Source organism: Pseudomonas sp. B40(2017) (genome assembly GCF_002112855.1).
In the GTDB taxonomy this organism is placed as follows: domain Bacteria; phylum Pseudomonadota; class Gammaproteobacteria; order Pseudomonadales; family Pseudomonadaceae; genus Aquipseudomonas; species Aquipseudomonas pharyngis.
In genome coordinates this window covers 230,193-284,000 of record NZ_NEIT01000007.1, presented here as the reverse complement: position 1 = coordinate 284,000, position 53,808 = coordinate 230,193, and the positions used below count along the sequence as shown (strand labels likewise).

At 60.2% G+C, this 53,808-nt stretch carries 63 protein-coding genes and 1 pseudogene (2 of these 64 running past the window's edge); 34 read left to right on the top strand and 30 right to left on the bottom strand.

Features of this window, described 5'->3' with window-relative positions; genetic code table 11:
• Together CAF76_RS21285 and CAF76_RS21280 are read right to left on the bottom strand one after the other, a co-directional pair.
• Window positions 1-149, bottom strand: the 5' portion of a protein-coding gene (locus CAF76_RS21285; RefSeq protein WP_085648310.1) for an HAD family hydrolase. It extends 520 nt beyond the left edge of the window; only the first 149 of its 669 coding nucleotides appear in the window; the start codon lies at window positions 147-149; its stop codon lies beyond the left edge, outside the window.
• A 63-nt stretch (window positions 150-212) separates the two neighbouring features.
• The gene (locus CAF76_RS21280; protein ID WP_039767308.1) at window positions 213-626 is read right to left on the bottom strand and encodes a response regulator; all 414 of its coding nucleotides are present in this window, start codon (window positions 624-626) and stop codon (window positions 213-215) included.
• A gap of 188 nt (window positions 627-814) precedes the next feature.
• Between CAF76_RS21280 and CAF76_RS21275 the strand changes: the two genes are divergently transcribed.
• Window positions 815-1,756, top strand: a complete 942-nt coding sequence (locus tag CAF76_RS21275) for a class I SAM-dependent methyltransferase (RefSeq protein WP_085648309.1) — start codon at window positions 815-817, stop codon at window positions 1,754-1,756.
• Between the two features lie 14 nt (window positions 1,757-1,770).
• On the opposite strand, the gene CAF76_RS21270 is transcribed toward CAF76_RS21275, so the two are convergent.
• On the bottom strand, window positions 1,771-2,355 hold the full coding sequence (locus CAF76_RS21270; RefSeq protein WP_085648308.1) for an NAD(P)H-dependent oxidoreductase: 585 nt from the start codon (window positions 2,353-2,355) through the stop codon (window positions 1,771-1,773).
• A 99-nt stretch (window positions 2,356-2,454) separates the two neighbouring features.
• Here CAF76_RS21270 and CAF76_RS21265 point away from each other — a divergent pair, with 99 nt between their 5' ends.
• Window positions 2,455-3,078, top strand: coding sequence for a TetR/AcrR family transcriptional regulator (locus CAF76_RS21265; protein WP_085648307.1), 624 nt, complete (start codon window positions 2,455-2,457; stop codon window positions 3,076-3,078).
• A 193-nt stretch (window positions 3,079-3,271) separates the two neighbouring features.
• Here the strand turns inward: CAF76_RS21265 and CAF76_RS21260 are convergent, their stop codons facing one another.
• Window positions 3,272-3,898, bottom strand: coding sequence for a TetR/AcrR family transcriptional regulator (locus CAF76_RS21260; protein WP_085648306.1), 627 nt, complete (start codon window positions 3,896-3,898; stop codon window positions 3,272-3,274).
• A 157-nt stretch (window positions 3,899-4,055) separates the two neighbouring features.
• Between CAF76_RS21260 and CAF76_RS21255 the strand changes: the two genes are divergently transcribed.
• Entirely contained in the window at window positions 4,056-4,496 is a 441-nt protein-coding gene (locus CAF76_RS21255; RefSeq protein ID WP_085648305.1) for a hotdog fold domain-containing protein, read from the top strand.
• A gap of 65 nt (window positions 4,497-4,561) precedes the next feature.
• Here the strand turns inward: CAF76_RS21255 and CAF76_RS21250 are convergent, their stop codons facing one another.
• Window positions 4,562-5,248 (bottom strand): GNAT family N-acetyltransferase, encoded by a 687-nt coding sequence (locus CAF76_RS21250; protein ID WP_085648304.1) that lies wholly within the window; start codon window positions 5,246-5,248, stop codon window positions 4,562-4,564.
• 183 nt (window positions 5,249-5,431) lie between these two features.
• On the opposite strand from CAF76_RS21250, the gene CAF76_RS21245 reads away from it, so the two are divergent.
• Window positions 5,432-5,659 (top strand): YXWGXW repeat-containing protein, encoded by a 228-nt coding sequence (locus CAF76_RS21245; protein ID WP_039767335.1) that lies wholly within the window; start codon window positions 5,432-5,434, stop codon window positions 5,657-5,659.
• A gap of 6 nt (window positions 5,660-5,665) precedes the next feature.
• Here CAF76_RS21245 and CAF76_RS21240 read toward each other — a convergent pair whose 3' ends face one another.
• Together CAF76_RS21240 and CAF76_RS21235 are read right to left on the bottom strand one after the other, a co-directional pair.
• A complete protein-coding gene (locus tag CAF76_RS21240) occupies window positions 5,666-6,223 on the bottom strand; it encodes a YceI family protein (protein ID WP_064597647.1) in 558 nt (185 codons plus the stop codon).
• An 86-nt stretch (window positions 6,224-6,309) separates the two neighbouring features.
• A complete protein-coding gene (locus CAF76_RS21235; RefSeq protein WP_085648303.1) occupies window positions 6,310-7,665 on the bottom strand; it encodes an MATE family efflux transporter in 1,356 nt (451 codons plus the stop codon).
• Between the two features lie 145 nt (window positions 7,666-7,810).
• Between CAF76_RS21235 and CAF76_RS21230 the strand changes: the two genes are divergently transcribed.
• From CAF76_RS21230 to CAF76_RS21210, 5 genes are all read left to right on the top strand, one after another.
• On the top strand, window positions 7,811-8,377 hold the full coding sequence (locus CAF76_RS21230; protein ID WP_085648302.1) for a chorismate mutase: 567 nt from the start codon (window positions 7,811-7,813) through the stop codon (window positions 8,375-8,377).
• 126 nt (window positions 8,378-8,503) lie between these two features.
• Window positions 8,504-8,944: a phage infection protein gene (locus CAF76_RS21225; protein WP_085648301.1), complete on the top strand. Its 441-nt coding sequence runs from the start codon at window positions 8,504-8,506 to the stop codon at window positions 8,942-8,944.
• Window positions 8,945-9,057: 113 nt separating this feature from the next.
• The gene (locus CAF76_RS21220) at window positions 9,058-9,459 is read left to right on the top strand and encodes a hypothetical protein (protein WP_039767347.1); all 402 of its coding nucleotides are present in this window, start codon (window positions 9,058-9,060) and stop codon (window positions 9,457-9,459) included.
• A gap of 89 nt (window positions 9,460-9,548) precedes the next feature.
• Window positions 9,549-9,866 carry a hypothetical protein gene (locus CAF76_RS21215; protein ID WP_085648300.1) on the top strand — a complete coding sequence of 106 codons (318 nt, stop codon included), beginning with the start codon at window positions 9,549-9,551 and terminating at the stop codon, window positions 9,864-9,866.
• Between the two features lie 115 nt (window positions 9,867-9,981).
• Window positions 9,982-10,422, top strand: coding sequence for a phage infection protein (locus CAF76_RS21210; RefSeq protein WP_085648299.1), 441 nt, complete (start codon window positions 9,982-9,984; stop codon window positions 10,420-10,422).
• A gap of 73 nt (window positions 10,423-10,495) precedes the next feature.
• Here the strand turns inward: CAF76_RS21210 and CAF76_RS21205 are convergent, their stop codons facing one another.
• Complete coding sequence (locus tag CAF76_RS21205; RefSeq protein ID WP_039767351.1) at window positions 10,496-10,831, bottom strand: hypothetical protein; 336 nt, start codon at window positions 10,829-10,831, stop codon at window positions 10,496-10,498.
• Window positions 10,832-11,005: 174 nt separating this feature from the next.
• Between CAF76_RS21205 and CAF76_RS21200 the strand changes: the two genes are divergently transcribed.
• Window positions 11,006-12,685, top strand: a complete 1,680-nt coding sequence (locus CAF76_RS21200; protein ID WP_085648298.1) for a diguanylate cyclase — start codon at window positions 11,006-11,008, stop codon at window positions 12,683-12,685.
• A gap of 124 nt (window positions 12,686-12,809) precedes the next feature.
• Here CAF76_RS21200 and CAF76_RS21195 read toward each other — a convergent pair whose 3' ends face one another.
• Window positions 12,810-13,196, bottom strand: a complete 387-nt coding sequence (locus tag CAF76_RS21195) for a c-type cytochrome (RefSeq protein WP_085648462.1) — start codon at window positions 13,194-13,196, stop codon at window positions 12,810-12,812.
• A 55-nt stretch (window positions 13,197-13,251) separates the two neighbouring features.
• Window positions 13,252-14,583: a PLP-dependent aminotransferase family protein gene (locus tag CAF76_RS21190; protein ID WP_085648297.1), complete on the bottom strand. Its 1,332-nt coding sequence runs from the start codon at window positions 14,581-14,583 to the stop codon at window positions 13,252-13,254.
• Window positions 14,584-14,672: 89 nt separating this feature from the next.
• Between CAF76_RS21190 and CAF76_RS21185 the strand changes: the two genes are divergently transcribed.
• The gene (locus tag CAF76_RS21185; protein ID WP_064597670.1) at window positions 14,673-15,566 is read left to right on the top strand and encodes a DMT family transporter; all 894 of its coding nucleotides are present in this window, start codon (window positions 14,673-14,675) and stop codon (window positions 15,564-15,566) included.
• Window positions 15,567-15,569: 3 nt separating this feature from the next.
• Here the strand turns inward: CAF76_RS21185 and CAF76_RS21180 are convergent, their stop codons facing one another.
• Window positions 15,570-16,391, bottom strand: coding sequence for an AraC family transcriptional regulator (locus tag CAF76_RS21180; RefSeq protein WP_064597672.1), 822 nt, complete (start codon window positions 16,389-16,391; stop codon window positions 15,570-15,572).
• Window positions 16,392-16,525: 134 nt separating this feature from the next.
• On the opposite strand from CAF76_RS21180, the gene CAF76_RS21175 reads away from it, so the two are divergent.
• The gene (locus CAF76_RS21175) at window positions 16,526-17,044 is read left to right on the top strand and encodes a carboxymuconolactone decarboxylase family protein (protein ID WP_085648296.1); all 519 of its coding nucleotides are present in this window, start codon (window positions 16,526-16,528) and stop codon (window positions 17,042-17,044) included.
• A gap of 19 nt (window positions 17,045-17,063) precedes the next feature.
• On the opposite strand, the gene CAF76_RS21170 is transcribed toward CAF76_RS21175, so the two are convergent.
• On the bottom strand, window positions 17,064-18,509 hold the full coding sequence (locus CAF76_RS21170) for a SulP family inorganic anion transporter (RefSeq protein ID WP_085648295.1): 1,446 nt from the start codon (window positions 18,507-18,509) through the stop codon (window positions 17,064-17,066).
• 174 nt (window positions 18,510-18,683) lie between these two features.
• On the opposite strand from CAF76_RS21170, the gene CAF76_RS21165 reads away from it, so the two are divergent.
• Both CAF76_RS21165 and CAF76_RS21160 read left to right on the top strand, forming a co-directional pair.
• Window positions 18,684-18,980 carry a hypothetical protein gene (locus tag CAF76_RS21165; protein WP_085648294.1) on the top strand — a complete coding sequence of 99 codons (297 nt, stop codon included), beginning with the start codon at window positions 18,684-18,686 and terminating at the stop codon, window positions 18,978-18,980.
• A gap of 77 nt (window positions 18,981-19,057) precedes the next feature.
• On the top strand, window positions 19,058-19,603 hold the full coding sequence (locus tag CAF76_RS21160; RefSeq protein WP_085648293.1) for a hypothetical protein: 546 nt from the start codon (window positions 19,058-19,060) through the stop codon (window positions 19,601-19,603).
• A gap of 57 nt (window positions 19,604-19,660) precedes the next feature.
• On the opposite strand, the gene CAF76_RS21155 is transcribed toward CAF76_RS21160, so the two are convergent.
• Window positions 19,661-20,275: a hypothetical protein gene (locus CAF76_RS21155; protein ID WP_085648292.1), complete on the bottom strand. Its 615-nt coding sequence runs from the start codon at window positions 20,273-20,275 to the stop codon at window positions 19,661-19,663.
• Between the two features lie 122 nt (window positions 20,276-20,397).
• Entirely contained in the window at window positions 20,398-20,856 is a 459-nt protein-coding gene (locus CAF76_RS21150) for an N-acetyltransferase (protein WP_085648291.1), read from the bottom strand.
• Between the two features lie 124 nt (window positions 20,857-20,980).
• On the opposite strand from CAF76_RS21150, the gene CAF76_RS21145 reads away from it, so the two are divergent.
• Window positions 20,981-21,622, top strand: coding sequence for a TetR/AcrR family transcriptional regulator (locus CAF76_RS21145; protein WP_085648461.1), 642 nt, complete (start codon window positions 20,981-20,983; stop codon window positions 21,620-21,622).
• A gap of 55 nt (window positions 21,623-21,677) precedes the next feature.
• Window positions 21,678-21,950, top strand: a complete 273-nt coding sequence (locus CAF76_RS21140) for a DUF3630 family protein (protein ID WP_085648290.1) — start codon at window positions 21,678-21,680, stop codon at window positions 21,948-21,950.
• Between the two features lie 120 nt (window positions 21,951-22,070).
• Here CAF76_RS21140 and CAF76_RS21135 read toward each other — a convergent pair whose 3' ends face one another.
• Complete coding sequence (locus tag CAF76_RS21135; RefSeq protein ID WP_085648289.1) at window positions 22,071-22,604, bottom strand: cysteine hydrolase family protein; 534 nt, start codon at window positions 22,602-22,604, stop codon at window positions 22,071-22,073.
• Window positions 22,605-22,669: 65 nt separating this feature from the next.
• A complete protein-coding gene (ggt, locus tag CAF76_RS21130) occupies window positions 22,670-24,397 on the bottom strand; it encodes a gamma-glutamyltransferase (RefSeq protein WP_085648288.1) in 1,728 nt (575 codons plus the stop codon).
• A 135-nt stretch (window positions 24,398-24,532) separates the two neighbouring features.
• Here ggt and CAF76_RS21125 point away from each other — a divergent pair, with 135 nt between their 5' ends.
• Window positions 24,533-25,048, top strand: a complete 516-nt coding sequence (locus tag CAF76_RS21125; RefSeq protein WP_085648287.1) for a methylated-DNA--[protein]-cysteine S-methyltransferase — start codon at window positions 24,533-24,535, stop codon at window positions 25,046-25,048.
• Here the strand turns inward: CAF76_RS21125 and CAF76_RS21120 are convergent.
• The 4 genes and pseudogenes from CAF76_RS21120 to CAF76_RS21105 form a co-directional block, all read right to left on the bottom strand.
• On the bottom strand, window positions 25,045-25,635 hold the full coding sequence (locus CAF76_RS21120; protein ID WP_074688922.1) for an NUDIX domain-containing protein: 591 nt from the start codon (window positions 25,633-25,635) through the stop codon (window positions 25,045-25,047). The genes CAF76_RS21125 and CAF76_RS21120 overlap by 4 nt on opposite strands.
• 143 nt (window positions 25,636-25,778) lie before the next feature.
• Window positions 25,779-26,804 (bottom strand): annotated as a pseudogene (locus CAF76_RS21115) (chitinase); the annotation flags it as partial.
• A 40-nt stretch (window positions 26,805-26,844) separates the two neighbouring features.
• The gene (locus CAF76_RS21110; RefSeq protein ID WP_064597701.1) at window positions 26,845-27,480 is read right to left on the bottom strand and encodes a lytic polysaccharide monooxygenase auxiliary activity family 9 protein; all 636 of its coding nucleotides are present in this window, start codon (window positions 27,478-27,480) and stop codon (window positions 26,845-26,847) included.
• Between the two features lie 223 nt (window positions 27,481-27,703).
• Window positions 27,704-28,141 (bottom strand): hemerythrin domain-containing protein, encoded by a 438-nt coding sequence (locus tag CAF76_RS21105; RefSeq protein ID WP_064597703.1) that lies wholly within the window; start codon window positions 28,139-28,141, stop codon window positions 27,704-27,706.
• A 137-nt stretch (window positions 28,142-28,278) separates the two neighbouring features.
• Between CAF76_RS21105 and CAF76_RS21100 the strand changes: the two genes are divergently transcribed.
• On the top strand, window positions 28,279-28,704 hold the full coding sequence (locus CAF76_RS21100; RefSeq protein WP_085648285.1) for a GNAT family N-acetyltransferase: 426 nt from the start codon (window positions 28,279-28,281) through the stop codon (window positions 28,702-28,704).
• 61 nt (window positions 28,705-28,765) lie between these two features.
• On the opposite strand, the gene CAF76_RS21095 is transcribed toward CAF76_RS21100, so the two are convergent.
• On the bottom strand, window positions 28,766-29,116 hold the full coding sequence (locus CAF76_RS21095) for a hypothetical protein (RefSeq protein WP_011334933.1): 351 nt from the start codon (window positions 29,114-29,116) through the stop codon (window positions 28,766-28,768).
• Between the two features lie 135 nt (window positions 29,117-29,251).
• On the opposite strand from CAF76_RS21095, the gene CAF76_RS21090 reads away from it, so the two are divergent.
• From CAF76_RS21090 to CAF76_RS21055, 8 genes are all read left to right on the top strand, one after another.
• The gene (locus CAF76_RS21090) at window positions 29,252-29,581 is read left to right on the top strand and encodes a DUF6388 family protein (RefSeq protein WP_085648284.1); all 330 of its coding nucleotides are present in this window, start codon (window positions 29,252-29,254) and stop codon (window positions 29,579-29,581) included.
• Window positions 29,582-29,605: 24 nt separating this feature from the next.
• Window positions 29,606-30,307: a YoaK family protein gene (locus CAF76_RS21085; protein WP_085613258.1), complete on the top strand. Its 702-nt coding sequence runs from the start codon at window positions 29,606-29,608 to the stop codon at window positions 30,305-30,307.
• A 100-nt stretch (window positions 30,308-30,407) separates the two neighbouring features.
• On the top strand, window positions 30,408-30,800 hold the full coding sequence (tusD, locus tag CAF76_RS21080; protein WP_064600891.1) for a sulfurtransferase complex subunit TusD: 393 nt from the start codon (window positions 30,408-30,410) through the stop codon (window positions 30,798-30,800).
• Window position 30,801: 1 nt separating this feature from the next.
• Window positions 30,802-31,158, top strand: coding sequence for a sulfurtransferase complex subunit TusC (tusC, locus tag CAF76_RS21075; RefSeq protein WP_039767393.1), 357 nt, complete (start codon window positions 30,802-30,804; stop codon window positions 31,156-31,158).
• On the top strand, window positions 31,158-31,451 hold the full coding sequence (gene tusB, locus CAF76_RS21070; protein WP_085648283.1) for a sulfurtransferase complex subunit TusB: 294 nt from the start codon (window positions 31,158-31,160) through the stop codon (window positions 31,449-31,451). The genes tusC and tusB overlap by 1 nt, the downstream gene beginning before the upstream one ends.
• On the top strand, window positions 31,448-31,783 hold the full coding sequence (locus CAF76_RS21065) for a TusE/DsrC/DsvC family sulfur relay protein (RefSeq protein WP_085613260.1): 336 nt from the start codon (window positions 31,448-31,450) through the stop codon (window positions 31,781-31,783). Before tusB ends, CAF76_RS21065 begins: the two co-directional genes overlap by 4 nt.
• Entirely contained in the window at window positions 31,780-32,781 is a 1,002-nt protein-coding gene (locus CAF76_RS21060; RefSeq protein ID WP_085648282.1) for a glycosyl transferase family protein, read from the top strand. Before CAF76_RS21065 ends, CAF76_RS21060 begins: the two co-directional genes overlap by 4 nt.
• Before the next feature lie 92 nt (window positions 32,782-32,873).
• The gene (locus tag CAF76_RS21055) at window positions 32,874-33,875 is read left to right on the top strand and encodes a glutathione S-transferase family protein (RefSeq protein WP_085648281.1); all 1,002 of its coding nucleotides are present in this window, start codon (window positions 32,874-32,876) and stop codon (window positions 33,873-33,875) included.
• 45 nt (window positions 33,876-33,920) lie between these two features.
• On the opposite strand, the gene cysG is transcribed toward CAF76_RS21055, so the two are convergent.
• The 6 genes from cysG to CAF76_RS21025 form a co-directional block, all read right to left on the bottom strand.
• Window positions 33,921-35,315, bottom strand: a complete 1,395-nt coding sequence (gene cysG / locus CAF76_RS21050) for a siroheme synthase CysG (protein ID WP_074688936.1) — start codon at window positions 35,313-35,315, stop codon at window positions 33,921-33,923.
• On the bottom strand, window positions 35,316-36,596 hold the full coding sequence (serS, locus tag CAF76_RS21045) for a serine--tRNA ligase (RefSeq protein WP_085648280.1): 1,281 nt from the start codon (window positions 36,594-36,596) through the stop codon (window positions 35,316-35,318). It lies immediately after the preceding gene.
• Window positions 36,597-36,611: 15 nt separating this feature from the next.
• Window positions 36,612-36,986 carry a fluoride efflux transporter CrcB gene (gene crcB / locus CAF76_RS21040; RefSeq protein WP_085648279.1) on the bottom strand — a complete coding sequence of 125 codons (375 nt, stop codon included), beginning with the start codon at window positions 36,984-36,986 and terminating at the stop codon, window positions 36,612-36,614.
• Window positions 36,986-38,308: a replication-associated recombination protein A gene (locus CAF76_RS21035; RefSeq protein ID WP_085648278.1), complete on the bottom strand. Its 1,323-nt coding sequence runs from the start codon at window positions 38,306-38,308 to the stop codon at window positions 36,986-36,988. The genes crcB and CAF76_RS21035 overlap by 1 nt, the downstream gene beginning before the upstream one ends.
• Before the next feature lie 24 nt (window positions 38,309-38,332).
• Entirely contained in the window at window positions 38,333-38,953 is a 621-nt protein-coding gene (gene lolA, locus CAF76_RS21030) for an outer membrane lipoprotein chaperone LolA (protein WP_011334944.1), read from the bottom strand.
• 78 nt (window positions 38,954-39,031) lie between these two features.
• Window positions 39,032-41,440: a DNA translocase FtsK gene (locus CAF76_RS21025; RefSeq protein ID WP_011334945.1), complete on the bottom strand. Its 2,409-nt coding sequence runs from the start codon at window positions 41,438-41,440 to the stop codon at window positions 39,032-39,034.
• Between the two features lie 521 nt (window positions 41,441-41,961).
• On the opposite strand from CAF76_RS21025, the gene aat reads away from it, so the two are divergent.
• From aat to infA, 3 genes are all read left to right on the top strand, one after another.
• Window positions 41,962-42,642, top strand: a complete 681-nt coding sequence (gene aat, locus CAF76_RS21020) for a leucyl/phenylalanyl-tRNA--protein transferase (protein ID WP_085648277.1) — start codon at window positions 41,962-41,964, stop codon at window positions 42,640-42,642.
• Window positions 42,643-42,700: 58 nt separating this feature from the next.
• Window positions 42,701-43,408 carry an arginyltransferase gene (locus CAF76_RS21015; protein WP_007958178.1) on the top strand — a complete coding sequence of 236 codons (708 nt, stop codon included), beginning with the start codon at window positions 42,701-42,703 and terminating at the stop codon, window positions 43,406-43,408.
• A gap of 112 nt (window positions 43,409-43,520) precedes the next feature.
• Window positions 43,521-43,739, top strand: a complete 219-nt coding sequence (gene infA / locus CAF76_RS21010) for a translation initiation factor IF-1 (RefSeq protein ID WP_002553999.1) — start codon at window positions 43,521-43,523, stop codon at window positions 43,737-43,739.
• Window positions 43,740-44,690: 951 nt separating this feature from the next.
• Here the strand turns inward: infA and clpA are convergent.
• Window positions 44,691-46,961: an ATP-dependent Clp protease ATP-binding subunit ClpA gene (clpA, locus tag CAF76_RS21005; protein ID WP_007951436.1), complete on the bottom strand. Its 2,271-nt coding sequence runs from the start codon at window positions 46,959-46,961 to the stop codon at window positions 44,691-44,693.
• A 30-nt stretch (window positions 46,962-46,991) separates the two neighbouring features.
• The gene (gene clpS / locus CAF76_RS21000; RefSeq protein WP_011334948.1) at window positions 46,992-47,375 is read right to left on the bottom strand and encodes an ATP-dependent Clp protease adapter ClpS; all 384 of its coding nucleotides are present in this window, start codon (window positions 47,373-47,375) and stop codon (window positions 46,992-46,994) included.
• A 224-nt stretch (window positions 47,376-47,599) separates the two neighbouring features.
• On the opposite strand from clpS, the gene CAF76_RS20995 reads away from it, so the two are divergent.
• Window positions 47,600-47,893: a cold shock domain-containing protein gene (locus tag CAF76_RS20995; RefSeq protein WP_064600893.1), complete on the top strand. Its 294-nt coding sequence runs from the start codon at window positions 47,600-47,602 to the stop codon at window positions 47,891-47,893.
• A gap of 79 nt (window positions 47,894-47,972) precedes the next feature.
• Here CAF76_RS20995 and icd read toward each other — a convergent pair whose 3' ends face one another.
• On the bottom strand, window positions 47,973-49,229 hold the full coding sequence (gene icd / locus CAF76_RS20990) for an NADP-dependent isocitrate dehydrogenase (protein WP_007951441.1): 1,257 nt from the start codon (window positions 49,227-49,229) through the stop codon (window positions 47,973-47,975).
• 481 nt (window positions 49,230-49,710) lie between these two features.
• Between icd and CAF76_RS20980 the strand changes: the two genes are divergently transcribed.
• The 4 genes from CAF76_RS20980 to hflD form a co-directional block, all read left to right on the top strand.
• Entirely contained in the window at window positions 49,711-51,936 is a 2,226-nt protein-coding gene (locus CAF76_RS20980; RefSeq protein ID WP_085648276.1) for an NADP-dependent isocitrate dehydrogenase, read from the top strand.
• A 78-nt stretch (window positions 51,937-52,014) separates the two neighbouring features.
• Window positions 52,015-52,461 carry an NUDIX hydrolase gene (locus tag CAF76_RS20975; RefSeq protein ID WP_085612662.1) on the top strand — a complete coding sequence of 149 codons (447 nt, stop codon included), beginning with the start codon at window positions 52,015-52,017 and terminating at the stop codon, window positions 52,459-52,461.
• Window positions 52,462-52,520: 59 nt separating this feature from the next.
• On the top strand, window positions 52,521-53,645 hold the full coding sequence (mnmA, locus tag CAF76_RS20970) for a tRNA 2-thiouridine(34) synthase MnmA (RefSeq protein ID WP_007951446.1): 1,125 nt from the start codon (window positions 52,521-52,523) through the stop codon (window positions 53,643-53,645).
• On the top strand, window positions 53,642-53,808 hold the 5' portion of the coding sequence (hflD, locus tag CAF76_RS20965; protein ID WP_039767411.1) for a high frequency lysogenization protein HflD. The gene runs 457 nt beyond the window's last position; the window shows 167 of its 624 coding nt (coding positions 1-167); its start codon is at window positions 53,642-53,644; its stop codon lies off the right edge, out of view. Before mnmA ends, hflD begins: the two co-directional genes overlap by 4 nt.

Sequence of the window (53,808 nt, the reverse complement as noted above, 5' to 3'; positions counted from 1 at the left end):
GGCAGGAACGTTTCGACGTTCACCCCGTGGCGCACGGCCCAGGCGGACCAGATCCGCTCGGCGGCGGCGATGGAGTTGAGGACGGTGCCGTCCATGTCGAACAGGAACGCGCCGAACGCGCGGTTGAAAATAGTCTCGTGAGCTGACAAAAGATCACTTCCTCGCAAGGGGCCGGGCAACGATGCCCGGCAATGTAGCACTTGCAAGGCACTTCAGTGCAGACGCGGCGCCCTGGATTTGAACGCACTGTCCACGCAATCGAGCAACTGGCCGATTGCCCAAGGCTTCTTGATGAACGCCACCGGATGTTTCACCCCTGAGGTTTCCGGCGTTTCATAACCGGACATGACCATCACCGGTTTGTCCGGCCAGCGATCGCCGACCAGATTGGCCAGGTCCGCGCCATTAAGGGTGCCGGGCATGGTGATGTCGGTCAGCAGCAGCGCCACTTCCGGCGCGTGCTCTTCCAGGTATTGCGAGGCCGCATCGGCACTGGTCTGCGGCTCGACCTTGAAACCTTCCTCCTGAAGAATTTCGCAAAGAAACTCCAGAATCAACGGATCGTCCTCGACTACCAGAATCAATCCGCCAGGAAGGTGCGCGCTCGACGTCGAAATTGGACACATGAACTGGCACTCCCTGAATTGCATGAACGATTTAGCGGCTTGATTCCGCTACTTATCAGGTATGAGCAGCACCTTCTACAGAAATTCATTTTTGATACAGGTCTTTTCGATAACAGCCGTTCGACGGGCAGTCGCCAGCGCATAATTGCGGTTAAAATGCGCGCCCTTTTGCTGGCCGATCCTGATTGATGAACCCTCAAGCCCTCGCCGTTCTCCATGCCCACCTGCTCACTGCGCTGACTTCGACCCCGGCCGAAACCCGGCGTCTGTTCCATGGGCGCGGGCGTTGCTGGACGGGGCTGGAGCAAGTCACTGTGGATTGGCTGCAGGGCGTGGTGCTGGTGTCGTTGTTCAAGGAGCCCGAGGCTTCGCAGCTGGAAGACCTCAAGCGTCTGTTGCTGGAAATCACCGCTTCCGCGCCATGGCACCAGTCCGGCGCCCACACCCTGCTGATCCAGCACCGTTACCTGCCGCAGAGCACCGCCGAATGGCTGCTGGGCGAAGAAATCGACGAGATGACCATCGTCGAGGGCGGGCTGAAATATCGGGTGGATCTGGGCCGCAAACAGAACGCCGGGCTGTTCCTCGACATGCGTTACGGGCGTAACTGGGTGCGTGAACAAGCGGCGGGCAAACGGGTGCTGAACCTGTTCGCCTACACCTGTGGCTTCTCGGTGGCAGCCATCGAGGGCGGCGCCAGCCATGTGGTCAACCTCGACATGTCCCGCGCCGCGCTGAGCCGGGGCCGCGACAATCACCGGTTGAACGGGCATGACCTGAGCAAGGTGAGCTTCCTCGGCCACGACCTGTTCAAGTCCTGGGGCAAAGTGATCAACAGCGGCCCGTACGATCTGGTGATCATCGACCCGCCGTCGTTCCAGAAAGGCAGTTTTCTGCTGACCAAGGATTACCATCGCGTGCTGCGTCGTCTACCGGAATTGCTCACGGCGCAGGGCACGGTGCTGGCCTGCATGAACGATCCATCGTTCGGTTCCGACTTCCTGATCGACAGCGTGACCCAGGAAGCGCCGAGCCTGCGCTTCAAGCAACGGCTGGAAAATCCGCCGGAGTTTCCCGACGTCGATCCTGAAAGTGGTCTGAAGGCGCTAGTCTTCAAGCGCACTGAATAACTTCCTCGCCGGTTTCAGCGGAACAGTCCGAGGCCCATTTCGCGCGCCGCCTGCAGCTGCACCGCAGGATCGCTCGACTCGGACTCCAGCAACAACGCCGAGCCCGACACCGTCGCCCCGCAGTAATCGAAAATCCCGTGATCGATCTGCGTCTTCATCGCCGCGCCGTAGCCGTGGCGTTCGTAGGTACGCGCATCTGCCCCGCCGAGTGCGACCAGATGCACGCGCAGTCGTCCGAGCTTCTTCTGCGTCTTGTCACCGTCGAAATCGTACGCCCAGCCATTGCTGAACACCCGGTCGATCCAGCCTTTGAGCAGCGCCGGCATCGACCACCAGAACACCGGATAGACCAGCACCAGCGTATCGGCGCGGTTGATGCGTGCCTGCTCGGCCAGCACGTCCGCCGGTGGCGCGGATTCGCGGTGATGCACCGCCCAGTCGGCCACGCCAAAGCGCGGATCAAATTCTTCGGCGTGCAGGTCGGCGATTTCGAAGGTGTTGGATGGATCGCTTTCCGACAGGCCTTTGGCAATCTGTTGCGCCAACGCGCGTGTCAGCGAACGTGGATCATCGTGGTCTACAACAATCAATGCGTGCATGGGAAATCTCCGGTTGGTGATTGCTGACCAAGGGCTTATCCTTTCGATAAGTTACGATTAGTAAGTTACCATCAGTAAGTTACGTTTGGTATATAAGCAATGTCAACCACTGAAACCCCAGATCCCGCACAACCCCGTCGCCGCCTGTCCCGGGAAGATCGCCAGCGCCAGTTGCTCGACATGGCCTGGCAGCTGATTCGCGAGGAAGGCACCGATGCCCTGACTCTCGGCTACCTGGCGGAAAAAGCCGGCGTGACCAAACCGGTGGTCTATGACCACTTCACCACCCGCGCCGGTCTGCTCGCGGCGCTGTACCAGGATTTCGACCGGCGCCAGACGGCGCTGATGGACGCGGCGCTGGCCAATGCCGAAGCGACCTTGAACGGCATCGCGACGGTGATTGCCACGGCGTATGTCGATTGCGTGCTGAGCCAGGGCAACGAGATTCCGGGGGTGATTGCCGCCCTGGCGAGCACGCCGGAACTGGAGAAGATCAAGCGCGAATACGAGGCGATCTTTCTGGAGAAATGCCGCAATGTGCTGTCGCCTTTCGCTGACGGCGCAGAGATCGGACAGCCAGGATTACGCGCCATGCTCGGCGCCGCTGAAGCCTTGTCGCAAGCAGCCGCCACCGACGAAATCAGCGCAGCACAGGCCCGTGACGAGCTATTGGCAACCATCATTGCGATGGTCGAAAGAGCCGCCGCCCAAGCAGGTGACTGATGGTACTTGAGCCCGCCCTCCCGGCTTCCTACGATGAAGCTACGCAGCTTCTTGGTCCGCCAAGCCGTTGCGTAGGTGCGGGTGCTCTGAACCCCAATCAAGCCCGCACCTGGCTTCATGCGCATCTTGAGCCTCGCGGGCTCTACTTCCTCCCCATCAAAGAATCTTGAGGCTCTTTTTTTGTCTCTGAAAATCAGCGTTCGGGTTCGCGGCGGATCGAACGCCACGTGGCCTGCGCCAGCAATTCGCGATAGGCCTTCGGACTGCCCTGCACTCGCCCGGACAACCACGCGCGGCAATAGCTGTCGGCCTGACCGACGATCAGCGACGGCAACAGTTCGGCCGGGCATTCATTGAGTTCAGCCGCGCGCCCGGACTCGGCCAGCCAGGTGCGCAGGCCCACGTTGCGGGTCTTGTTGCGCTCGGCCAGTTCATCCTTGTGCGGGCCCCGGGTGACGGCGAAGCGCGCGTGGTACTGGAACCGCGCCCATTCCGGCTGGTTCTCGACCCAATCCACGTAGCTGTAGACCAGCGCCTGCACGCCCTCTTCGGTCGTCGTCGCGTCGGCCAGATAGGCGTCGCGCAGGCGCGCCTGGTCCTCCAGCGCAGTGAAGAACAGCGCGGCCACCAGCCCTTCCTTGTTGCCGAAGTGGTGGTAGATCGCCCCGACGCTGGTGTCGCATTCGGCGCGGATCATTTCGATGGTGGTGGCCTCGATGCCCTGCTCGTTGAACAGGCGCAGGGCCTTGCGAAAGATGTCGCGCTTGAGTTCGGCGCGGCGGCCGGGGTAGCTGCGTTCGAGTAGATCTGCGGTGTCCATGGGCCTTGAAAATCCGGGTAAAGGGCACGTCCGTGCCGGTGATCCAAACGCGCACAGGTTGACAGATTTCCCGCGAACAGAATACCGTTCCGTTACAGAACAATATTCTGTTACGGAACATGATTCTGTAAATCCCCTAACCGCGAGGCTCCCCCCCATGAGTCAGTTTCTCAGCATGTTCAACAGCGTCGGTTCCCAGGCGTTCAGCCAGATGGCCTGCCAGGTCGCGCCGTACTTCAGCACCATCAACCCGCTGGTGACCGAATTGCGGGCAGGTTCGGCGCTGGTGCAGGTGCCGTTTCGCCGCGAGATCACCAACCACCTCGGCACCGTGCACGCCATCGCGCTGTGCAACGCCGCTGAACTGGCGGCCGGGATGATGACCGACGTGTCGATTCCCGCCGGCGCGCGCTGGATTCCAAAAGGCATGACCGTCGAATACCTGGCCAAGGCCAAGACCGACGTGACCGCCGTGGCCAATGGCGAAGCGCTGGACTGGCAGACCGAAGGCGACAAGATCGTGCCGGTGGATGTCCACGACGCCGAAGGCAAGAAAGTGTTCACGGCGCGCATCACCATGAACGTGAAACTGTCCTGAAATCACCGGCACAAAAAAACCCTTGCTGCGCTAAGCGCAACAAGGGCTTTTTGTCGCTGCCCGGATCAGTGAATGGTCAGGCGCTGACGAACAAATTCTTCGGTGCGGCGGGTGACCTGATCCAGATGCCGGTCGCGCTGTTTCTCGGCATCGAGCATCGCGCGCTTGCCGTGCTTTTGCAGAAGGTAGGTGTGGATCTGCTGCACTTCCAGCGAACGGTAGATCGGTGTCGTGTCGATGAAACCGCGCAGCCCGTTGCTGCGGTAATGCCGGGTGCTCATCAGCACCTGCGTCTCCAATTGGCCCAGCACCTCAAAACCCAGCGCCTCGAAATACGGCACCTTGCCGACGCTGCAGGTCAGCTCGGCATGGGGGTAACGCGCCACCATGTTCGCGATTAACGAACGGGCCACACCCTGACGCCGATGCCCCTCGCGCACCGCCAGATAGGCCACGTTGCACGCCTCCCAATCACCCTGCACCGGCAGGTACAACAGGAAGCCGATCACCTGCTCCGGATCATCGTCGTCGGTGGCCACCAGCAGTTCCACTTCGGTGCCCTTCTCGCCGTTCAACGCCTCCAGGTACAGATGAACCTCGTAGCCGATCGCGTACTGATAGACGTTGTACAGCAGATTGCTCGGGCCCAGCCCTACAGCGCTGATGTCGGTCAGATAGTCGACCACCATCTGCAGGATCTGGCTGTTGACGCCTTCGGGGCATGGGGATTTGTAGTGGGTGATGCGGGGCATGGCGGGCGGACTCCAACGGTAAAACACAGGTTGCCGGGAGAGTTGAGCGACCGGCGAACCGCGACATCATACCTTGTGCACGCCTGACAAAAATTTCATCTGCCCGAGAACGGATCTTTCGCCGATTTGGCGTCCAATTTTTCAGCTGCGTTCATTTCCCGACGCAGGCCTTGAGGAGTTGCCATGAACGTTCTGCGTTCCGCGAAAACCATCAAATCCTTGCTCGCTGCCGCGCTGGTAGCGATCACCCTCTCGGGCTGTGTCGTCGAACCGGTTCGCCCGCATCGGCCACCACCGATCGTTGAGGTGGTTCCGGTCATGCCTGCGCCGGGTTATCACTGGGTTGCCGGGCATTACCGCTGGGCCGGCAACCAATGGCGCTGGATGCCAGGGCATTGGCGAGCGTACTGAGGCCGGTCACTGCGCGGGGGCAACGACCTTGAACTTGATGTCGATGTCCTTGGAAACCACGGTGTCCGCCCACTCCCCTGCACCGAGCCCGAACTGGTCGCGCTTGAGCACCAGTTCGCCGTCGAAAATGCCGATGCTGCTGTCGGGTTTGAGTTGCACCGGCACCTGCACCTCACGGGTGATGCCTTTGAGCGTGAGATGGCCGTCGACCAGATAACGGTTGTCGCCGGCCGGGCTGAAGCGGGTCGATTCGAACACAGCCACCGGGAATTTCTCGGTGTCGAACCATGCCGGTTTCACCAGCTCGGTGTTGGCGTCTTCACTGCCGGCGTCGATGCTGGTCAGGTCGATGTGCAGCGTGGTGCGGGCATTGGCGAGATTGTCGCTGTCGAAATCCAGCGTCGCATCGAACTTGCCGAACGTGCCGTACATCCGCGAGCCCATCTGGTTGTAGGTGAAACTGATCTGACTGGCGGTGGTATTGACGCGGGTGTACTCCACCGCTTGCACAGCAGGGACGACAATCAGGCAACACGCGGCAGCCAATAACAATCGAATCGACATGGAATGCTCCGGCGCCCGATGGGGCTCGAATGACTTAAGCAAACATCCGGCACTTGCGCCAGCCCCGCCAAGGCCCACCCGGCCCGTCACACCAATCGCTCGATCTTCTGATGCTGCCAGACCCGTTTGTAATACAGCGTCTGCAGCACCAGCATCCCCAGATACGCGATCGGAAACGCCATCCACACACCCTGCAGACCGAACTGCCCGTCCAGCCAGTAGGCCGCCGGCAACTGCACACCGAGCACACAGATGATCGCCACGCCCACCGGCACCAGCACCGTGCCGCTGGCGCGCATGATGCCGCCGATGATCGCCTGGAAACCGAAGATCAACAGGCTCCACAACATGATGTGCAGCAGGTGCTCGGCCATCGCCCGGGTCGAGTCTTCGGTCAGGAACAACCCCAACAACCAGTGCGACAACAGGTAACCCGACAGGATCAAGCCACCGGTCAGGCACACGTTGATCCACAGCCCGGTGCGCAGGATCGGGCCCATTCGCTCCAATCGTCCGGCACCGATCGCCTGGGCGCCGAGGATCGACGCGGTGATCGCAATCGACAGCGCCGGGAACTGCACGTAGTTGACGATCTGCGTCACCGCACCATAGGCCGCCGTCGCCTGCGAGCCGTGCTGGTTGACCAGCGCCAGAATCACCAGCTCCGACAGCGACAGCACGATCATCTGCACCCCGGTCGGCAGGCCGATACGCAACACCTTGCCGAGAATTGCGCCGTCCAGTCGCAGCGCCGCGAAGAACTCACGATCCGGCGCCAGTGGATGACCCTTGCGGATCAGGCTCCATGACAGCCACGCCATCGACGCCAGCGTACCGGCCAGACCTGCAACCGCCGCGCTCTGGATGCCCAGTTGCGGCAAGCCGATCCAGCCGCGAATGAACGCCGGAGTCAGCGCCAGCCCGACAACGGTCGACAGCAGCAGCGCCAGCATCGGCGACAGTGTGTCGCTCACCCCGCGTAACAACTGGGTGAACAGCACGTACACCAGCACAAACGGCAAGGTCCACATCATCACCCGGGCATAGGCCACCGCATCGTCCAGCACATCCGCCGGCGTGCCCAAACCCTGCAAGGCCTGACGCGCAAACACACTGCCCAGCACCGCCGCCACCAGCCCGATCAATACCCCAAGCAACAGCGTCGCCCCGGCAATCGCCTTGACCATGTGCGACTCACGCGCGCCCCACGCCTGACCGATCAACACCCCTGCCCCGGCACCCAGGCCGATGACCAGCGCGATAAAGAAAAAAATGATCGGAAACATCCCCGACACCGCCGCCAGCGCCTGCGTACCGAGCATCTGGCCGATGTAGATGCTGTTGACCGTGCCCGACATCGATTGCAGGAAGTTCGACAGCACCATCGGGGCCAGGAACAGCAGGTAGGTTTTCCAGAGGGGGGATTGAGCGGGGGTTTGCATTGAGGTCCGTCTCGGGTGGGAGCTGATGACAGAGTCTAAGGTATGCGATGCCGTTCAGGTCGTACCGGTTTGCATTAAAACTTCGTAATCTGCACCTCGACCAATGTGCATAGCCTCCCCATCACGACAGGAAGTGAATCCCCCCATGCGCCGTTCCCCATTTCTGCTGAGTTGCACCTTATTGACTGTTCTGACGACGACTGCCCACGCCGCTCCCGCCCCCTCGCCCGAGGTGGTGCAAGGATTGGTGAACACGTTGAACGAACGCCTGAACATCGGCGACCTCGTCGCGCTGACCAAATGGGACAGTGGCAAGCCGATTCAGGACAGCCCCCGTGAGGCGCAGGTGATCGACAACGCGCGCAAACTGGCCACCGAACGCAAGCTCGACCCGGAAGACGTCGCGCAGTTGATCACCGCACAGATGGAGGCCAACAAACTGGTGCAATACGGTTTGCTCGCACAGTGGCAGGCAGCCGGTGCCGCGCCGGACACGCCGCGCCCGGATCTGGGCAAGCAGATTCGCCCGCGTCTGGATCAGTTGCAAACCCGTCTGTTGCAGCAATACGCCGACTTCGCGCCCTACCGTCAGGACCCGAACTGCCCGGTGTGGCTGGCCAAGGCACGCACCGGTCTGACCCGCGATGCGCTGCATGATCTGGCCCTGACCCGCGCCACCGGAGAGCTGTGCATTCGGCCGCTGAAGCCCTAGAACAAGGGTTCCGGCGTCCATTGCTGGCGTCGATAGTCACCATCAGTTCAATGAAGTTCTCATAAAAAATCCGCGGCGTAACATCGGCTCCATACCCAACAAACAACACCCCTGGAGCACACGATCATGAAACGCCAAATCCTTCTCGGCATCGCTTTCTCGGTTCTTGCAGTCAACGCTTTTGCAGCCAAGCCCGCCCACACCATGATCGCCGAAGGCGGTTCGGATCGGTTGATTGAAAGTCGTTTAGCTGAGGGTGGTTCGGATCGTTTGATCGAACGCCGTGTTGCTGAAGGTGGCGCTGATCGTCTGATCGAACGCCGCGTTGCTGAAGGTGGCGCTGATCGTCTGATCGAACGCCGCGTTGCTGAAGGTGGCGCTGATCGTCTGATCGAACGCCGTGTTGCTGAAGGTGGCGCTGATCGCCTGATCGAACGCCGCGTTGCCGAAGGTGGCGCTGATCGCCTGATCGAACGCCGCGTTGCTGAAGGTGGCGCTGATCGCCTGATCGAACGCCGCGTTGCTGAAGGTGGCGCTGATCGCCTGATCGAACGCCGCGTTGCATAAGTAAGCAGCGCATAAAGATAAGCCCGGCCTGATCAGCCGGGCTTTTCTTTGCGCGCGCTTTTTGCGTTTGCTGGGTAAGCTCTTAGCCCGACGCTGCGAATTTCAGGTTTCCCATGGACATTGAACGACTACTGAAGAAAAAACAGCTCAACGTGCAGGAGCAAAACGCAGTCGTTGCGCATCGTTTGATGCTTTGCGCCAGTGAATGGCGCAAACAGGGTGTACCTGTCGCCCTGGCCCGATACGCAGAGTACCAAGGCATCGACTGGTCGTCGTCCATCGTGCTGGAACTGGAAATCGACTTTCCCGGCATGCCTCGCCTGTTCGGACTTTTGCTGGATCAAAACGAATGTTTCATCGCATTTGAAATCGATACGGACGCCTCCCATGAACACATTGAATCCGTGGATCGCTGGGAGGACGTCTCGTCGATGCAAAATACTTCGACATCTAATCCGGGCACAGGTAAAGGCTTTGCCTCGATCGCGCTGGACGTGAAGCGTCAGCTTGTTTGATCGCTCTTTGCGCAACGCTCACTCTTCGGCGTCTTGAAGTCGTCACTGGTTGAGTATCTACGCCTCATCAAAAGGAGCACTCATTGAACATGGGCCCGAAAACCGAAACGCTGATCAAGGTACTGAATGAGCTAATCAGTGTTCTGGAAAGCGACGGAGAAGCGCACTGGAGCGCGTGGATGCGAAAAGCTCGCGCACGATTGCTGGACTCCGATTATTCCGGAATCACGTGGCTGCTCTCGGCCTATGGCGGGATGGGGTCCTTCAATGATGTCGTGCTCGGACAAACCAGCATCAACGGTGCATTTGCCTGGAAGCACGGCTATGGCGAACTGAATGCAAAATTTGCCGAACTCCGTGAGCAAGCCTACGAGCTGGCCAATGAAATCAGGCACATGCAGCGATAACGGCATTCATTGCTGGCGTCGATAGTCACCATCAGTTCAATGAAGTTCTCATAAAAAATCCGCGGCGTAACATCGGCTCCATACCCAACAAACAACACCCCTGGAGCACACGATCATGAAACGCCAAATCCTTCTCGGCATCGCTTTCTCGGTTCTTGCAGTCAACGCTTTTGCAGCCAAGCCCGCCCACACCATGATCGCCGAAGGCGGTTCGGATCGGTTGATTGAAAGTCGCTTGGCTGAGGGTGGTTCGGATCGTTTGATCGAACGCCGCGTTGCTGAAGGTGGCGCTGATCGTCTGATTGAACGCCGCGTTGCTGAAGGTGGCTCGGATCGTCTGCAAGAACGTCGCGTTGCCGAAGGTGGTGCTGATCGTCTGCAAGAACGCCGCGTTGCCGAAGGTGGCTCGGATCGTCTGCTGGAACGCCGCGTTGCCGAAGGTGGTGCTGATCGTCTGCAAGAACGCCGCGTTGCTGAAGGTGGCTCGGATCGTCTGCTGGAACGCCGCGTTGCCGAAGGTGGCGCTGATCGCCTGCAAGAACGCCGCGTCGCCTGAATCAAGCGCTTTTGCCGCTGCACAAACAAAAAGCCCGGCCTGATCAGCCGGGCTTTTTCACATCCACCGCCGCTTACTGAACGGTTTTCAGCTTGACCACATCACCGGAGACCTTGGTGGTGTAGCCGCTCAGGACCCATGCCCAGAACCAGTTTTCCTGAATCTGAGTGTTGATCATGGCATCGCCGCCCTTGGCCTGGATGGCGGCCTCTTGCGCACGGACGAAACGGCTGTTCTGCCGGATCGGGATCACGCCGAACAGCATCAGGCCGGTGGCAGTGGCTTCGCTGTGGCCAATCACGGTGTATTGGCTGCTGTCGTAATGTCTGGTGTTCATCGGGGTGCCGGTGCAACCTGCCAGAACCACACCGAACAGTGCGGCGGCGACTACTTTGCTGAGGTATTTCACTGCAAGACTCCATGGGTAAACGCCCGGGATCCGTCTCTCGGGCGGCGCACACTCTACCGAACGCAGTGGCTCATTGATATCAGCCTCGGCAGATTTTCATTAAACGCCTTGCTGGCAGCCCGTCCGCGATGTCGCATACCATGGCGCCACTTCAATAAAGACAGACATTTCTCCATGCTCAAAGCCAGTCTGCGCAGCCACCTGACCCTTTGGTTTGCCGGTTTGTCTCTGCTGACGCTATTGAGCGTGGGCTTTTACGTCGGTGATATCGCCACTGAACAAATGAAACGCGCCAGCGGCAATGCGCTGCTGAGTACCGCGCGGTCGGCGGCGACGCTGCTGGGCGAGCAGTTGCGCGAGCGGCAACTGGAGGTCTATCTGCTCAGCCGGGCGCCACATCTGGAACGCGGCGATCTGGACAATCCGACAATTCTCAAATCGATGCAGCTGCGCACCGAAGCCCGCTCCGAGTATGCGTGGATGGGGGTGACCGATGCTCAGGGGCTTGTGCATCAGGCAGTCAACGGTTTGCTGGTCGGTCAGGTCGTGCAACAGCGCCCATGGTTTCAGGCCGGTCTGCGCGGGGAATACACCGGCGATCCGCACGAAGCCGTTTTGTTGGCGAAACTGTTGCCAGGTCTGCCCAACGGCGAGCCACTGCGCTTCATCGACTTCGCCGCGCCCATCCGCAACGCCGATGGCCAGGTGATCGGTGTGCTCGGCGCCCATGCGCACTGGAGCTGGGTCACGCACATCGTCGAATCGGCAGCGATGTCGCACAAGGGGGCGGAGCCGGATATCGAAGCGCTGATAATCGATCACGACGGCAAGGTGCTGTACCCGGAAGCGCTGGTTGGCCAACAAATGCCGGCCAAGGATCCGAAGTCCCCAGGCTGGGTCGTCGGCAACGGGTACCTGACCAGCGAGGTGACTGTGCCGACGCCTACGGGCACTGCGCTGTCGTGGTCGATTGCGGTGCGTCAACCACTGGACACTGCACTGCAACCGGCGCGACTGCTGTTTTATAAATTGCTGTTGCTGGGTGTTTTCGCTGCCGTGGCATTCGGATTCGTGGCGTATTACCTGGCGCTGTACCTGAGTCGGCCCATCGAGCACCTCGCGCGCTCAGCCCAAAAAGTGCAGAACAACCAACCGGGGGCCCACTTCCCTCTCCAGCATCCCGTGCGGGAAATTGCCCAGCTCGGCCAGTCCATCGATGCCATGACCCAGTCGCTGCTTGCCAAGGAGCGTGAGCTGCAAGAGACCAATGCTTCGCTCGAAGCCACCGTCGCCCAACGCACGGCGGCCCTGACCCTGGCCAACGCCGAGCTGCTGAACCTGGCCACCCACGATGGCTTGACCGGTGTCTATAACCGCCGCCGCTTCGACGAAAAACTCACCGAATACAGCCTGCTGTTCCGTCGTACCGGGCGGCCGTTTGCATTGCTTCTGATTGATGCCGATCACTTCAAGCACATCAACGACACTCACGGCCATGCGGCCGGCGACGACGTACTGCAGCAATTGGCGCAGCTGATCCAGATCAGCATCCGGAGCACGGATTTCGTCGCCCGTTACGGAGGCGAAGAATTTGCGGTGCTGCTGCCGGAAATCGCCAAGCCCGATACGCCCGATATCGTCGCCGAAAAGATTCGATCAGCGATTGCCGCAGCGAGCTTTCCAACGGTCGGCCCGGTGACGGTCAGCATCGGTGTCGGCCTTGCCGACCCGGCCGACAATGCTCCGACAGCACTGCTCAAACGTGCTGATCAACAGTTGTATCAGGCGAAAGCCGCGGGTCGTAATCGCGTAGCCTGCCAGACGTCACTCACCGAAGTGGCCGGACTCGGCTGACCTGCAATTGAATCAGGTGTTGGTCTTCAACCGGGTCCAGAACCGTGTCATCAACCGGGCAATCACTGCCGGCAGTTCATCACAGTGAACGGGAACTGCATCGCGCAGCCCCTGCACAGATTCTTCATTGCCGAGAAAAGGTCTGAAGATACGCCAACAAATTATCAATCTTCTCCTCGTCACTCAGCCCCCAAAAGATCATCCGCGTCCCCGGCACCACGCCCTTCGGATCCTTCAGATACTTCGTCAGCGTTTCACGATCCCAGGTCAGGCCGGAGTTTTTCATGGCGTCGGAGTACACGTAATTCGCCGACGTCCCCGCCGGGCGGCCGATGATGCCGTTGAGTTCCGGACCGAATCCCGGCCGGGCAGATTCGCCGACTTGATGACAACCGCCGCACAGGCGCGGGAAGATTTTTGCGCCGGCCTCGGCGTCACCAGCGGCCAGAACGGGTGTGCTGAGCAGGCCAGCGTTGAGGATCAGGGCGAAAGTCAGTGCAGCGTATTTCATCAGGGTTTTCCAGATCTTCGGCGGCGCCAAGGGTAATCGTGCGCGGCAAGTTGCGCTACAGGTAGGCACCCACGACCTGACGGACTTTGAGCAAGGCTTGACGCAGGGCAAGCATGTCCACCGAGCCCAACGCCAGACGAATCGCATGGGGCACATGGGTGGACACGGTGAAGGGCTCGGCGGTGGTGACGGAAACCTGTTCGTCCATCAACTCGACCACGATGTGGTCGGCTCGAATATCTTCCGGCAGCGGCAGCCAAAGAAAATACGAAGAGGGATGGCCGACAGTCGGCAGGCCTTCGAGGATCTGCGCGGCCAGAACTTGCCGGGCCTGGGCGTCGCTGCGCTTTTGCGCTTCGAGCAAGGTGACGGTGCCGTCGTCGAGCCAGCCGCAGGCGATGGCGGTCATCACGCCGGGGGTGTTCCAGGTGGTCGCGCGGATGATCCGCTCCAGCGCCGCCACCCGTTCGACCGGCGCGGCGATGAAGCCGACACGCAGGCCGGTGGCGATGTTTTTCGACAGGCCCGACACGTAGACCGTGCGTTCCGGTGCCAGAACCGCCAACGGAGGTGGCGGGTTCTCGACCAGAAAGGCGTAGGCCGCGTCCTCGATGATCGTCAGATCATGTCGGCGGGCAATCGCGATCAAATCCTCACGTTGTTCCAGAGGCATCACCCAGCCCAGTGGATTGTGCAGGGTCGGCATGCTGTAAACCGCACGCACCGGTCGTTGGCGGCAGAGTTTGTCGAGGGCCGCCAGATCGGGGCCCTGCTCATTGACGGGGATCGCCACCACTTCAAGGTGCAGCGCTTCGGCCAGCACTTTGAATCCCGAATAGGTCAAGGCGTCGGCGGCAACCACATCGCCGGGTTTGAGTAGCGCCATCAGCGTCACCGCCAGCCCTTGCTGCGCGCCGTTGACGATCAGCACCTGCTCGGCCTCGACACTCAAACCGCGTGTTTGCAGGTGCCGCGCCACCGAGGCCCGTTCATGCTGGCGACCGGCGTGGGGCTGATAGCGCAGCAGCGCTTCAAGGTCGCCGGACAACGCCAGCTGCCGCAACGCGGTGCGCAGCAACTCGGCCTGCCCCGGCAATGATGGGTAGTTGAAGTTCAGATCGATCATGCCCACCGCGACGTCTTTCTGGTCGATGCCCTGCCCCGGCAACAACGACGTTTCCCGCACGAACGTGCCGCGCCCGGCTTCGCCGCTGACCAGGCCCATGGCCTCGAGCTCGGCGTACACCCGCGAGGCCGTGACCAGCGCCAGCCCTTCGCTGGCTGCCAATTGCCGGTGAGTCGGCAAACGCGTGCCGGGCAACAGGCGGCCAGCGCGGATGTCGGCGGCATAGGTGTCGACGAGGGTCTTGTAGCGGGAGCGCGGCATGTCGGCTTGTATCCATGACAATTTTTTGATTGTGCTGATTCTCAGCCCTAGGATCGATCCAACGCAACCCACCTCCGAGCGCCACATCCATGGAACGAACCACCCACCTCGGCACCCCGGCCCTGGAAAAAACCAGCGGCTGGATCAATGGCCTCATCGGCGTCGTGATTTTCAGCGGCTCGCTGCCCGCCACGCGGTTGGCGGTGCTGGAGTTCGACCCGGTGTTTCTCACCGTCATCCGCGCGACCATCGCCGGCGCCCTGGCGTTGTGCCTGTTGTGGCTGTTTCGCGAACGACGTCCGGCGCGGGATCAGTGGTTGTCGTTGTTGATCGTGGCGCTGGGCGTAGTCGTGGGGTTCCCGCTGTTGACGGCCTTGGCGCTGCAATACGTGACGTCGGCGCATTCGATTGTGTTTGTAGGATTGCTGCCGCTGGCGACGGCGATTTTTGGTGTGTTGCGCGGTGGCGAACGGCCGCGTCCGGTGTTCTGGATTTTTTCGGTGCTGGGCAGTTCGCTGGTGGTCGGCTTTGCGATTTCGCAAGGCCTGACCGCTTCGCCCACCGGGGATCTGCTGATGCTGGCGGCGATTCTCGCCTGCGGCCTCGGTTATGCCGAAGGCGCCAAACTGTCGCGCACCCTCGGCGGCTGGCAGGTGATCTGTTGGGCACTGGTGTTGTCGTTGCCGGTGATGGCCGTGCTGAGCGTATGGCTTGCGCCCGCCTCGTTCAGCGGTATCAGCGTGTCGGCGTGGGTGTGTCTGGCGTACGTTTCGCTGTTCAGCATGCTGATCGGTTTCGTGTTCTGGTATCGCGGGCTGGCTCAGGGCGGGATTGCGGCGGTCGGACAGCTGCAATTGCTACAACCGTTTTTTGGCCTGGCACTGGCCGCGACCTTGCTCCATGAGCATGTCAGCGTGGGCATGCTGGTGGTTACGCTGGGGGTGATCCTGTGCGTGGCCGGGGCGAAGAAATTCGCCAGATAGTCTTCAACTCGCGCCAGCCTTCCATTCCCGCGGGCTGAGCCCGGTCTTGCGTCGAAACGCCCGGGCCAGCGCCGAAGGACTTTCATAACCGACTTCTTCGGCAATCAGGGCGATCGGTCGTCCCTCGCGTAGGCGTTTCTGCGCGAGGCTGACCCGCCAGTTCACCAGATAATCCACCGGCGTCTGCCCCACCACCCGCCGGAAGTGGTCGGCGAAACCGGCGCGGGACAGGTTGGCGGCGCTCGCCAGTTCGGCGACGCTCCAGGCCTTGGCCGGCTGGTCGTGCATCAGGTTCAAGGCTCGGGAAATCTTCGGATCGGCCAGCCCCGCCATCATGCCGGGCTGCTGGTTGCGACTGCTGATGAGGTGGCGCAGCAACAGGATCACCAGCAACTCGAACAACCGATCCATCACCGCTTCGCGCCCGCAGTGGCCGTCGAAAGCTTCCTTGAACAGCCACTCCAGGGTGTTGGCCATTTCCGGAAGGTCGGCGAGTTTCAGCACCAGATAATCCGGCAGCGCTGCTGCCAAAGCATTGCCAGCGCCGCCGTCGAAGGTCAGCGAAGCACACACCAGTTGCGTGCCCATGGCTTCGTTGGCGAACAAGCGATGGGCCATGGGGCGAGGGAAAAAGATCAGGGTCGGTTCTTTGAGCGAGATTTCAGGATCATTTCCCGGTTTGAGCAACAGCTCTCCCGCCTGGAGCAAATGCACATGCCCGCACACCTGATCGCCGCCGTAGGCGCTCACCCCGCAGAACGTGCCGCTGTGAAAGGTGCCGGCATTGACGCCGAAATGGCTGAGCAACGTAGAAAGGCGATCCATGACTGATTCTCGCAAGGACAGGTTTGGACGATCTGTCGCATATCCTCGACGATTTGCACCCAAAGCACCAGCCGCGCTCAATAACATGACCTCCATCCCCGGCGCACTTCGCACCGGACTTTCGGAGAATCACTATGAGCCGCATCGCCCCTCTCAGCCTCGAAACCGCCACCGACGCCACTCGCCCAGTGCTTGAAGGCGTGCAGAAAAAAATCGGTTTCCTGCCCAACCTATTCAAGACCCTGGCCGTCGCACCTGTCGCGCTGGATGCCTACGTGCAAATCTCGGCAACCCTGGGCAAGACATCCCTGAGTGCCAAGGAAAAAGAGGCGGTGTACCTGGCCACCTCGCAAGTCAACGGTTGCGACTATTGCCTGGCGGCGCACACCCTGTTCGCCAGCAAGGCCGGGCTGGCAGCAGAAGAAATCATCGAAGCGCGTCATGGCCGGCTCAATGCCTTCGCCACCCTCGCCCAACAACTGACCGAGACTCGTGGCCAATTGAACGATGAGCAGATCGCCGCCGCCCGCGCTGCCGGCATCGACGACAAGAAGATCATCGAAGTGATCGCCCTCGTCGCTGTGCAAACCCTCACTAACTACCTGAACAACGCGGCGCTGACCGACATCGATTTCCCTGCTATCGATGCCTGACCAGTGACCGGGGTCGATCTCAGTCGTGATCGACCCCGGCGCGTTTCAGCAATTTCTTGCAGCGCTCGGACAGGTGAAACACCTGCAACTGCTTGCCCGCCTTGGCGTAGCGTTCGCGCAGGGTTTTCAGCGCAGCGATGGCCGAGTAATCGACAAAGCTCAGGTGCCGACAATCCAGCGTCACCCGTTGCGGGTCACTGGCCGGGTCGAACAGATTGAGGAACGGCGTGGTCGAGGCAAAAAACAGCGTGCCGTGCAGGCGATAGAGTTTGCTGCCGTCCGCTTCCAGATGCTCATCGGCGTACAGCTCGCGCGCTTGCTGCCAGGCAAAATTCAGCGCGGCGATAATGATCCCGCACAGCACGGCCGTGGCCAGATCGGTGAACACGGTGATGGTGGTTACCGCGATGATCACCAACACATCGTTGAGCGGCACTTTGTTCAGTACCCGCAACGAAGCCCAGGCAAACGTCTGCTGCGACACCACGAACATCACCCCCACCAGCGCCGCCAGCGGAATCCGCTCGATCAGCGGCGACAGAAACAGAATGAACAGCAGAATCAACACACCCGCCACCACGCCGGACAAACGCCCGCGCCCGCCGGAACTGAGGTTGATCACGGTCTGGCCGATCATCGCGCAACCGCCCATACCGCCGAATGCACCGGAGACCACGTTTGCCGCCCCCAGCGCCACGCATTCGCGATCCGGGTAGCCACGGGTTTCGGTGATTTCGTCGGTGAGGTTGAGGGTCAGCAGGGTTTCCAGCAAACCGACCAGCGCCATCAGAATCGCGTAAGGCGCGATGATGCGCAGGGTGTCCAGCGTCCACGGGATGTCCGGCAGCGCGAACGTCGGCAAGCCGCCGGCGATGTGCGCCATGTCGCCGAGGGTGCGGGTCGGCAGGCCAAGCAGATAAACCAGCAACCCTACGCCGAGGATCGCCACCAGCGCCGGCGGCACCGCGCGGGTCAGGCGCGGCAGGATGTAGACGATGGCCATGGTCAGCAGCACCAGCCCGGTCATCACGTACAACGGCGTGCCGCTGAGCCACTGTTCACCGCTCTTGAAATGCTCCAGTTGCGCCAGCGCGATGATGATCGCCAGGCCGTTGACGAACCCCAGCATCACCGGGTGCGGCACCATGCGCACCAGTTTGCCCAGCCGCAACAGCCCGAACGCCATCATGATCAAGCCGCCGAGCAACACCGTCGCCAACAGGTACTGCACGCCGTGCTGCACCACCAGCGCGACGATCACCACCGCCATCGAACCCGCCGCCCCGGACACCATGCCCGGCCGGCCACCGAACAGCGCGGTCAGCGTGCAAATGATGAAGGCGCCGTACAGGCCCATCAGCGGATTGAGGTGAGCCACCAGCGCAAATGCAATGCATTCGGGCAACAGGGCAAACGAGGTGGTGAGTCCGGCCAGGACATCGGCGCGCAGACGAATCGGTTTCATGGCTTACCTGACAGAGTGGCCGACGGGCGCGGCCGCATGCATTGGCGCAAAAGAGCGCCGAGGAAAAGGAGGGTTGCGGATGTTACGCAAATGCACCGGCGTGGGCCAGTTATCGCTGACAACCGCCGGCGCGCGCTCTATGCTGGCGCGCAGTTTTTGCCAGTGGAGCCTCTGATGCCGAGCGAATTGACCAGCCGCGAAGTGTGCCAGCGCTTGCGCGATGCCGCGCTGGGCGTGTGTGGTTTGCGGGTGATGGACGCGCGAGCGGATCGGGTTTCGGTCGACATTGAAGGCTGGCGCTTGCAGCTGGACTACGACGGCCAGCGCCTGCATCACTGCGTTGATTGTCTGTGCCCGGACGGTCGCGAGTGGACGCTCGACACCCGGCAGCGCTTCGGCACCGATCCGGTCAGTCTGTTGAGTACCTGGGAACTGGCGCAGATCGAGGGCCTGTTGCGACAACGTGAATGAGGGATGGCATTCAGAGTTGCCCAATGATGGCACTCTGCCCATAATTCGCCCCCCTCTTCTACGCGCAAGGAACTGCCGTGAAAAAATCGCTGTTGTTGATCCCGCTGTTTGCTCTGCTCCTGCAAGGCTGTGGCATGACCATGGCCCGTTACGAGCCAAGCTTCGACAACGTTCAGAAGCTCAAGCAGACCCCGCCGCTGCACGCGATCAGCAATCCACAGGTGACCGCTGAATCGGGCGAAGGCTCGTTGATGGTCCGCGCCAACCCGATCAAATCGCCGACCGGCAGCATCCCGGCGCACATCCAGGACGCGATCACCGAAGAACTGCGCAAGGCCGGTCTGCTCGATCCGCAGGCGACGCGTCATCTGCAAGTGCTGGTGGTGAAGAACCAGCTGAACGCCGGCATGGGTACCGGTGACGGCACCATCGCTGCACGCTTCACCCTGCGCAATGGCGACGACGTGGTGTACGACGCCACCAAAGATGTCAGCCATCAGTGGAACAGCAGCTTTTTCGGCTTTATCGCGATCCCCAACGCGACCAACGCATACAACCCGATGCTGCAGGACTTGCTAAAGAATCTGTACAGCGATCCACAGTTCATTCAGGCCCTGAAGTAAGAGCCCAAAAAAAGAGCCGCGATTGCGGCTCTTTTTTTGCCCACTCGCTGGAGTGAGTCAGATACCCGAATACTTCGGACGGTTGCTGTCGGCCCATTCCTTGAGCAACGCATTGACCTGCCGAGTGAATGTATCGGTCACCGCCGCTTTCGGTGTATTGAACGCCAGCGGGAGGAACCAGATGCCCATCCAGGTGCCGACCGCGTCATGGTTGCTGGCGGTGGACAGCGGCTGGCCTTGCTGATCGAGGGTTTCCAGGCTCATGGTGTACTGGTCGGTGGCATAGGCTGGAATGATCGTCATGCTCAGACCACTGATGAACGCCAGCACCAGCTGACCGCCATTCGGCGGATGGTTGTACATTTTCAGGCGCAGGCTGTAGTCACTTGGCTGCTTCTCGAACTGGTCGAAGGTCACACGACCGAACAAACCCGAATCCTTCAGGACGGTTTGCAATTGCGGTTTGAGCATGTCCCGAGCTTGTGGCATTTCCACGGCGGAAGCGCTTTTCGGCTCGCCCTGGTAAAAGTCGAAATCGACATAGACGTTTGGCTTGTTGGCATAGCTGGCCATCGATGGCAGCGTGACCGGAGCCACTTCGTCCTGGGTGAAACTGGCACAGCCGCCCAGCGTGAGCACCAGACCCAGCGCCAGGATTTTCCCGAATTGCATGATGTCGTCCCTAAAGTGATATCAAAGAGCCTCCATTGCGGAGCGCCGGGGCGGATTCTAGTGATCGTCTACGTTCGGGAAAAGACCTGATTCGGGAAAACCCTGAAAAAGATTGCGCCGACTCAGCTTTGGCGCAAATCGAGGGTGTACGTGTAATAGCCCGTATCGCGCACCCAGCCGAGTGATTCGTACAAACCCTGAGCGCTGAAATTATCGGTGGCGGTTTCCAGCACCAGTCCCTTGGCGCCGGTTTCGACGGCGAAGTCGCGGGCGGTGTTCATTAATAGCCGCCCCACTCCACAGCCACGGGCGGCCGGCGTGGTGAACAGGTCACTGAGCAGCCAGGTGCGATGGGCATCAATCGAGGAAAACGTCGGGTACAGCTGCACAAATCCCAGCGCCTCACCGCCTTCATCCTCAACCAGAAAAATCGCCGATTCATTGCCGACCATGCGCTCGGCGATGAAGGTCCGTGATTGCTCGAGATTCGATGGCTGGCCGTAAAAGCCGCGATAGGCGTCGAACAGCTTCGCCACTGCGTCGAGGTGAATCGTCGTGGCGCGCAGTGCCTGAAGGGTCATTGTGATTTTCCCGATGTCACTGAAATTGAAATCAGCATAGCGCTGAGGAGCGAGTTCGCTGGCTTAATCGCTATATAGTTTTGTATATTGCGAACCCGAAATGGCCAGACCCTCCATGCCGTCCATGAGCAGCATCCGCGCACGCAACCAGCAACTGATCCTGGCCGCCGCCAGTGAAGAATTCGCCGCCAACGGCTTCGACGCGACCCAGACCCGCGACATCGCCGCCCGCGCCGGTGTGCCCAAGGCCAATCTCTATTACTACTTCCAGAGCAAAGAAAACCTCTACGGCAAAGTGCTGCTCGGCTTCGTCGAACCGTTGCTGGAAGCTTCGGCGGTGCTGCGCGAAAGCGACGATCCGCTGATCGGCCTGCGCGCCTACGTCGCCGCCCGCATCCGCATCGCCCGCGAGCACCCGGCGATCGCCAAAGTGTTCAGCGGTGAGTTGCTGCTTGGCGGCCGCCAGTTGCCCGACGAATGCCGCGACCTGCTGCACGGCGAAGCCCGGCGCAATGTCGAGTGCCTGCGCAGCTGGATCGACCGCGGTCTGCTGGCGCCGGTCGATCCCGAGCATCTGATGCTGTTTATCTGGTCGGCGACGCGCACCTACACCAACATTGGCTGGCAGATGGGGCGCATAACCGGGCGGGAGGTACCGCAGGATGAGGATTATGCGGTGGCGGCGCAGACGATTACGCGGCTGGTGTTGAGCGGTGCGGTGTCCGAGCCGGTGAGTGATGTTCGCAGGTTGATGTTTGCGACCTGATTTCAGGCAGTGGCAGTATGCCCTCCCACCCTCATCGTCATTTAAGGAGCAGCTCGTGGCCGCTTCGGATATTCACCTGTCGGACAGCTCTGACAGAGAACTCTTCACGCGCATTGCCGAGGAACTCCAACAGACACTGAACGGAACCTGGACGACCCAGGCCAGCGGGCTGGACCAGTATTACTGGGATCTGGCGGTCGATGGTCAGGTGATCACCCTGCACCTGGAGCATTATCTGGGGATCATGTTGTTGGTGGAGGACGCGGATCCGCAGTGGGTGGCGTCGGAACGGTTTCAGACCGTGGTGCGGCGGCTACAAATGGCGTGATCCGCATGCGTCATTGTGGGAGCGAGCTTGCTCGCGATGAGGGCAACACATTCAACATCATCGGTGGCCGAACTAATGCCATCGCGAGCAAGCTCGCTCCCACAAAGACTGCAGCAACCATCAGAACGTGATCTGCGCCGCCGGCTTCACATCGATCCGCGCCACGGAACCGGTCAGGTGCGCCCAGTCCTTGTTGTGTTCGGCGATGACGTCTTCGGCGCTCATGTTGCCGTTGTCGACCGTCGTGTGGGCGTCGGCCGCCAGCTCCACGTCGTAGCCCAGTTGATGGGCCTGACGCACGGTGGCGTTGACGCAGTAATCGGTTTGCATGCCGCAGATCACCAGGCGGTCGAAGTCTTCCCGGGGGATCAGTTTCTGCAGGTTGGTCTGATAGAACGAGTCGTTGGCGGTCTTGTCGACGCGCAGATCGCCAGGTGCAGTGCTCAGGCCTTCAGCCAATTGCCAGCCTTCGGCACCGTGGGCGAACGGGCTGTCCTTTTCGTTGTGCTGGATCAGCACCACCGGCACACCCGACTGGCGCGCGCGGGCGGAGAGGCCGTTGATGGTGTCGATTACCCGTTTGGCGTCGTGGCACTCGTATTCGCCCGCGCACAGGGCGCGCTGGACATCGATGATCAGCAATGCGGTGGTCATGGTGAGCCTTCCTTGATCGGTCCTTGGACAGGGGCGGACCTGTGCCCGCCCCCTTTTTACTCCGCTCAGTAACCCAATGACAACCCGGTGTTGCGCCGTGGATCGTTGGCGCCGTAGAAGCGGTTCTTGCCGACCGGTTTGCCACCCAGCGACGGTGCGCCGACCAGAATCGCAGCGATGTGGTTGGCGTCCTGCGGACCCGCGAACTTGTGGCCCCAGCTCTCGAGAATCTTCTTCGTGTCGGGGCTGGCGGCGAAGTCTTCGAGGTTGGTTTCCTCCGGCATCCACTGCTGGTGGAAACGTGGAGCGTCGACCGCTTCCTGCAGGCCCATGCCGTAGTCGATGACGTTGAGCATGGTCAGCAACGTCGCGGTAATGATGCGACTGCCGCCCGGCGTACCGACCACCATCACCACTTTGCCGTCCTTGGTGACGATAGTCGGGCTCATCGAGGACAGCGGCGCCTTGCCCGGAGCAATGGCATTGGCCTCACCCTGCACCAAGCCGTACATGTTCGGTACGCCGACCTTGGAAGTGAAGTCGTCCATTTCATCGTTGAGGATCACCCCGGTCTTGCTCGCCATCACGCCTGCGCCGAACCAGTCGTTGAGGGTGTAGGTGACCGAGACCGCGTTGCCCCATTTGTCGACGATCGAATAGTGCGTGGTGTTGCTGCCTTCATGGGGCGCGACACCGGGTTTGAGTTCCGCCGAAACACCGGCCTTCTGCGGCTGGATCGCGTTGCGCAGTTTGGTCGCGTAGTTCTTGTCCAGCAGGTGCTCGATCGGGTTCTTCACGAAATCCGGGTCGCCCAGATAACTGTTGCGATCCACGTATGCGTGGCGCATCGCCTCAATCTGGTAGTGCATGCCTTGGGCCGAATGGAAGCCCAGATCCTTCATCGGATAGCCTTCGAGGATGTTCATGATCTGGCAGATCACGACGCCACCGGAGCTTGGCGGCGGTGCCGATACGACGTGATAGCCGCGATAGTCGCACTCCACCGGGGCCAGTTCGCGGGTCTTGTACTTGTCGAGGTCGGCCTGGGTAATGATGCCCTTGTTGGCCTGGCTGGACGTGACGATGGCGTCGGCTACCCAGCCTTTGTAGAAACCGTCGGCGCCTTTTTCGGAAATGGTGCGCAGGGTTTTGCCCAGATCCTTCTGCACCAGTTTCTGCCCGACCTGCATCGGTTCGCCGTTGCTCAGAAAGATCGCGCCGGAATCCTTGATGTCCTTCTTGAACACGTCGGTCGCATACTCCAGCAGCTCGACGTCGCCCTGTTCAAGTTCAAACCCGTCTTCGGCGAGTTTGATGGCTGGAGCGATCATTTCCTTGCGCGGTTTGGTGCCGTACTTGCTCAGCGCCAGCTCCATTCCGGACACGGTGCCCGGAACGCCGACCGCGAGGTGGCCACGGGTGCTCAGATCAGGGATAACGTTGCCGTCCTTGTCGAGGTACATGTTGGCCGTCGCGGCCAGCGGGGCTTTTTCCCGGAAGTCGAGGAAGGTCTTGCGTCCGTCCGCCAGTTGAATGGTCATGAAACCACCGCCACCGAGGTTGCCCGCCGCCGGGTAAACCACTGCCAGTGCATAACCCACGGCGACCGCCGCATCCACCGCGTTGCCACCACTTTTCAGCACGTCGACACCCACGTGAGTGGCCAGGTGCTGGGCGGTGACCACCATGCCGTTTTCGGCGGCCACCGGGGCAACCGAAGCCGCATGGGCCATGAGGCAGCTGAGCGCCAATGAGGTCGCAATCAGTGATTTGGCAAAAGATTCGTACTTCATGAGTCGGTCTCTTCTTTTTATAAGGTAGGAAAGCGCTTCAAGAGCATCAGCCAGTATGGTCGCGATTGCGGTTTGCGCCTCCCCGATCCGGCAGTATGCTGGGCGCAGTTTCCGCCCCGTCCCGGAGTTTTGCCCATGGCCTACACGTTCATCACCCTGCCCTCGCCTGTCGGCGAGTTGAAGCTGGTCGCGAACGGATCACGTCTGGCCGCCATCCTCTGGGAAAACGACAAACCGAACCGGGTGCGCCTGGGGCCGATGAGCGAGGCACCGGACAATCCGCTGTTGATGAAAACCGCGCGACAGCTGGAAGAATATTTTGCAGGAACGCGAAACGCGTTCGATCTGGAGCTGGACTTTGCCGGCACCGAATTCCAGAAAAAGGTCTGGGCCGCGTTGCTGACCATTCCGTTTGGCGAAACCCGCACCTACAGCCAGATTGCCGAACAGATCGGCCACCCGAGTGCGGTGCGTGCCGTCGGCGCGGCGAACGGGCGCAATCCGATTTCGATCATTGCGCCGTGCCATCGAGTCATCGGTGCCTCAGGAAAACTGACCGGTTTTGCCGGAGGCCTGGAAGCCAAGGAGCGTCTGCTGACCCTGGAGGGTGGCCAGTGGTCGAACATTGGTAAAACCGGTGACTTGTTTTAACTGCCAAACAGGTTATTCATCGCCGCGTATTGCAGCAGCATGATGGTCTTGGCATCGCAGATCTCACCTCGCTGGAATGCCGCCAGCGCGTCGTCGAAACGCCACTCCAGCACTTCAAGTTCTTCCGTTTCCTCTTCCAGACCGCCCCCTTCACTGACCTTTGACGAGGCATCGTACTCGGCGATGAAAAAGTGCAATTTCTCGGTCACCGAGCCGGGGCTCATGTAGGCCTCGAACACCTTCTTCACGTCATGCACGCGGTAACCGGTTTCTTCCTCGGCCTCGTCGCGGATGCGCTGCTCCGGCGCCGCGCCTTCAAGCAGTCCGGCCGCCACTTCAATCAGCAAACCGTCGTGACCGTTGACGAATACCGGCAGACGAAACTGCCGGGTCAGCACCACGGTGCGTTGCTCGCGGTTGAACAGCAGAATCGCCGCGCCATTGCCACGGTCGTAGACCTCGCGCGTCTGACGCTGCCAGTCACCGTTGTTGCGGTGATAGTCGAAGGTGATTTTCTTCAGCAGATACCAGTCGTGGGACAACACCTGGGTATCGACGATGTTGACCCGCTCGGCTGTGTTGGACATGACGCCTGATCCTTTTTTGTCATCGGAAGATAGCCATGGTAGGTGAAATGATGCGAACCGCCGACGAAAAAAAGCCCGGCAGCGCTACCGGGCTTTTCGTTCAATGACTACTGATGAGCGACGCTCACCGTTGCGGCATCAGCGCCCTGCACCGCAGACGGCGCCCCGTGAATCAGTGGTCCATAACGCCGACTGAATTCCCAGTTGTAAGGCACGCGATCCTTGCTGGTGCCGTTGTCCCAGTTCACCGACCAGGTCATCAGGCCCTTGATCGGATGCCCTTTGACCGCCAGGCGTTTCATCGCGTTGCCGACCACGGTCTTGTCGATCACGTAACCGGTGGCGGCGGCATCGACGTTGGACGGCAGGCCGATGACGAACTTGTCCGCCGGGATCTTCGTGAAGCCGCGGGTGCCGGTCACCAGGCTCTCGGTCAGGTAATAGAGGAAATCCTCTTTCATCGCGTCGTTGTTCTGGGCGATCCACGCTCCGCTGCCGTTATTGGCTTCCGGCACCCAGACCCCGTCGCCACCCTGGTTGTAGAACTGCGGAGCGATGAAGTCGTAATAGCCTTCCAGCGCCTGCAGATATCCAACGTATTTGCCGGAGGCGGTCAAGTACGGAAATTCCGGCGCCATGCTGATGATGAAATGCTTGCCTTGGCCTGCGTAGTGATCCTTGACCAGTTTCAGCGCGGCAGGCAGGACGGTCTTGTTGGCAGCGAAATCAATCGCGCTCTGCTCAAGATCGATGTCCAGGCCGTCGAAACCGTAGGTTTCCACCAGACGGATGATTTCATTGGCCAGCGGTTGCTCCTGACCGGCGCGCAACTCGATATGCGCATCGGCACCGCCCAGGGAAATCAGCACGGCCCGCCCCTGACTGTTGAGCACGCCGACCTGACGGCGAAACTCGGCATCGGAGACGTTGAACGGCTTGAAGGTCGGAATCCCGCTGCCCTTCATGAAGGCCACCGCAACCACGTTGTATTCCTTGGGCACGTTTTCCAGGGTGATGTTGGCGAACTGGCCGCGCTGGTAACCATCGCTCGGGCCGGCCGGCCAGTTGTGCCAGAAGCCCATGAGGATCTTCTTGCCGGCAAGAGTCGGCATCAGCGACGCCGCGTCGCTGGCCTGGTTTTTCAATAGGGTGAAGTCGATGTTTGACATGTTCTAATCCTTCAGAACGTGTGGGTTTGACGTTGCGGGCTTATTTGAAGTCCACATCGAAGGCCTGATAGAAGGCGTTGCCGGTGTTGGCGACGATCCACATCAGCACGATGACGTGATGACCCTGCTTGTTGCCCGGAAGTTTCACGGCGTGATTGACCTTGGCTTTCAATTCCGCCGCATGACTGTAGTACGGCACTTGCGGATAGAAATCCTCGGCAAACGGTTGCGCTTCCAGTTGCGCTCGGGTGATGCGTTGTTTCGGGTCCCAGCCATCCCTGGTGATCAGCCAACGATAACCGCGGGTGGTATGCGGCGCGGTGTATTCCCATTTGACCTCAAGGGTCTGGCCGGGGGTGACATTGAGCAGTGGCCAGGAGAACGGGCGCCCGAGTTTCTTGCTCATTTCTTCTGCGGTGAAGTTCACACAGTCACGTGCGTCGTTCTTGCCGCCACTGAGAATATAGCCGTCAGCGGGCGGTACGACGCTCGGGTTGTCGCTTTCGAACGGCGCGGGGAACGGACCAGCCGCGAGTGCCGGGAAGTTCTTGCCGCCTTCCATTTCATTGACCTGCCAGCCGCCGAGCAATCCTTGCTCGATGGCCACCGCGCCGCGGCTTGCAGGGGAAATGACGCGACCGTGTCGCAGTTGGGTTTGAGCTTGTGGTTGGTTCATGTTTTTCACTCCGTTGATTTAAGAACTCTCCAGTCCGAGGAGAGGCCTTCAAGCTAACGGAGGGGGATTTTTTGTCCATCGGCGGTTTTGTCGCAGTCTGCCTTGGCAGAACCCGAAAAACGCCGAAAACACTGTATATAAACACAGTGCATTGCGACGACGCTCACCCGACGCATGGCAAAAGGACTACACCGCGTCATTACAAAAACCTGCATTCACCGGTTCAGGGAAGCTGCGCTCTGAACTCCTTTTGATACTGCCCGGCGAGCTGTTCCTTTTGCTTGTCGTCGAGCAGCTTGCCGGCCATCTGGAAGAATTTCTGCTCTTCCTCCTGCAAGTGGTGATGGACCTTATCCGAGAGCTTTTTTGCCATCGCCAGCCAGGCCGGGCTGGACATGTCGGTCTCGTCGAGCTCTTCCATCATCTCGTCCATTTCATGGTGTTCGGCAATGGCATGGCGACTGAGGTCGACACCCTTGTCGATCTCCATCAACGGGATATAGAAGTGACGCTCTTCGGCGGTTTCGTGGGCCTGAAGCTCAGCCTTCAGCTGCTTGTAGGCCTCGACCCTTTCCGGGGTGTCACCGCTGGTCTTGATCAACGATTTCGCGTAGGTCCGCTGACGATCGTGGCTTTCACGCAGGGCTTCGAAAATGTTCATGGAATCTCCCAGGCAAACGCGTACCGGATGGACGCCCTGAAGGGCTAGACCGCGCCGCAGGAGCGACGGTTCCAAGCGATTGCTTCAATCGGCTGTGGCGCGATAGGCTGCCGATTCATTACTACAAGGAAGACGACATGACGTTGCGGATCGAGCTGTCACAGGCCCCCACCGAAGAACAGCGCGCGGCCATCCTGGCGCCCCTGCGTGCCTACAACATTGCCAAGGCCGGGCCGTCGCTGTACGAACCGGTCGCGCTACTGGTGCGCGACGACAACGACGCGATCCTCGGTGGCCTCTATGGGCACACGTTCTATCGGTGGCTGTTTATCGAGTTGCTGGCGGTGCCGGAACAAGGCCGGGGACAGGGCATCGGCTCGAAGCTGATGAACATGGTCGAGGAATTCGCCCGGGAAAAAGATTGCGTTGGGATTTGGCTCGATACCTTTGATTTTCAGGCGCCCGGGTTCTACAAAAAACTGGGGTATACCGAGTGTGGCGAGATTGTGGATTATCCGCTGGGGCACAAGCGGCATTTCTTCCAGAAGCGTTTGATTGATTGAATTCAGCGACCCTCGCCCGCAGGCTGGTGAGGGTCGCAAAATCAACGCATCCAGCCGCCCGTTACAGACAGGTCGCCAGCGCCGCCAAGCGGCGCTTGGCCACAAAATCATCCTTCTGCGCGTAGTAATTCAATACGGTACCAGACGCATCCGTGGTCAAGTCGACAAACGACTCCGCCGAGCGCGTGTAGACCGTCGAACCACCCTTTTTGCCCGGTTGCAGATACGCCGCCGCGTCCACGCCGAACACCGCTTCGTCCTGCCAGGCGAATTGCACGCACTGGGCCACGACTTTTTCGGGTTTGTCCGAATTCAGGGTCTTGTTAGGGGTTTGCGTGCGGGCGTCTTCCATCGCCGAACCCGCGCAACCGGCCAGCAGGGTTGCCGCCAGCGCCACCATCAGCATTCGCATTGCATTCGCTCATTCGGAAAAAACCGGACTGTATCACCGCAACGGCAAAAATCGTTCTGCTTTACTGCATTTAAAACGCGACACATGCCGGCGCCTGCGGCACATTAACGGTGACCAGCCTCACAAGGAAAGCCCATGGCGCCTACTGACCAGCGACACGAACAAGCCTTGAAACTGTTTCTCGATGCACGCCCCGAGTTGCGCGAAGCCCTCGACCACCTCAACCCTTTGCTGGCCCAGGCCAAGGGCGAAACTCCGGCGCAGTACCGCGAAGAACGCCTGCACGAAGCTTTCGAAGCCGAGGCCGAAAGCCAAGGTTTGTTTGCCTGGGAATTGACGTTGCAACTGACTGCCACCACGCCCGAGGAGTATCAGGCACAACGCCTGGAAGTGCATCGCGAAGTGGCGGAAATGGCCGGGATGGACTGGCTGGAGTACTGCGATCTGTATGGCATAGAACCGTAAACCCCGCTTAAGGACGCTGCCTCGATGCTGCCTTCCACCTCGACCCACCGCGCCAGTCCCGGACATCTTCACATACAGAAATGGCGCGGCCGTGTGGGTCTGGCACTGGTTGCCAGCCTGTCGGTACTGGCCGGCATGACCGACGCCATCGGCTTCATGGCCAGTGGCGATTTCGTTTCCTTCATGAGCGGCAACACCACGCGGCTGGCGGTGGCGATCAGCGATGGCGACAGCGCACTGACAGGGCGGCTGATCCTGCTCGTCGCAACGTTCATTGTCGGCAATGCCCTGGGTGTCGTGGTCAGTCGGTTGGGTGGTCGGCGGGCGCTGCCGTTGCTGTTGTCCATCGCCGCACTGCTCTGTGCCGCAGCCTGGCCCTTTGACACTCAATTGCCGGCCCTGCTGGCGGCGATCATTGCGATGGGCATGCTCAACGCGGCGGTGGAAGAAGTGAACGGCCTGCCGGTCGGGCTGACGTATGTCACCGGCGCCCTGTCCCGATTTGGCCGTGGATTGGGGCGCTGGGTGCTCGGCGAACGGCGAAGCGGCTGGCGGGTGCAACTAGTGCCGTGGAGCGGAATGCTGGTCGGCGCCATTCTGGGGGCAGTGCTGGAACATCATCTGGGACTCAAGGCGATGTTGGTCAGCGGTCTGTTCGCCGCCGTTCTGGGGCTGGTGACCCTGAAGATTCCGCGGCGTTGGCAGCTGGGCTACATGCCACGCTGAAGGACGCCTGCTCGTATCGAGACGGGCGCGGGAAACATCCACTTCGCCGCCCCGCCGAGAAAGCTTTATCATGGCCGCAGTTTTGCTGATCGAGTCCGTCATGAAGTTCGCCATTGCGCTGTTTTCCGCCGCCCATGCGCCCTCCTCGCGCCGCGCCCTGCTGTTCGCCCAGGCTGCGCTCGCCGGCGGGCATGAGATTGTCCGGCTGTTTTTCTATCAGGACGGGGTCCACAACGCGTCCAACGCCGTGGTCACGCCGCAGGACGAACTGGACCTGCCCAAGCAGTGGCGCAATTTCATCACCGAACAAAACCTCGACGGCGTGGTGTGCATCGCGGCAGCCCTGCGCCGTGGCGTGTTGAATGCCGAGGAAGCCGGGCGTTATCAGCGTGATGCCGTGGCCGTCAGCGTGCCGTGGGAATTGTCCGGCCTCGGTCAGTTGCATGACGCGGTGCAGGATGCCGACCGCCTCATCTGTTTCGGAGGCGCATGACATGGCCAAATCCCTTCTGATTATCAGCCGTCAATCGCCGTGGTCCGGCCCCGGCGCCCGCGAGGCGCTGGACATCGTGCTGGCCGGCGGCGCGTTCGATCTGCCGATCGGCCTGCTGTTTCTCGACGACGGCGTGCTGCAACTGGCCGCCGGGCAAAACGCCAAGGCCCTGCAACAGAAAGACCTGAGCGCCAACCTGCAAGCGTTGCCGATGTTTGGCGTCGAAGAGCTGTTCTACTGCGCCGACAGCGCCAGTGTTCGCGGCCTCGGCGATCGTTCGCTGGACGAGGCGCAGCCTTTGGCCGCCGAGCAAATCACCGCCCTTATTGACCGTTACGACCAGGTGATCACCCTCTGATGTCGACTTTGCATGTGTTGTCCCACTCCCCGTTCGGCGACGAACGCCTGACCAGTTGCCTGCGCCTGCTCGGTTCTGCCGATGCACTGTTGCTGACTGGCGATGCTGCTTATGCGCTGCAGCCTGGCACCGCGCCGTTCAGTGCGCTGGAAATACGTCAGGTGAAATTGTTCGTGCTGGCCGAAGACGCGCAAGCCCGTGCCGTGCAGGTTCCGGACTGGGCCGAAGCCGTCGATTACCCCGCCTTCGTCGAGTTGTCGATCCACCACGACAAGGTCAACTCCTGGCTATGAATGCGCTGACCGTCGGCACCCGCGCCATTGAACTGGACAAGGACGGCTTTCTGGTCGACCTCAACGACTGGTCGGCCGAAGTCGCCAGCGCCCTCGCCGCTGCCGAAGACATCGAACTGAGCCCGGAACACTGGGAAGTCCTCGAATTGCTGCGCAGCTTCTACGCCGAATTCCAGCTGTCACCGGCCACCCGGCCGCTGATCAAGTACACCGCACTCAAGCTCGGCGCGGAGAAAGGCAACAGCCTGCACCTGAACCGACTGTTCAAAGGCACCCCTGCCAAACTCGCCGCGAAACTGGCGGGCCTGCCCAAACCGACGAATTGCCTATGACCGACTATCCAGCGCTGACCCTCGAAACGCCCGCCGAGCATCCATTCGCCCAGTTCGTGCGCATCCTCGGCAAGGGCAAGCGCGGTGCCCGCGACCTGACCCGCGAGGAAGCCCGGCAAGCCATGGGCATGGTGCTCGACGAAGCGGTCGAAGAAACCCAGCTCGGCGCGTTCCTGATGTTGCTGCGGCACAAGGAAGAAAGCGCTGAGGAAATGGCTGGATTCACCGAGGCACTGCGCGAACGTTTGCAGGCGCCAGCGCTGAAGGTCGATCTGGACTGGCCGACCTACGCTGGCAAGAAGCGTCACCTGCCGTGGTATCTGCTGTCCGCCAAGTGCCTGGCGCAGAACGGCGTGCGCATCTTCATGCACGGCGGCGGCGCACACACAGCCGGGCGTTTGTATTCCGAACAACTGCTCGGTGAGCTGAACATTCCGCTGTGCCGCAACTGGCAACAAGTCGGCGCGGCGCTGGATAACGGTGGCCTGGCGTTCATGCCGCTGGTGGACTGGGCGCCGCAGCTGCAACGGATGATCGACCTGCGCAACACCCTCGGCCTGCGCTCGCCGATTCACTCACTGGCGCGGATTCTCAATCCGCTGGGCGCGCGTTGCGGCCTGCAAAGTATTTTCCACCCCGGCTATCAGGCGGTGCACCGCGATGCCAGCGGCCTGCTAGGCGACACGGCGATCGTGATCAAGGGCGACGGCGGCGAAATCGAGATCAACCCGGATGCCGACAGCCATTTGTACGGCACCATGGGTGGCGAAAGCTGGGATGAGGAATGGCCGCAGTTGTCGGCTCAACGCCACGTCAAACCTGCGTCGCTGGATATCGAGCATTTGAAAGCCGTCTGGAGTGGTGATGTGGTCGACAGTTATCCGCAGATGGCGTTGATCTCGACCATGGCGTTGGCACTGCGCGGCCTCGGCCAAAGCCGTGAACAGGCTTTCGCAACCGCCGAGAAATACTGGGCCGCGCGGAACAAATCGATTTAACCGATCATTAGCGCCCGATCTTTGCGCTTTTTGTTCGAACTCATCGGAATAGACTCAACTCCAACGAATTATTGGTTTCTGGAGTCTTGATCATGGGTTTACTCGTCGACGGCCGCTGGCAGGACAAGTGGTACGAAAGCAGCAAGGACGGCGCGTTCCAGCGCGAACAGGCACAGCGCCGCAACTGGGTCACTCGCAATGGCGAGCCGGGCCCGAGCGGTGAAGGCGGTTTTGCCGCCGAAGCCGGGCGTTATCACCTTTATGTCTCTCTCGCCTGTCCGTGGGCGCATCGCACGCTGATCCTGCGCAAGCTCAAGGGCCTGGAAAGCCTGATCGACGTTTCAGTCGTCAGCTGGCTGATGCTGGAAAACGGCTGGACCTTCGATCAGAACCTCGGCTCGACCGGCGACAAACTCGACCACTTCGATTTCATGCACCAGCGCTACACCGCCGACACCGCCGACTACACCGGCCGCGTCACCGTACCGGTGCTGTGGGACAAGAAACTCAAGCGCATCGTCAGCAACGAATCGGCGGAGATCATCCGCATGTTCAACAGCGCCTTCGATGACTTGACCGGCAACGATCTGGACTTCTATCCGGCGCCATTGCGCGGCGAGATCGATGCGCTGAACGAGCGGATCTACCCTGCCGTGAACAACGGCGTGTATCGCGCCGGTTTCGCGACCTCGCAGAAGGCCTATGAAGAAGCGTTCGATGACGTGTTTGCCGAGCTGGATCATCTGGAACAGGTGCTGGACGCCAACCGTTATCTGACGGGCGAATACCTGACCGAGGCGGATGTGCGTCTGTTCACCACCCTGATTCGTTTCGATGCGGTGTATCACGGGCACTTCAAATGCAATCTGCGGCGGATCAGCGATTATCCGAATCTGTCGAACTGGCTGCGTGAGATGTACCAGTGGCCGGGCGTTGCCGAAACCGTGGATTTCCAGCACATCAAGCATCACTACTACGGCAGCCACAAGACCATCAACCCGACAGGGGTGGTGCCGAAGGGGCCGGAGCAGGATTTCACTGTTGCCCATGACCGGGACCGGTTGGGCGGCAAAGGGGTTTGGCGCAGAGGTTGAGAGCAGGATCGTTCCCACCGCGTGGGAACGATCCCTTCAGAGTCGTCAGATCTGACCCTGAGCGCCCTCGAACCACGCCAGTTTCTCGCGCAATTGCACCACTTCGCCGACGATCACCAGGGTCGGCGCATGCACTTCATGCTCCGCCACCAGCCGCGGCAGGTCGGCCAGCGTGCCGGTGAAGACCCGCTGATTGACCGTGGTGCCCTGCTGGATCAGCGCAGCCGGGGTATCGGCCGCGCGACCATGCTTGATCAACTGCTCGCAGATGATCGGCAACCCCACCAACCCCATGTAGAACACCAGCGTCTGAGCCGGAGCGACGAGATCCGACCACGGCAGATCGGTCGAACCGTCCTTCAAGTGCCCGGTGACGAAACGCACCGACTGAGCGTAGTCGCGATGAGTCAGCGGAATCCCGGCATACGCCGCGCAACCGCTGGCCGCCGTGATGCCCGGCACCACCTGAAACGGGATGCCATGGGCCGCCAGTTCCTCGATCTCTTCGCCGCCACGGCCGAAGATGAACGGATCCCCGCCCTTCAACCGCACCACACGCTTGCCGGCCTTGGCCAGATCCACCAGTTGCTGGTTGATCTGATCCTGCGGCACGGCGTGATCGGCGCGACGCTTGCCGACGTAGACCCGCTCGGCATCGCGACGGCACAGCTCAAGAATCGCCGGAGCCACCAAGCGGTCGTACAGCACCACGTCGGCTTGCTGCATCAGACGCAAGGCGCGGAAGGTCAGCAGATCCGGATCACCAGGTCCTGCCCCAACCAGATACACCTCACCGGTCGTGACCATGGCTTCGCCGTCAATCTTGGCTTGCAGCAAACGTTCGGCTTCGGCGCCCTGTCCTGCCAGCTGCCGGTCGGCAATCGGCCCCTGAAACACGTCTTCCCAAAAACCGCGACGCTGCTGCACATCAGGAAACAGGCCTTTGACCTGATCGCGAAACCGCGCGGCCAGACCGGCCAGATGGCCGTAGGTCGAAGGAATCCAGGTTTCGATCTTGGCGCGGATCAGCCGGGCCAGCACCGGCGCATCGCCGCCGCTGGAGACCGCGATGATCAGCGGTGAACGATCGACGATTGCCGGGAAGATCACGCTGCACAGCGCCGGCGCATCGACCACGTTGACCGGCACGCAGCGCCGATGGGCATCGGCGGAGACCTGCGCGTTCAACGCTTCGTCATCGGTGGCGGCAATGATCAGCCCGCAGCCGTCCAGATCCGTTTCGGCGTAGCCACGCAGCAGGCATTCGCCACCGCTGGCGGCAACTAGTTCGCGCAGTTGCGCTTCGATTTCAGGTGCGACCACCCGCAGCAGCGCACCGGCATCGGCCAGCAGGCGGGATTTGCGCAAGGCAATCTCCCCCCCACCGACGACCAACACACGACTGCCGCGCAGGTTGTGAAACAGCGGCAGATATTTCATTTAGCCGATGACCTCAAGGCCACCCATGTACGGCTTCAGCACGTCCGGCACACGGATCGAACCGTCGGCCTGCTGGTAGTTTTCCAGCACGGCCACCAGGGTACGACCGACTGCCAGACCGGAACCGTTCAGGGTGTGCACCAGCTCAGGCTTGCCGGTTTCCGGGTTGCGGAAACGCGCCTGCATGCGGCGGGCCTGGAAATCGCCGCAGTTGGAGCACGACGAGATTTCGCGGTATTTGTCCTGGCTCGGAATCCACACTTCCAGATCGTAAGTCTTGACTGCGCTGAAGCCCATGTCGCCAGTGCACAGCGCCAGGGTGCGGTAAGGCAGCTCCAGCAGTTGCAGGACTTTCTCGGCATTGGCGGTCAGGCTCTCGAGCGCTTCCATCGATTTCGACGGCTCGACGATCTGGACCATCTCGACCTTGTCGAACTGGTGCTGACGGATCATGCCGCGAGTGTCACGACCCGACGCGCCGGCTTCGCTGCGGAAGCACGGAGTGTGGGCAACAAACTTGATCGGCAGCTGTTTCGAATCGACGATTTCACCGGCCACGATGTTGGTCAGCGACACTTCGGCGGTCGGGATCAGGTACAGATCGGCTTCGCCTTCGCGAGCGATCTTGAACAGGTCTTCTTCGAACTTCGGCAGTTGACCGGTGCCTTGCAGCGCCGGGGCCTGAACCAGATAAGGCGTGTAAGCCTCTTCGTAGCCATGCTCGGTGACGTGCAGGTTGATCATGAACTGCGCCAGTGCGCGGTGCAGACGGGCAATCGGGCCGCGCAGCAGGGCGAAACGGGCGCCAGACAGCTTGGCGGCGGTTTCGAAGTCGAGCCAGCCGAATTTCTCGCCCAGGGCCACGTGGTCCTGAACCGGGAAATCGAAGGTGGTCGGGGTGCCCCAGCGGCGCACTTCGACGTTGCCGTCTTCGTCTTCGCCGACCGGTACCGATTCGTGCGGCAAATTCGGGATGCCCAGCAGGATCGAATCCAGTTCGGTCTGGATCGAATCCAGCTCGACTTTACCGGCGCTCAGTTCGCCCGCCATGCGCTCGACGTCCGCCATCAGCGGCGCGATGTCTTCGCCGCGCTGCTTGGCCTGACCGATGGATTTGGAACGCGCGTTACGCTCAGCCTGCAGTGCTTCGGTGCGGGTCTGGACGGTCTTGCGCTGTTCTTCCAGCGCTTCGATGCGCGCGACATCCAGGGCAAAGCCACGGGAAGCCAGGCGGTCCGCTACGTCCTGAAGGTTGCTACGTAACAGTTTGGAATCGAGCATGTCGGTTTCTCGTTATCAAAGTTTGGTCAGGGACAGGCCAGCCCAGGTCGCGAGCAGCCCGCCGAATACGCTGATGGCCGCATAGCCCAGGGCCAGCGGCAATTGCCCGCTTTCCAGCAGGCGCACCGTATCCAGTGAAAAGGATGAAAAAGTCGTCAGCCCCCCGAGGAAGCCGACCATCAACCCGGCACGTACCTCGATCGGTACTTCCGGGCGTATCAAAAACAGGCCGTACAGCACGCCAATCAGCAGACAGCCCACGATATTAACGGCCAGCGTCGCGGTATAGAAGTGCCGCGGCCAATTGGCGTTGACCCAATTACCGGTGGCGAAGCGCAACAAAGTGCCGGCAATCCCGCCGACGGAGACCGCAACAATCAATGGAACCACTATTTTCTCCGCTGCCGAGGGCTTAAACGATCAAGTTGGGCGAGGTGGGTGAGCTTCTCGCCGATCTTCAACTCCAGGCCACGGGGCACCGGCTGGTAGAACGGAATCGGGTCGAGTTCTTCCGGGAAATAGTCTTCGCCGGCAGCGTAAGCGTCCGGTTCGTCGTGGGCATAGCGGTATTCGTCGCCATAACCCAATTGCTTCATCAATTTGGTCGGCGCATTGCGCAGATGTAGCGGCACTTCCAGCGAACCGTGTTCGGCGGCAGCGCGCAGCGCGGTCTTGAAACCCATGTACACCGCGTTGCTTTTCGGCGCACAGGCCAGATAAGTGATGGCCTGGGCCACTGCCAACTCACCTTCCGGGCTGCCGAGACGTTCCTGAACCTCCCACGCCGCCAGGCACAGGCTCAGGGCGCGAGGATCGGCGTTGCCGATGTCTTCGCTGGCCATCCGCACCACCCGCCGGGCGAGGTACAGCGGATCGCAGCCGCCGTCGATCATTCGCGCAAACCAGTACAGCGCGCCGTCAGGATTCGAGCCGCGAACCGATTTGTGCAGCGCGGAAATCTGGTCGTAGAACGCTTCGCCGCCCTTGTCGAAACGCCGGCGAGTGTCGCCGAGCAGGCTTTGCAGCAGCTCGGTGCCCATCTCACTGTTGTCTTCGGCCAGGTCCGAGGCGTTCTCCAGCAGATTCAGCAAGCGCCGGCCATCGCCATCGGCGGCGGACAGCAGCATCTGGAAGCCTTCATCGCTGAGGGTCAGATGACGTTTGCCCAGGCCACGCTCTTCAGTCAGCGCGCGGTGCACCAACTTGCGCAACGCCGCCTCGTCGAGGCTTTTGAGTACGTAAACCCGCGCCCGCGACAGCAATGCGTTGTTCAGTTCGAACGAAGGGTTTTCAGTGGTGGCGCCAATGAAGATCAGGGTGCCGTCTTCAACGTACGGCAGGAAGGCGTCCTGTTGAGACTTGTTGAAGCGGTGCACTTCATCGACAAACAGGATCGTGCGCTTGCCGTACTGGCCGGCCTGCTGCTTGGCGATTTCCACCGCCTGACGGATCTCCTTGACCCCGGCCAGCACCGCCGAAACCGTTTCGAAGTGCGCATCCGAGACTTCTGCCAGCAACCGCGCCAACGTGGTCTTGCCCACGCCCGGCGGGCCCCAGAAGATCATCGAATGCAGGGCACCCTGCTCCAGCGCTTCGCGCAGAGGCTTGCCGCGAGCGAGCACGTGTTCCTGACCGACGTACTCATCCAGATTGGTCGCCCGCAAACGGGCAGCCAGTGGCTGGGCAATCGGTGCACTGCGAAACAGATCCATCACGTACCGTTGAAACCTCTGTGTTTATTCCTGGATCACATCGGCACCCTTGGGGATGTCGAACTTGAACTTCGAGGCCGGGACCGCTTCGTTGGCCTTCACACCGGTAAACAGGATGTTGGTGCGCTGGCCGACGCTGTCGATCAGTTGCATGTCATTGACCAGACCGTTGCGGAACGACAGGCGCAGGCTGTCGAACAGCGTGTCCTTGGTTTTCGGCTTCAGGGTGAAGTCGATCACGCCACCGGCCTCTTTCGCGGTGATGTCAAAGCTCTGGCTGATCTTCGATACGTCGCCAGACAGCAACAGCGCCGGGGTCTGGGTCAGACGCTCATCGAGCTTCTTGATGGTGGCCTGCTCCAGGTCCGGGTCCCACAGGGTGACTTTCTTGCCGTCGGACACCATGGTCTGCTCGGCTGGCGCATTGGTGTGCCAGTAGAACAGGCCCGGACGCTGCAGGGTCATGTCGCCGGTGGTTTCCTGCAACTGGGTGCCGCTGCCGTCGAGGGTCAACTGGGAAAAATTGGCGGTCAGGGTCTTGGATGTTTCGAGCAATTGGGTCAGGCGAGCCACATCCTTGTCATCGGCGTGAGCCGTGAGGGTGGTCAGAGCCAGTACCGGCAGCAACATGCGGATAAGACGCATGGGAGTCCTCTTGAATACTCGTGGGAAAGTGGACGGCGCTTCATGCACCGCCCATTGCATTTGGATCAGGGTATCGAATCAGTCGCGTACCGGGCCAGGGGCCAGGACTTCGCGGGAACCGTTGGTGTTCATCGACGTCACGACCCCGGCCATTTCCATGGCTTCGATCATGCGTGCGGCACGGTTGTAGCCGATCTTCAGCTTGCGCTGTACAGCGGAGATGGAGGCACGACGGCTTTCCAGCACGAACTGCACGGCTTCGTCGTACAGCGCGTCGGCTTCCGGATCGTCGCCGTCACCGCCGCCGCTGCTGCCTTCGAAACCACTGCCCGCCTCTTCGACACCATTGAGGATGTCGTCGTTGTATTCCGGCGCGCCGCGCAGTTTCCAGGCTTCAACCACCCGGTGAACTTCATCGTCGGACACGAATGCGCCGTGAACCCGGATCGGCAGGCTGGTGCCCGGCGGCATGTAAAGCATGTCACCGTGGCCGAGCAGTTGTTCGGCGCCGCCCTGGTCGATGATGGTCCGGGAGTCGATCTTGCTGGATACCTGGAACGCCATCCGCGTCGGGATGTTGGCCTTGATCAGACCGGTGATCACATCCACCGACGGCCGTTGGGTCGCGAGGATCAGGTGGATACCGGCCGCACGCGCCTTCTGGGCGATACGGGCGATCAGTTCTTCTACCTTCTTGCCGACGATCATCATCATGTCGGCGAATTCGTCCACGACCACGACGATGGTCGGCAGCTTCTGCAGCAGCGGCGCTTCGTCGTGGATGCTTTCGCGCTTGTACAGCGGATCGCTCAGCGGCTCGCCGGCGTCCTGGGCTTCCTTGACCTTGGCGTTGAAGCCGGACAGGTTTCGCACGCCCATCTTCGCCATCAGCTTGTAGCGACGCTCCATCTCGGCCACGCTCCAGCGCAGGGCGTTGGCGGCGTCCTTCATGTCGGTCACGACCGGGCACAGCAGGTGTGGAATGCCTTCGTAGATCGACAGCTCGAGCATTTTCGGGTCGATCATGATCAGCTTGGCGTCATCCGGGCCGGACTTGAACAGAATCGACAGGATCATCGCGTTCACGCCCACCGACTTACCCGAACCGGTCGTACCGGCCACCAGCAGGTGCGGCATTTTCGCCAGGTCGGTGATGACCGGCTTGCCGCCGATGTCGTGGCCCAGGGCCAGGGTGACCGGCGATTTGAAGTTGTCATACTCAGGCGTCGACAGCACCTCGGAGAAGCGCACGATCTGCCGGTCTTCGTTGGGAATTTCGATACCGACCGTGGTCTTGCCCGGAATCACTTCCACCACCCGCACACTGGTCACGGCCAGCGAACGTGCAAGGTCTTTCGCCAGGTTGGCGATACGGCTGACCTTCACGCCCGCAGCAGGCTGGATTTCGTAACGGGTAATAACCGGGCCGGGATGGATCGAATCCACGGTGACTTCGACGCCGAATTCCTTAAGCTTGATCTCCAGCAAGTGGCCGACCGCCGCCAGGGATTCAGGCGAATAATTGAGTTGTTTCTTTTCCGCAGGATCGAGAATCGAGATCGGCGGCAAGGTGCCTTCCACGGCGCTGTCGACGAACAACGGCACCTGCTTCTCTTTCTGCACGCGCTTGCTTGGCTCCGGCGCCTTGACCGGGGCCGGGGCGATGACCGGCGGCACCTGTTTCTCGCGCTCGGACATGTGTTTGCTGAGGGCCTGTTCGCGCTCGATCAGACGCTCCTTGACCTTGGCCTGCTCGCGTTTGTCGGTGACCGTCGGTGCAACCACGTCATGCACGCGATCGTCGACTTCACGCAGCTGCGCGACCAGTTGCTTGCGCTCGGTACGCGCCGACCACCAGCGGTTTAGCGCGCCCTGGAACAGTTCGAACAGGTCAAGCGTGATCTTGCCGGTGATGTCCATCACCTTGAACCACGACAGGTCGGTGAACACCGTCAGGCCGAACAGGAACAGTGCGATAAACAGCAACGTGCTGCCCTGAATGTTCAGGGCGTTGCGGGCCAGGTCACCGAGGCTTTCACCCAGCGCACCACCCGCGCCGGCCGGCAATCCGGTGGCTGCATGGAAATGAATGTGCGCCAGTGCAGCGCCGGACAACACCAGAAACACCAGACCGATCAGGCGCCAGGAAAACAGCCAGCCGCTCCACTGCCACGGCTCGTGACGCTGACGGAAGATCTGATACGCCTTGATCGCCAGCAGCAACGGAAAGATGTACGCGAAGTAACCCAACACCATGAACAGGATGTCGGCGCTGTAGGAGCCCGCCGGGCCACCGAAATTCTGCACGTCATCGATCTTGCTGTTGTGGCTCCAGCCCGGATCGTCCTTGCCGTAGGTCAGCAAAGCCATCATCAGGAACAGGCACAAGGCGCCGATGGCGATCAATGCACCTTCCTTGAGCCGGTAGTGCAATTGCTGGCGCCAAAGCGGAACGACTGTTTTTGGTGCTTCCGTGGATTTCTTCAAAACGCTTCTTTTCCTGCGCCAGAGGCGCGTCCATCTATTGAATGACGAAAAAAACTGCCCAATCCAGGCAGGTAAAAAAATTGACGGGCGCAACGGAGACTACTTTTAACACTGCGCCCCGCCTTTTATAAACACGGCACGCGGCGAATATTCTGTAACAGCCCGGCATTGTACGGGTTTGCGCGTTCGATGCCATGCTTCCAGGTCTCTGGTTCAAGCATAGCCAAACGCACAACACCCGGCGTTCAATTTGAGCATGCATTGTCTTTTGTGACAAAGGCTTATGAGGTGTATTTGATGAACGTAGCGAAGCATTCGCGCCTCATCTGCCATGAACGCCACACATTGACGTCGGCAAGCTTGCTCGCACCGGTGTTGCGCCCGATTACGACCGCATCCTGATGCTCAAGTTGCAGCTACGCAAAAGCCGTACTGCAACGGAGGACATTCGCGTCATTTCCCGGCACACTTTACCGCGGGCCCACTGCCCACCGCCCTCCCCTTCTGCAAGCCTGGACGCCATGCTGACTTGGTTACAACGCAACTCACTGACTTTCCCGCCACTGGAAAAGGCCATGCGCGATCCCAACGGATTGCTGGCAGCCGGCGGCGACCTGTCCGCCGATCGCCTGATCCAGGCCTATCGCCACGGCTGTTTTCCGTGGTTTTCCGAAGGTCAGCCGATTCTCTGGTGGTCGCCGGATCCGCGCACCGTGCTTTTTCCCGACGAACTGCACGTCTCGCGCAGCCTGGGCAAATTGATGCGCAAACAGCGTTATCAAGTGACCTTCGATCAGGATTTCGAAGCCGTGATCCGCGCCTGCGCCGCCCCCAGGGAATACGCCGACGGCACCTGGATCACCGAAGCAATGCAGAACGCCTATATCGAACTGCATCGGCGCGGTTTTGCTCACTCGGTGGAGGTACGGGATCAGGGCGAACTGGTCGGCGGCCTGTACGGTCTGGCGATGGGGCAACTGTTTTTTGGCGAATCAATGTTCAGCCGCGCGGACAATGCTTCCAAGTACGGCTTTGCCTCGCTGGTGCAACATCTTAAGGAAGCGGGTTTCGTGCTGATCGACTGCCAGATGCCGACCGATCACCTGCACAGCCTTGGCGCCCGGGCCATTTCACGGCAGACATTCGCCGACTATCTAGCCCGGCACCTCGATCAACCCAATCATGCGACCTGGGTTTGCTGAGCGACTTTTGCGCGCGTGGCTTACACTTAATTCACCAGCTTACCCTTGAGGGTTGATCATGACCGAGTTGGCGCGTTTGAAGTTTTATGCCACTCAGCCTCACTCTTGCAGTTATCTGCCCGAGGAGCAGGCGACGACCCTGTTTCTCGATCCGAGCCAGCCCATGGATGTGCATGTCTACGCAGATCTGTCGGAAATGGGCTTTCGTCGCAGCGGCGATCATCTTTACCGCCCGCATTGCCAGAACTGCAATGCCTGCGTGCCTGCGCGCATTCCGGTGGCGCAGTTCAACCCCAATCGCCAGCAAAAACGCATTTTCAAACGCAACATCGACTTGCAGGTACGTCCGGTCAAGCCGGCGTTCAGCGAAGAATATTTCGATCTCTATCAGCGCTACATCGAACAGCGCCACGCCGACGGCGACATGTATCCGCCCAGCCGCGATCAATTCTCGACTTTTCTGGTACGCGACCTGCCCTTCTCACGCTTTTATGAGTTCCGGCTCGACGGACGGTTACTTGCAGTCGCCGTCACCGACCTGCTGCCCAACGGCCTGTCCGCGGTCTACACCTTTTACGAACCGCAGGAAGAACGCCGCAGCCTGGGGCGCTACGCCATCCTCTGGCAAATCGCCGAAGCCCAACGCCTGGGGCTTGAAGCGGTGTACCTGGGCTACTGGATCAAAAACTGCAAAAAGATGAACTACAAGACCCAATATCGGCCCATCGAACTGCTCATTAATCAGCGCTGGGTCATCCTGAACTGAATGCAGACCCTAAACCCCTTGGCGTAAACCCCATTTTTCGGGCACAATGCACGCCGCTTTTGCCTGGCGCAGTTGCACCGGGCCATTCATTGGATACCGAGGGCTTTACTGCATGTCGAAAGAAGACAGCTTCGAAATGGAAGGCACTGTCGTCGACACCCTGCCCAACACCATGTTTCGTGTGGAGTTGGAAAATGGGCACGTCGTAACCGCGCATATTTCCGGCAAGATGCGCAAGAACTACATTCGTATTCTTACCGGTGACAAAGTGCGCGTCGAGCTGACGCCCTATGACTTGAGCAAAGGGCGTATTACTTACCGCGCTCGCTAATCAAGTCAATACAAGACGCCCGGCTTAATGCCGGGCGTTTTTGTTTGTCTGGGTTTTGGGTTTGTGCTTGAGTTTTGGGTGTATATCCGTTGCTGCGGTAACGGCTTCTTATGGTTTCGCTCTTACAGCGAGTCCCTTTTTCAAACGCCAAAAAGGAACCAAAAGGCTTTTGCCCCGGCGTACGGCACTTCGCTTAGGCTCAGTGTTCCCTCGCTACGGTGTCCACCAGGGGGCATCGCCTACGGTTTGCTTCGCTGCACCTCCTCTCGATGTATGCGGCTTCGCCGCACGGCGCTACGCGCCTACCCCCTGATGGACACCTCCGCTCGGCCTGCCGAAGGGACTAAAGATCAAGAGCCAGATCAAGAGCCCCTCACCCTAGCCCTCTCCCGGAGGGAGAGGGGACCGACCGAGTTGATTGGGAGAGTTGTGCCGACGTGCAATACCGCGTTGAACTCAGGCTTTGAAAAGCACAAAAAACGGCTCCCTCTCCTCGGGGAGAGGGCTGGGGTGAGGGGTAAACCCACCACAAAAACCAAAGCCGAACACGCCCCGCTCCTCCCCACTCAAAACGATGAGCGTTAGCTCGAGTACCGCTTTTGATCGCAGGGCCCGTCGGCAGGCTGAGTGGAGGGATTGATCCGGGGGTGGGAGCGCAGCGACCGTTTGGCGAAGCCAAACACATCGAGAGGAGGTGCAGCGAAGCAAACCGTAGGCGATGCCCCCGGATCAATCCCGGAGCGAAGGAACCCGAGCCACAGCGAGGGCCGTACGTCAGGGTAAAGCCTTTTGGGTTACCTTTTCGGCGTTTGGAAAAGGTGACTCGCCGCAAGGGCGAAACCCTAAGAAGCCATTACCGCAGCAACGGATATGCCCCCCCCCAACCAAAAACCGCAGACAGCAAAAAGGCGCCCAAAAGGCGCCTTTCGCTTTACAACAGACCAACAACCATCAAGCCATTTCCGCGGTGGTCTCGAAGTCAAACGTCAACTCACCATCCTTGATGTCGATGTGAACCACACCGCCATGCTCGGCCAGCTCGCCAAACAGAATCTCCTCCGCCAGCGGACGCTTGATCTTGTCCTGGATCAGACGCGCCATCGGACGAGCGCCCATGGCCGAATCGTAACCACCGGCCGCCAGCCAGCTGCGCGCCGCATCGGTAACTTCCAGAAGCACCCGCTTGTCTTCCAGTTGCGCCTGAAGCTCGGTGAGGAACTTGTCCACCACGCTTTTGATGACCTCGTGACTGAGGCGACCAAATTGAATGATGGTATCCAGGCGGTTGCGGAATTCCGGCGTGAAGCTCTTCTTGATCACTTCCATCGCATCGGACGAGTGGTCCTGATGGGTGAAGCCGATCGAAGCACGTGCCGCCGTTTCAGCACCGGCGTTGGTGGTCATGATCACGATCACGTTGCGGAAGTCCGCCTTGCGCCCGTTGTTGTCGGTCAGCGTACCGTGGTCCATCACCTGCAGCAGCAAGTTGAAGACTTCCGGATGCGCCTTCTCGATTTCATCGAGCAGCAATACGCAATGCGGTTGCTTGGTGATCGCTTCGGTCAACAGACCGCCCTGGTCGAAACCGACATAACCCGGAGGCGCACCGATCAAACGCGATACGGTGTGGCGCTCCATGTACTCGGACATGTCGAAGCGAACCAGTTCGATCCCCAGCGCCTTGGCCAATTGACGCGCGGCTTCGGTTTTACCGACACCGGTCGGCCCTGCGAACAGGAACGAACCAACAGGCTTGTCGGGCGACTTCAGACCGGCACGGGACAGCTTGATCGCAGTCGACAGCGAATCGATCGCCGCGTCCTGACCGAACACCGTCAGCTTCAAGTCACGCTCCAGATTACGCAGCAGTTCCTTGTCGGAGCTGGTGACATGCTTCGGCGGAATCCGCGCGATTTTCGCAACGATGTCCTCGACTTCAGGGACTTCGATGCGTTTCACGCGCTTCTCGACCGGTTGCAGACGCTGGTACGCGCCTGCCTCGTCGATCACATCGATGGCTTTGTCCGGCATGTGCCGGTCATTGATGTAGCGCGAAGCCAGTTCCGCAGCGGCGCGCAGCGACTCATCACTGTATTCGATGTTGTGGTGCTGTTCGAAGCGACCTTTCAGGCCACGCAGGATACCGATGGTGTCCTCCACCGACGGCTCGACGACATCGACCTTCTGGAAGCGACGTGCCAGGGCACGGTCTTTTTCGAAGATGCCACGGAATTCCTGGAACGTGGTCGAGCCGATGCAGCGAATGTCGCCAGACGACAGCAGCGGTTTGAGCAGGTTCGAGGCATCCATCACGCCACCGGACGCAGCACCCGCACCAATGATGGTGTGGATCTCGTCGATGAACAGGATCGCCTGCGGACGTTTTTTCAGTTCATTGAGCAACGCCTTGAAGCGCTTCTCGAAGTCACCGCGATACTTGGTGCCCGCGAGCAGAGCGCCCAGATCGAGTGAGTAAACGACGCTGTTGGCCAGCAGGTCCGGCACCTGGTTGTCGACAATGCGCTTGGCCAGGCCCTCGGCAATCGCGGTTTTACCCACGCCCGCCTCGCCGACCAGCAACGGATTGTTCTTGCGACGACGCGCCAGAATCTGCGCGACACGCTCGACTTCCGTTTCACGCCCGACCAGCGGATCGATCCGGCCCTGGCGTGCAAGTTCGTTAAGATTGCTGGCATAAGCGTCCAGCGGATTGCCTGAAGAAGAAGACTCACCGCCCTCGTCGTCCTGCATATCTTGTTCACCTTCAGAGTGATCGCCATGCCCCGGCACTTTGGAAATGCCGTGGGCGATATAGTTGACGACATCAATGCGTGCAACGCTCTGCTGTTTCAGCAGGAACACCGCCTGACTCTCTTGCTCACTGAAGATTGCAACCAGCACGTTGGCGCCGGTTACTTCGCGTTTGCCCGAGCTCTGCACATGAAAGACAGCACGTTGCAGTACACGCTGGAAGCCCAGGGTTGGCTGGGTTTCGCGATCCTCGTCGTGAACGGGGATCAGTGGCGTGGTGGAGTCGATGAACTCCTGCAGGTCGTGCTTGAGTTTGTCGAGGTTTGCGCCGCAGGCACGCAATACGGTGGCGGCAGCCTCATTGTCCAATAGGGCCAGCAGCAGGTGTTCGACGGTCATGAACTCATGACGTTTCGAACGTGCCTCCTTGAAGGCAAGATTGAGGGTGACTTCGAGCTCGCGGTTTAACATAGCTTCACCTCATACCCAAGTGGTCGGCGATTAACCGTCCTTCTCGATTTCACAGAGTAGCGGATGCTGGCTTTCCCTGGCGTACTGGTTGACCTGCATGGCCTTTGTCTCGGCGATGTCGCGGGTAAACACTCCACATACTGCCCGCCCTTCTGTGTGGACGGCCAGCATGACCTTGGTCGCCAGCTCGCGATTCAGGTTAAAAAACACCTCGAGCACTTCGACGACGAAATCCATCGGTGTGTAGTCATCATTGAACAAAACCACCTTGTACATCGGCGGCGCCTGTAACGCAGGCTTTGCTTCCTGAACAGCAACGCCTGCCGAATCGTCGTCGTGCTCCTGTGGAAGATCCTTTTGGAGAAGCGGGCGATCCTGATTGAATGTTAGTCGAATCTGGCTGATTGCATGCATGGAAAGAAAGGTTCGTCAGTTGTGCAAATACAGTGGTGGGGGCGGCTTGACACGTTTTCAACTCCGACTGCCCGGTCACCTTGACTATCGGGAAAACGGTGTTACAACCAATAGAACCCACAGTGGGGAAAAAAGATCCGCGGAGTCAATCTTTTTAACGGATTCGACTGCGGATGAATTGGATGATACTCCAGCGATGGAGACTGTTGCAGAGGGATTTGAGCATGGCTGTCGGCAAGGTGAAATGGTTCAACAATGCCAAGGGGTTCGGTTTCATCAATACCAAATCCCACGAGGGGAGGGACGAGGATGGCAAGGAGATCGATTTCTTCGCCCACTATTCCGCCATCAAGATGGACGGATACAAAACCCTGAAGGCCGGACAGGAGGTTAAATTCGACATCGTGCAAGGGCCCAAAGGCCTGCACGCAACAAATATTCAGAATGTCGACGCCGCGAAAGATGCCGCCTCGGTCGCAGCCGCTGCTGCCGCTAAGCACCAATCCGTGACCAGCTGAAGCAACCCGAACACCTGCCAGAAAACAAACCGCCCGGCTCGATCACTCGAGCCGGGCGGTTTCGTTGCAGCCGTCTTTCTTACATATGCTTGATCAGCGCTTCGCCGAAGCCCGAAGAAGACACCAGCGTGGCACCTTCCATCAGACGCTCGAAGTCGTAGGTCACGGTCTTGGCCTTGATGGCGCCATTGGTGCCCTTGATGATCAGGTCGGCCGCCTCGGTCCAGCCCAGGTGGCGCAGCATCATCTCCGCCGACAGGATCACCGAACCCGGATTCACCTGGTCCTTGCCGGCATATTTCGGCGCGGTACCGTGGGTCGCCTCGAACATGGCCACGGTGTCGGACAGGTTGGCACCCGGCGCGATACCGATACCGCCCACTTCCGCCGCCAGGGCGTCGGACAGGTAGTCACCGTTGAGGTTGAGGGTGGCGATCACATCGTACTCGGCAGGACGCAGCAGGATCTGCTGGAGCATGGCATCGGCGATGGCGTCCTTGACGACGACTTCGCGGCCGGTTTTCGGGTTCTTGAATTTCATCCATGGGCCGCCGTCGAGCAGCTCGGCGCCGAATTCCTCCTTCGCCACCTCATAGCCCCAGTCCTTGAAGGCACCTTCGGTGAATTTCATGATGTTGCCCTTGTGTACGATGGTCAGCGACTTGCGGTCATTGTCCACTACGTATTGCAGGGCCTTGCGCACCAGACGCTTGGTGCCTTCTTTCGAAACCGGCTTGATGCCGATGCCGCAGTCCTGGTCGAAACGGATCTTGGTGACGCCCATTTCTTCTTTCAGGAATTTGATGACCTTGGTGGCCTCAGGCGAGCCGGCCTTCCATTCGATACCGGCATAAATGTCTTCGGAGTTCTCGCGGAAGATCACCATATCGACGTCGCCGGGCTTTTTCACCGGGCTCGGCACGCCTTCGAACCACACCACCGGGCGCAGGCAGACATAGAGATCGAGCTGTTGGCGCAGTGCAACGTTGAGGGAGCGGATGCCGCCACCGACCGGAGTGGTCAGCGGGCCCTTGATGGAGACCACGTAATCCTTGACGGCGTCCAGAGTTTCCTGGGGCAGCCAGGTGTCCTGGTCATAGACTTGAGTCGCTTTTTCGCCAGCATAAACCTCCATCCAGGAAATCTTGCGCTTGCCCCCGTAGGCTTTCTCTACGGCAGCATCAACCACTTTGATCATCACAGGGCTGACGTCGACGCCAATGCCGTCACCTTCGATGAAGGGAATGATCGGGTTATCAGGGACATTGAGAGAATGGTCTGCGTTGACGGTGATTTTGTCGCCGACGGCTGGAACCTGAATCTTCTTGTAACCCATGCTGAACTCCATTGTTTGGATTGAACATCTGGCTTGGTTCGAGCGTAACCCAGTTAAATCAACACGCAAACCCTCTGTTCCGGGCGCGACCACATCTCGGTTCGTACAAGCCTGAAAGCAAAGGGAAAAGCGCCAATCTCAAGCATTCACGGCGACTCTACGCCCCACCCCGGCCTGCGACCTTTAGACCAATGGACGAGAATCGTTGCATATGAACCATCGGCAGATTGCCAGCTACCTATGTATAATGCCGCCCGCTGACCAAAGGGTCACGACGGCTGGCCTCTCTAGCACGAGACTTTCCGCCTGATTGGTCGGGTTGTTACCGCAGTCCGACTGCTTGACGCTCTACTGATGCACCCAACATCACCGCGAAGATTCTCGACATTCGGTTCATGGATGACTTTGAACGAACGCGCTTACCCGGCGCCCCTCGAGTTTCTGCGCACGCTTTAGCAAAGAAGAGAGAGTTAATCCGAATATGCCCACCCGCTCGAAGATCATCTATACCTTCACCGACGAAGCTCCAGCCCTCGCCACCTATTCCCTGCTGCCGATCATCGAGGCTTACACCGCCTCGGCCGATATCGCCGTGGAAACCCGCGATATCTCTCTTGCAGCACGTATTCTGGCCAGCTTCCCCGAGCAACTGGGCGACAAAGCCGTAGCCGACCACCTCGCCGAACTGGGCGACCTGGCCGTTACGCCTGAAGCCAACATCATCAAGCTGCCGAACATCAGCGCCTCGGTTCCGCAACTGCAAGCCGCGATCAAAGAACTGCAAGCCCAGGGCTACAACCTGCCGGACTACCCGGAAACCGTGACCAGCGACGCCGACAAAGACGCCAAGGCGCGCTACGACAAGGTCAAGGGCAGCGCCGTGAACCCGGTTCTGCGTGAAGGCAACTCCGACCGTCGCGCTCCGCTGTCGGTCAAGAACTACGCTCGCAAGCACCCGCACAAAATGGGCGCCTGGGCCAAGGACTCCAAGTCCCACGTCGCTCACATGAGCACCGGCGATTTCTACGGCAGCGAAAAAGCGGCCCTGATCGACGCCGCTGACACCGTAAAAATCGAGCTGGTCGCCCAAGACGGCACCACCACCGTCCTGAAAGAAAAAACCACCGTTCAGGCGGGCGAGATCCTCGACTGCTCCGTGATGAGCAAAAAGGCCCTGCGCGCGTTCATCGCCGCTGAAATCGACAGCGCCAAGCAACAAGGCGTGCTGCTGTCGGTTCACCTGAAAGCCACCATGATGAAGGTCTCCGACCCGATCATGTTCGGCCAGATCGTTGCCGAGTTCTACAAGGACGCCCTGACCAAGCACGCCAACGTGCTGGCCGAAATCGGCTTCAACCTGAACAACGGCATCGGCGACCTGTACGCCCGCATCAAATCCCTGCCGGCCGAGCAGCAAGCCCAGATCGAAGCTGACGTGCAAGCGGTCTACGCCGTTCGTCCGTCGCTGGCGATGGTCAACTCCGACAAAGGCATCACCAACCTGCACGTGCCGAGCGACGTTATCGTCGACGCTTCGATGCCGGCCATGATCCGTGACTCCGGCAAGATGTGGGGCACCGATGGCCAGCTGCACGACACCAAGGCCGTGATCCCGGATCGCTGCTACGCCACCATCTACCAGGCGGTGATCGAAGATTGCAAAGCCAATGGCGCTTTCGATCCGACCACCATGGGCAGCGTGCCAAACGTTGGCCTGATGGCCAAAAAGGCTGAAGAATACGGCTCCCACGACAAGACCTTCCAGATCAAGGCCGACGGCGTGGTTCGCGTGACCGACAGCAAAGGCACCCTGCTGATGGAGCAGGCTGTTGAAGCCGGCGACATCTTCCGCATGTGCCAGACCAAAGACGCGCCGATCCAGGACTGGGTCAAACTGGCCGTCAACCGTGCTCGTGCAAGCAGCACCCCGGCCATTTTCTGGCTGGACCCGATGCGCGCCCACGACGGCGTGGTGATCGAGAAGGTTCAGGCTTACCTGAAGGATCACGACACCGCTGGTCTGGACATCCAGATCATGGCCCCGGTCGACGCCATGAAGTACACCCTGCAGCGCACCCGCGAAGGCAAGGACACCATTTCGGTGACCGGCAACGTACTGCGCGACTACCTGACCGACCTGTTCCCGATCATGGAACTGGGCACCAGCGCCAAGATGCTGTCGATCGTGCCGCTGATGAACGGCGGTGGCCTGTTCGAAACCGGCGCCGGCGGTTCGGCTCCGAAGCACGTGCAGCAACTGGTCGAAGAGAACTTCCTGCGCTGGGATTCGCTGGGTGAATTCCTGGCCCTGGCCGCTTCTCTCGAGCACCTGGGTGTGAACTACAACAACCCGAAAGCGCTGGTACTGTCCAAGACTCTGGACCAGGCCACCGGCCAGTTCCTCGACAACAACAAGTCGCCATCGCGCAAAGTCGGCAACATCGACAACCGCGGCAGCCACTTCTACCTGGCGATGTACTGGGCACAAGCCCTTGCCGCCCAGACCGAAGACGCTGCACTGCAAGCGCAGTTCGCAACTCTGGCCAAGACCCTGACCGAGAACGAAGCGACCATCGTCGCCGAGCTCAACGCCGTTCAGGGCAAGCCAGTGGACATCGGTGGTTACTACCACGCCGACGCCGAGCTGATCAGCAAGGCCATGCGCCCAAGCGCAACCTTCAATGCGGCCATCGCTGCGCTGGTTTAAGGTTGTAAAGGGAACATCACAAACCCCGGCCATGCGCCGGGGTTTGTGTTTCTGCCTTTCGCCCAGGAGATTCAATCAATGCAATGGCTCCCCCACATCACTGTCGCCACTATCGTTGAGGACAACGGCCGCTTCCTGATGGTCGAGGAACACAAAGCCGGGCGTAACGTGCTCAATCAGCCGGCCGGCCATCTCGATCCGGACGAAACCCTGATCGAAGCCGCCGTGCGCGAAACCCTCGAGGAAACCGGCTGGGACGTCGAACCCACCGCCGTCATCGGCATTTATCTGTACACCGCCCCGAGCAACGGCGTGACTTACCAGCGGGTATGCTTCAGCGCCGAAGCGGTGAAACACCACCCGGATTATCAACTGGACGACGGCATCGTCGGCGCCAAGTGGCTGACCCGCGACGAATTATTGGCCCAGCGCGATAACTGGCGCAGCGAGCTGATCATCCGCTGCATCGACGATTATCTGGCCGGCAATCGCTTCGGCCTCGAACTGATCCGCCCTTCCCTTTAGCCTTGAGGCCGTGAGCCTGATAGAATCGCGTCCTTTTTCAAGACACTCATTGAATCCCTATGCGTGATCCAGCCCCTTCTGACACATCCAAGAAGCGCGTCATTGTCGGCATGTCCGGCGGCGTGGACTCTTCCGTTTCCGCTCTCCTGCTGATCGAGCAGGGCTATGAAGTGGAAGGCCTGTTCATGAAGAACTGGGAAGAAGACGACGGAACGGAATACTGCACCGCCATGGACGACCTGGCGGATGCCCAGGCCGTGTGCGACAAGATCGGTATCAAGCTGCACACCGCCAACTTCGCCGCCGAGTACTGGGACAACGTGTTCGAGCATTTCCTGGCCGAATACAAGGCCGGCCGCACGCCGAACCCGGACATCCTGTGCAACCGCGAGATCAAGTTCAAGGCGTTCCTCGACTACGCCATGATGCTCGGCGCCGATCTGATCGCCACCGGTCACTACGTGCGCCGCCGCGACATCGACGGCCGCACGGAGCTGCTCAAGGGCCTGGATCCGAACAAGGATCAGAGCTACTTCCTGCACGCCGTCGGCGGCGAACAGATCGCCAAGACCCTGTTCCCGGTCGGCGAACTGGAAAAACCGGAAGTCCGTGCAATTGCCGAGAAATACGAGCTGGCAACCGCCAAGAAGAAGGATTCCACCGGGATCTGCTTCATCGGCGAGCGTCGCTTCAGCGATTTCCTCAAGCAATACCTGCCGGCGCAACCGGGCGAGATCAAGACCACCGAAGGCGAAGTCATCGGCCGTCACCACGGTTTGATGTACCACACCATCGGTCAACGCCAGGGCCTGGGCATCGGCGGCCTGAAAGACGCCGGCGACGAACCGTGGTACGTGCTGCGCAAGGATCTGGACACCAACGAGCTGATCGTCGGTCAGGGCAACAACCATCCGTGGCTGTTTTCCAGCGCCCTGCTCGCTTCGGAAATCTATTGGGTCAATCCGATCGATCTGAGCCAGCCATTGCGCCTGACCGCCAAGGTTCGTTATCGCCAGAGCGATCAGGCCTGCACCCTGGAAAAAACCGCGACCGGCTATCGCGCCGTGTTCGACGAGCCGCAACGCGCAGTCACGCCGGGCCAGTCGGTGGTGTTCTATGACGGTGAAATCTGCCTCGGTGGCGGCGTGATCGAAGTCGCCGAGCCGTGGAGCGGCCAGGCATGAGCCCGACTCAGGAGCAATTGACCGCTCTGGGTGGCGTGTTTCTCGCCGCCGTGCTGGTGGACCGGATCGCCAAGACTGGCCAGACCAACGAGGCCGGCCTGAGCTGCATGCTCGGCAGCCTGCTGGTTCGTGACCCGAAAGACACGCTGGATGTTTACGGCGG

Bases quoted from the DNA above. Each gene is read 5' to 3' on its own strand.
- CAF76_RS21280 (WP_039767308.1), bottom strand. From the start codon at position 626: ATGTGTCCAATTTCGACGTCGAGCGCGCACCTTCCTGGCGGATTGATT.
- CAF76_RS21275 (WP_085648309.1), top strand. From the start codon at position 815: ATGAACCCTCAAGCCCTCGCCGTTCTCCATGCCCACCTGCTCACTGCG.
- CAF76_RS21270 (WP_085648308.1), bottom strand. From the start codon at position 2,355: ATGCACGCATTGATTGTTGTAGACCACGATGATCCACGTTCGCTGACA.
- CAF76_RS21265 (WP_085648307.1), top strand. From the start codon at position 2,455: ATGTCAACCACTGAAACCCCAGATCCCGCACAACCCCGTCGCCGCCTG.
- CAF76_RS21260 (WP_085648306.1), bottom strand. From the start codon at position 3,898: ATGGACACCGCAGATCTACTCGAACGCAGCTACCCCGGCCGCCGCGCC.
- CAF76_RS21255 (WP_085648305.1), top strand. From the start codon at position 4,056: ATGAGTCAGTTTCTCAGCATGTTCAACAGCGTCGGTTCCCAGGCGTTC.
- CAF76_RS21250 (WP_085648304.1), bottom strand. From the start codon at position 5,248: ATGCCCCGCATCACCCACTACAAATCCCCATGCCCCGAAGGCGTCAAC.
- CAF76_RS21245 (WP_039767335.1), top strand. From the start codon at position 5,432: ATGAACGTTCTGCGTTCCGCGAAAACCATCAAATCCTTGCTCGCTGCC.
- CAF76_RS21240 (WP_064597647.1), bottom strand. From the start codon at position 6,223: ATGTCGATTCGATTGTTATTGGCTGCCGCGTGTTGCCTGATTGTCGTC.
- CAF76_RS21235 (WP_085648303.1), bottom strand. From the start codon at position 7,665: ATGCAAACCCCCGCTCAATCCCCCCTCTGGAAAACCTACCTGCTGTTC.
- CAF76_RS21230 (WP_085648302.1), top strand. From the start codon at position 7,811: ATGCGCCGTTCCCCATTTCTGCTGAGTTGCACCTTATTGACTGTTCTG.
- CAF76_RS21225 (WP_085648301.1), top strand. From the start codon at position 8,504: ATGAAACGCCAAATCCTTCTCGGCATCGCTTTCTCGGTTCTTGCAGTC.
- CAF76_RS21220 (WP_039767347.1), top strand. From the start codon at position 9,058: ATGGACATTGAACGACTACTGAAGAAAAAACAGCTCAACGTGCAGGAG.
- CAF76_RS21215 (WP_085648300.1), top strand. From the start codon at position 9,549: ATGGGCCCGAAAACCGAAACGCTGATCAAGGTACTGAATGAGCTAATC.
- CAF76_RS21210 (WP_085648299.1), top strand. From the start codon at position 9,982: ATGAAACGCCAAATCCTTCTCGGCATCGCTTTCTCGGTTCTTGCAGTC.
- CAF76_RS21200 (WP_085648298.1), top strand. From the start codon at position 11,006: ATGCTCAAAGCCAGTCTGCGCAGCCACCTGACCCTTTGGTTTGCCGGT.
- CAF76_RS21195 (WP_085648462.1), bottom strand. From the start codon at position 13,196: ATGAAATACGCTGCACTGACTTTCGCCCTGATCCTCAACGCTGGCCTG.
- CAF76_RS21190 (WP_085648297.1), bottom strand. From the start codon at position 14,583: ATGCCGCGCTCCCGCTACAAGACCCTCGTCGACACCTATGCCGCCGAC.
- CAF76_RS21185 (WP_064597670.1), top strand. From the start codon at position 14,673: ATGGAACGAACCACCCACCTCGGCACCCCGGCCCTGGAAAAAACCAGC.
- CAF76_RS21180 (WP_064597672.1), bottom strand. From the start codon at position 16,391: ATGGATCGCCTTTCTACGTTGCTCAGCCATTTCGGCGTCAATGCCGGC.
- CAF76_RS21175 (WP_085648296.1), top strand. From the start codon at position 16,526: ATGAGCCGCATCGCCCCTCTCAGCCTCGAAACCGCCACCGACGCCACT.
- CAF76_RS21170 (WP_085648295.1), bottom strand. From the start codon at position 18,509: ATGAAACCGATTCGTCTGCGCGCCGATGTCCTGGCCGGACTCACCACC.
- CAF76_RS21165 (WP_085648294.1), top strand. From the start codon at position 18,684: ATGCCGAGCGAATTGACCAGCCGCGAAGTGTGCCAGCGCTTGCGCGAT.
- CAF76_RS21155 (WP_085648292.1), bottom strand. From the start codon at position 20,275: ATGCAATTCGGGAAAATCCTGGCGCTGGGTCTGGTGCTCACGCTGGGC.
- CAF76_RS21150 (WP_085648291.1), bottom strand. From the start codon at position 20,856: ATGACCCTTCAGGCACTGCGCGCCACGACGATTCACCTCGACGCAGTG.
- CAF76_RS21145 (WP_085648461.1), top strand. From the start codon at position 20,981: ATGAGCAGCATCCGCGCACGCAACCAGCAACTGATCCTGGCCGCCGCC.
- CAF76_RS21135 (WP_085648289.1), bottom strand. From the start codon at position 22,604: ATGACCACCGCATTGCTGATCATCGATGTCCAGCGCGCCCTGTGCGCG.
- ggt (WP_085648288.1), bottom strand. From the start codon at position 24,397: ATGAAGTACGAATCTTTTGCCAAATCACTGATTGCGACCTCATTGGCG.
- CAF76_RS21125 (WP_085648287.1), top strand. From the start codon at position 24,533: ATGGCCTACACGTTCATCACCCTGCCCTCGCCTGTCGGCGAGTTGAAG.
- CAF76_RS21120 (WP_074688922.1), bottom strand. From the start codon at position 25,635: ATGTCCAACACAGCCGAGCGGGTCAACATCGTCGATACCCAGGTGTTG.
- CAF76_RS21110 (WP_064597701.1), bottom strand. From the start codon at position 27,480: ATGAACCAACCACAAGCTCAAACCCAACTGCGACACGGTCGCGTCATT.
- CAF76_RS21105 (WP_064597703.1), bottom strand. From the start codon at position 28,141: ATGAACATTTTCGAAGCCCTGCGTGAAAGCCACGATCGTCAGCGGACC.
- CAF76_RS21100 (WP_085648285.1), top strand. From the start codon at position 28,279: ATGACGTTGCGGATCGAGCTGTCACAGGCCCCCACCGAAGAACAGCGC.
- CAF76_RS21095 (WP_011334933.1), bottom strand. From the start codon at position 29,116: ATGCGAATGCTGATGGTGGCGCTGGCGGCAACCCTGCTGGCCGGTTGC.
- CAF76_RS21090 (WP_085648284.1), top strand. From the start codon at position 29,252: ATGGCGCCTACTGACCAGCGACACGAACAAGCCTTGAAACTGTTTCTC.
- CAF76_RS21085 (WP_085613258.1), top strand. From the start codon at position 29,606: ATGCTGCCTTCCACCTCGACCCACCGCGCCAGTCCCGGACATCTTCAC.
- tusD (WP_064600891.1), top strand. From the start codon at position 30,408: ATGAAGTTCGCCATTGCGCTGTTTTCCGCCGCCCATGCGCCCTCCTCG.
- tusC (WP_039767393.1), top strand. From the start codon at position 30,802: ATGGCCAAATCCCTTCTGATTATCAGCCGTCAATCGCCGTGGTCCGGC.
- tusB (WP_085648283.1), top strand. From the start codon at position 31,158: ATGTCGACTTTGCATGTGTTGTCCCACTCCCCGTTCGGCGACGAACGC.
- CAF76_RS21065 (WP_085613260.1), top strand. From the start codon at position 31,448: ATGAATGCGCTGACCGTCGGCACCCGCGCCATTGAACTGGACAAGGAC.
- CAF76_RS21060 (WP_085648282.1), top strand. From the start codon at position 31,780: ATGACCGACTATCCAGCGCTGACCCTCGAAACGCCCGCCGAGCATCCA.
- CAF76_RS21055 (WP_085648281.1), top strand. From the start codon at position 32,874: ATGGGTTTACTCGTCGACGGCCGCTGGCAGGACAAGTGGTACGAAAGC.
- cysG (WP_074688936.1), bottom strand. From the start codon at position 35,315: ATGAAATATCTGCCGCTGTTTCACAACCTGCGCGGCAGTCGTGTGTTG.
- serS (WP_085648280.1), bottom strand. From the start codon at position 36,596: ATGCTCGATTCCAAACTGTTACGTAGCAACCTTCAGGACGTAGCGGAC.
- CAF76_RS21035 (WP_085648278.1), bottom strand. From the start codon at position 38,308: ATGGATCTGTTTCGCAGTGCACCGATTGCCCAGCCACTGGCTGCCCGT.
- lolA (WP_011334944.1), bottom strand. From the start codon at position 38,953: ATGCGTCTTATCCGCATGTTGCTGCCGGTACTGGCTCTGACCACCCTC.
- aat (WP_085648277.1), top strand. From the start codon at position 41,962: ATGCTGACTTGGTTACAACGCAACTCACTGACTTTCCCGCCACTGGAA.
- CAF76_RS21015 (WP_007958178.1), top strand. From the start codon at position 42,701: ATGACCGAGTTGGCGCGTTTGAAGTTTTATGCCACTCAGCCTCACTCT.
- infA (WP_002553999.1), top strand. From the start codon at position 43,521: ATGTCGAAAGAAGACAGCTTCGAAATGGAAGGCACTGTCGTCGACACC.
- clpA (WP_007951436.1), bottom strand. From the start codon at position 46,961: ATGTTAAACCGCGAGCTCGAAGTCACCCTCAATCTTGCCTTCAAGGAG.
- clpS (WP_011334948.1), bottom strand. From the start codon at position 47,375: ATGCATGCAATCAGCCAGATTCGACTAACATTCAATCAGGATCGCCCG.
- CAF76_RS20995 (WP_064600893.1), top strand. From the start codon at position 47,600: ATGGCTGTCGGCAAGGTGAAATGGTTCAACAATGCCAAGGGGTTCGGT.
- icd (WP_007951441.1), bottom strand. From the start codon at position 49,229: ATGGGTTACAAGAAGATTCAGGTTCCAGCCGTCGGCGACAAAATCACC.
- CAF76_RS20980 (WP_085648276.1), top strand. From the start codon at position 49,711: ATGCCCACCCGCTCGAAGATCATCTATACCTTCACCGACGAAGCTCCA.
- CAF76_RS20975 (WP_085612662.1), top strand. From the start codon at position 52,015: ATGCAATGGCTCCCCCACATCACTGTCGCCACTATCGTTGAGGACAAC.
- mnmA (WP_007951446.1), top strand. From the start codon at position 52,521: ATGCGTGATCCAGCCCCTTCTGACACATCCAAGAAGCGCGTCATTGTC.